At 75.3% G+C, this 54,527-nt stretch carries 51 protein-coding genes and 1 pseudogene; 15 read left to right on the top strand and 37 right to left on the bottom strand.

Going from position 1 to position 54,527, the window contains the following annotated elements:
- Positions 1–110 precede the first annotated feature (110 nt).
- On the bottom strand, positions 111–353 hold the full coding sequence (locus ACYVGT_RS23160) for a hypothetical protein (RefSeq protein ID WP_460862199.1): 243 nt from the start codon (positions 351–353) through the stop codon (positions 111–113).
- A gap of 135 nt (positions 354–488) precedes the next feature.
- On the opposite strand from ACYVGT_RS23160, the gene ACYVGT_RS23155 reads away from it, so the two are divergent.
- Entirely contained in the window at positions 489–2,285 is a 1,797-nt protein-coding gene (locus ACYVGT_RS23155; RefSeq protein WP_460862197.1) for a hypothetical protein, read from the top strand.
- A gap of 39 nt (positions 2,286–2,324) precedes the next feature.
- On the opposite strand, the gene ACYVGT_RS23150 is transcribed toward ACYVGT_RS23155, so the two are convergent.
- Both ACYVGT_RS23150 and ACYVGT_RS23145 read right to left on the bottom strand, forming a co-directional pair.
- The gene (locus ACYVGT_RS23150) at positions 2,325–2,981 is read right to left on the bottom strand and encodes an alpha-ketoglutarate-dependent dioxygenase AlkB family protein (protein ID WP_460862194.1); all 657 of its coding nucleotides are present in this window, start codon (positions 2,979–2,981) and stop codon (positions 2,325–2,327) included.
- A 319-nt stretch (positions 2,982–3,300) separates the two neighbouring features.
- Positions 3,301–3,444: a GPGG-motif small membrane protein gene (locus tag ACYVGT_RS23145; RefSeq protein ID WP_460862192.1), complete on the bottom strand. Its 144-nt coding sequence runs from the start codon at positions 3,442–3,444 to the stop codon at positions 3,301–3,303.
- 313 nt (positions 3,445–3,757) lie between these two features.
- On the opposite strand from ACYVGT_RS23145, the gene ACYVGT_RS23140 reads away from it, so the two are divergent.
- From ACYVGT_RS23140 to ACYVGT_RS23130, 3 genes are all read left to right on the top strand, one after another.
- On the top strand, positions 3,758–4,765 hold the full coding sequence (locus ACYVGT_RS23140; protein ID WP_460862190.1) for a methyltransferase: 1,008 nt from the start codon (positions 3,758–3,760) through the stop codon (positions 4,763–4,765).
- A gap of 224 nt (positions 4,766–4,989) precedes the next feature.
- Positions 4,990–5,361, top strand: a complete 372-nt coding sequence (locus ACYVGT_RS23135) for an STAS domain-containing protein (protein ID WP_460862187.1) — start codon at positions 4,990–4,992, stop codon at positions 5,359–5,361.
- A gap of 315 nt (positions 5,362–5,676) precedes the next feature.
- Complete coding sequence (locus ACYVGT_RS23130) at positions 5,677–6,516, top strand: peptidoglycan recognition protein family protein (RefSeq protein WP_460862184.1); 840 nt, start codon at positions 5,677–5,679, stop codon at positions 6,514–6,516.
- Between the two features lie 97 nt (positions 6,517–6,613).
- Here ACYVGT_RS23130 and ACYVGT_RS23125 read toward each other — a convergent pair whose 3' ends face one another.
- Both ACYVGT_RS23125 and ACYVGT_RS23120 read right to left on the bottom strand, forming a co-directional pair.
- Positions 6,614–7,201, bottom strand: coding sequence for a hypothetical protein (locus tag ACYVGT_RS23125; RefSeq protein ID WP_460862181.1), 588 nt, complete (start codon positions 7,199–7,201; stop codon positions 6,614–6,616).
- Positions 7,202–7,264: 63 nt separating this feature from the next.
- The gene (locus ACYVGT_RS23120; protein ID WP_460862178.1) at positions 7,265–7,954 is read right to left on the bottom strand and encodes a TetR/AcrR family transcriptional regulator; all 690 of its coding nucleotides are present in this window, start codon (positions 7,952–7,954) and stop codon (positions 7,265–7,267) included.
- A 154-nt stretch (positions 7,955–8,108) separates the two neighbouring features.
- Here ACYVGT_RS23120 and ACYVGT_RS23115 point away from each other — a divergent pair, with 154 nt between their 5' ends.
- Together ACYVGT_RS23115 and ACYVGT_RS23110 are read left to right on the top strand one after the other, a co-directional pair.
- Entirely contained in the window at positions 8,109–9,038 is a 930-nt protein-coding gene (locus ACYVGT_RS23115; RefSeq protein ID WP_460862176.1) for an ABC transporter permease, read from the top strand.
- On the top strand, positions 9,025–9,840 hold the full coding sequence (locus tag ACYVGT_RS23110) for an ABC transporter ATP-binding protein (RefSeq protein ID WP_460862174.1): 816 nt from the start codon (positions 9,025–9,027) through the stop codon (positions 9,838–9,840). Before ACYVGT_RS23115 ends, ACYVGT_RS23110 begins: the two co-directional genes overlap by 14 nt.
- Before the next feature lie 46 nt (positions 9,841–9,886).
- On the opposite strand, the gene ACYVGT_RS23105 is transcribed toward ACYVGT_RS23110, so the two are convergent.
- Both ACYVGT_RS23105 and ACYVGT_RS23100 read right to left on the bottom strand, forming a co-directional pair.
- Positions 9,887–11,623 (bottom strand): class I adenylate-forming enzyme family protein, encoded by a 1,737-nt coding sequence (locus tag ACYVGT_RS23105; RefSeq protein WP_460862171.1) that lies wholly within the window; start codon positions 11,621–11,623, stop codon positions 9,887–9,889.
- Positions 11,624–11,778: 155 nt separating this feature from the next.
- Positions 11,779–12,867 carry a Zn-dependent alcohol dehydrogenase gene (locus ACYVGT_RS23100; protein WP_460862170.1) on the bottom strand — a complete coding sequence of 363 codons (1,089 nt, stop codon included), beginning with the start codon at positions 12,865–12,867 and terminating at the stop codon, positions 11,779–11,781.
- Between the two features lie 213 nt (positions 12,868–13,080).
- Here ACYVGT_RS23100 and ACYVGT_RS23095 point away from each other — a divergent pair, with 213 nt between their 5' ends.
- The gene (locus ACYVGT_RS23095) at positions 13,081–13,695 is read left to right on the top strand and encodes a TetR/AcrR family transcriptional regulator (protein ID WP_460862166.1); all 615 of its coding nucleotides are present in this window, start codon (positions 13,081–13,083) and stop codon (positions 13,693–13,695) included.
- Positions 13,696–13,889: 194 nt separating this feature from the next.
- On the opposite strand, the gene rpmF is transcribed toward ACYVGT_RS23095, so the two are convergent.
- The 20 genes from rpmF to ACYVGT_RS22995 form a co-directional block, all read right to left on the bottom strand.
- The gene (rpmF, locus tag ACYVGT_RS23090; protein WP_460862162.1) at positions 13,890–14,060 is read right to left on the bottom strand and encodes a 50S ribosomal protein L32; all 171 of its coding nucleotides are present in this window, start codon (positions 14,058–14,060) and stop codon (positions 13,890–13,892) included.
- 20 nt (positions 14,061–14,080) lie between these two features.
- Positions 14,081–14,326, bottom strand: coding sequence for a type B 50S ribosomal protein L31 (locus tag ACYVGT_RS23085; protein WP_460862159.1), 246 nt, complete (start codon positions 14,324–14,326; stop codon positions 14,081–14,083).
- 44 nt (positions 14,327–14,370) lie between these two features.
- Positions 14,371–14,535, bottom strand: coding sequence for a 50S ribosomal protein L33 (gene rpmG, locus ACYVGT_RS23080; protein WP_460862155.1), 165 nt, complete (start codon positions 14,533–14,535; stop codon positions 14,371–14,373).
- 67 nt (positions 14,536–14,602) lie between these two features.
- A complete protein-coding gene (rpsN, locus tag ACYVGT_RS23075) occupies positions 14,603–14,908 on the bottom strand; it encodes a 30S ribosomal protein S14 (RefSeq protein ID WP_460862151.1) in 306 nt (101 codons plus the stop codon).
- A 9-nt stretch (positions 14,909–14,917) separates the two neighbouring features.
- Positions 14,918–15,154: a 50S ribosomal protein L28 gene (rpmB, locus tag ACYVGT_RS23070; RefSeq protein WP_460862148.1), complete on the bottom strand. Its 237-nt coding sequence runs from the start codon at positions 15,152–15,154 to the stop codon at positions 14,918–14,920.
- Positions 15,155–15,195: 41 nt separating this feature from the next.
- On the bottom strand, positions 15,196–15,432 hold the full coding sequence (gene rpsR, locus ACYVGT_RS23065; RefSeq protein ID WP_460862146.1) for a 30S ribosomal protein S18: 237 nt from the start codon (positions 15,430–15,432) through the stop codon (positions 15,196–15,198).
- A 1-nt stretch (position 15,433) separates the two neighbouring features.
- Positions 15,434–16,531 carry a GTP-binding protein gene (locus tag ACYVGT_RS23060; protein ID WP_460862142.1) on the bottom strand — a complete coding sequence of 366 codons (1,098 nt, stop codon included), beginning with the start codon at positions 16,529–16,531 and terminating at the stop codon, positions 15,434–15,436.
- A 127-nt stretch (positions 16,532–16,658) separates the two neighbouring features.
- Positions 16,659–17,087, bottom strand: coding sequence for a cation:proton antiporter (locus tag ACYVGT_RS23055; RefSeq protein ID WP_460862138.1), 429 nt, complete (start codon positions 17,085–17,087; stop codon positions 16,659–16,661).
- A complete protein-coding gene (locus ACYVGT_RS23050) occupies positions 17,087–17,344 on the bottom strand; it encodes a monovalent cation/H+ antiporter complex subunit F (RefSeq protein ID WP_460862135.1) in 258 nt (85 codons plus the stop codon). The genes ACYVGT_RS23055 and ACYVGT_RS23050 overlap by 1 nt, the downstream gene beginning before the upstream one ends.
- Complete coding sequence (locus ACYVGT_RS23045; RefSeq protein ID WP_460862132.1) at positions 17,341–17,820, bottom strand: Na+/H+ antiporter subunit E; 480 nt, start codon at positions 17,818–17,820, stop codon at positions 17,341–17,343. The genes ACYVGT_RS23050 and ACYVGT_RS23045 overlap by 4 nt, the downstream gene beginning before the upstream one ends.
- Positions 17,817–19,421 carry a monovalent cation/H+ antiporter subunit D family protein gene (locus tag ACYVGT_RS23040; protein ID WP_460862128.1) on the bottom strand — a complete coding sequence of 535 codons (1,605 nt, stop codon included), beginning with the start codon at positions 19,419–19,421 and terminating at the stop codon, positions 17,817–17,819. Before ACYVGT_RS23040 ends, ACYVGT_RS23045 begins: the two co-directional genes overlap by 4 nt.
- A complete protein-coding gene (locus ACYVGT_RS23035; protein WP_460862125.1) occupies positions 19,418–19,726 on the bottom strand; it encodes a cation:proton antiporter subunit C in 309 nt (102 codons plus the stop codon). Before ACYVGT_RS23035 ends, ACYVGT_RS23040 begins: the two co-directional genes overlap by 4 nt.
- Positions 19,723–22,635, bottom strand: coding sequence for a DUF4040 family protein (locus ACYVGT_RS23030; RefSeq protein WP_460862123.1), 2,913 nt, complete (start codon positions 22,633–22,635; stop codon positions 19,723–19,725). The genes ACYVGT_RS23035 and ACYVGT_RS23030 overlap by 4 nt, the downstream gene beginning before the upstream one ends.
- 266 nt (positions 22,636–22,901) lie before the next feature.
- A complete protein-coding gene (locus ACYVGT_RS23025) occupies positions 22,902–23,081 on the bottom strand; it encodes a hypothetical protein (protein ID WP_460862119.1) in 180 nt (59 codons plus the stop codon).
- A 346-nt stretch (positions 23,082–23,427) separates the two neighbouring features.
- Positions 23,428–24,150 carry a response regulator gene (locus ACYVGT_RS23020; protein WP_460862115.1) on the bottom strand — a complete coding sequence of 241 codons (723 nt, stop codon included), beginning with the start codon at positions 24,148–24,150 and terminating at the stop codon, positions 23,428–23,430.
- 109 nt (positions 24,151–24,259) lie between these two features.
- Positions 24,260–24,853 carry a K(+)-transporting ATPase subunit C gene (gene kdpC / locus ACYVGT_RS23015; RefSeq protein WP_460862111.1) on the bottom strand — a complete coding sequence of 198 codons (594 nt, stop codon included), beginning with the start codon at positions 24,851–24,853 and terminating at the stop codon, positions 24,260–24,262.
- Between the two features lies 1 nt (position 24,854).
- The gene (gene kdpB / locus ACYVGT_RS23010; protein ID WP_460862203.1) at positions 24,855–26,870 is read right to left on the bottom strand and encodes a potassium-transporting ATPase subunit KdpB; all 2,016 of its coding nucleotides are present in this window, start codon (positions 26,868–26,870) and stop codon (positions 24,855–24,857) included.
- 131 nt (positions 26,871–27,001) lie between these two features.
- On the bottom strand, positions 27,002–28,702 hold the full coding sequence (gene kdpA / locus ACYVGT_RS23005; protein ID WP_460862109.1) for a potassium-transporting ATPase subunit KdpA: 1,701 nt from the start codon (positions 28,700–28,702) through the stop codon (positions 27,002–27,004).
- A complete protein-coding gene (locus ACYVGT_RS23000) occupies positions 28,702–28,791 on the bottom strand; it encodes a potassium-transporting ATPase subunit F (protein WP_460862106.1) in 90 nt (29 codons plus the stop codon). Before ACYVGT_RS23000 ends, kdpA begins: the two co-directional genes overlap by 1 nt.
- Positions 28,788–29,003 (bottom strand): hypothetical protein, encoded by a 216-nt coding sequence (locus ACYVGT_RS22995; protein ID WP_460862104.1) that lies wholly within the window; start codon positions 29,001–29,003, stop codon positions 28,788–28,790. The genes ACYVGT_RS23000 and ACYVGT_RS22995 overlap by 4 nt, the downstream gene beginning before the upstream one ends.
- Positions 29,004–29,232: 229 nt before the next feature.
- Between ACYVGT_RS22995 and ACYVGT_RS22990 the strand changes: the two genes are divergently transcribed.
- Positions 29,233–31,758, top strand: a complete 2,526-nt coding sequence (locus tag ACYVGT_RS22990; protein WP_460862102.1) for a sensor histidine kinase — start codon at positions 29,233–29,235, stop codon at positions 31,756–31,758.
- 57 nt (positions 31,759–31,815) lie between these two features.
- Here ACYVGT_RS22990 and ACYVGT_RS22985 read toward each other — a convergent pair whose 3' ends face one another.
- Entirely contained in the window at positions 31,816–32,784 is a 969-nt protein-coding gene (locus ACYVGT_RS22985; protein ID WP_460862100.1) for a bile acid:sodium symporter family protein, read from the bottom strand.
- A 434-nt stretch (positions 32,785–33,218) separates the two neighbouring features.
- Here ACYVGT_RS22985 and fdhA point away from each other — a divergent pair, with 434 nt between their 5' ends.
- Complete coding sequence (gene fdhA / locus ACYVGT_RS22980) at positions 33,219–34,448, top strand: formaldehyde dehydrogenase, glutathione-independent (RefSeq protein ID WP_460862098.1); 1,230 nt, start codon at positions 33,219–33,221, stop codon at positions 34,446–34,448.
- Positions 34,449–34,611: 163 nt separating this feature from the next.
- On the top strand, positions 34,612–35,079 hold the full coding sequence (locus ACYVGT_RS22975; protein WP_460862096.1) for a PPOX class F420-dependent oxidoreductase: 468 nt from the start codon (positions 34,612–34,614) through the stop codon (positions 35,077–35,079).
- Between the two features lie 166 nt (positions 35,080–35,245).
- On the opposite strand, the gene ACYVGT_RS22970 is transcribed toward ACYVGT_RS22975, so the two are convergent.
- The 4 genes from ACYVGT_RS22970 to ACYVGT_RS22955 form a co-directional block, all read right to left on the bottom strand.
- Positions 35,246–36,352 (bottom strand): cytochrome P450 family protein, encoded by a 1,107-nt coding sequence (locus tag ACYVGT_RS22970; RefSeq protein WP_460862095.1) that lies wholly within the window; start codon positions 36,350–36,352, stop codon positions 35,246–35,248.
- A complete protein-coding gene (locus tag ACYVGT_RS22965) occupies positions 36,349–37,767 on the bottom strand; it encodes a cytochrome P450 family protein (RefSeq protein ID WP_460862092.1) in 1,419 nt (472 codons plus the stop codon). Before ACYVGT_RS22965 ends, ACYVGT_RS22970 begins: the two co-directional genes overlap by 4 nt.
- 423 nt (positions 37,768–38,190) lie before the next feature.
- Positions 38,191–40,902 carry a penicillin acylase family protein gene (locus ACYVGT_RS22960; protein WP_460862089.1) on the bottom strand — a complete coding sequence of 904 codons (2,712 nt, stop codon included), beginning with the start codon at positions 40,900–40,902 and terminating at the stop codon, positions 38,191–38,193.
- Positions 40,903–41,001: 99 nt separating this feature from the next.
- The gene (locus ACYVGT_RS22955) at positions 41,002–42,087 is read right to left on the bottom strand and encodes an FAD-dependent monooxygenase (protein WP_460862085.1); all 1,086 of its coding nucleotides are present in this window, start codon (positions 42,085–42,087) and stop codon (positions 41,002–41,004) included.
- 310 nt (positions 42,088–42,397) lie between these two features.
- On the opposite strand from ACYVGT_RS22955, the gene ACYVGT_RS22950 reads away from it, so the two are divergent.
- Both ACYVGT_RS22950 and ACYVGT_RS22945 read left to right on the top strand, forming a co-directional pair.
- The gene (locus tag ACYVGT_RS22950; RefSeq protein WP_460862082.1) at positions 42,398–43,198 is read left to right on the top strand and encodes a class II aldolase/adducin family protein; all 801 of its coding nucleotides are present in this window, start codon (positions 42,398–42,400) and stop codon (positions 43,196–43,198) included.
- Positions 43,199–43,321: 123 nt separating this feature from the next.
- Positions 43,322–44,860 (top strand): class I adenylate-forming enzyme family protein, encoded by a 1,539-nt coding sequence (locus ACYVGT_RS22945; RefSeq protein ID WP_460862079.1) that lies wholly within the window; start codon positions 43,322–43,324, stop codon positions 44,858–44,860.
- 483 nt (positions 44,861–45,343) lie between these two features.
- On the opposite strand, the gene ACYVGT_RS22940 is transcribed toward ACYVGT_RS22945, so the two are convergent.
- The 5 genes and pseudogenes from ACYVGT_RS22940 to ACYVGT_RS22920 form a co-directional block, all read right to left on the bottom strand.
- A complete protein-coding gene (locus ACYVGT_RS22940) occupies positions 45,344–45,895 on the bottom strand; it encodes a class I SAM-dependent methyltransferase (protein WP_460862201.1) in 552 nt (183 codons plus the stop codon).
- A pseudogene (locus ACYVGT_RS22935) lies at positions 45,837–46,010 on the bottom strand (methyltransferase domain-containing protein); the annotation flags it as partial. The gene ACYVGT_RS22940 and the pseudogene ACYVGT_RS22935, both read right to left, overlap by 59 nt.
- 128 nt (positions 46,011–46,138) lie before the next feature.
- Positions 46,139–47,470, bottom strand: coding sequence for an aspartate aminotransferase family protein (locus ACYVGT_RS22930; RefSeq protein WP_460862077.1), 1,332 nt, complete (start codon positions 47,468–47,470; stop codon positions 46,139–46,141).
- A gap of 48 nt (positions 47,471–47,518) precedes the next feature.
- Positions 47,519–48,685 (bottom strand): NAD(P)/FAD-dependent oxidoreductase, encoded by a 1,167-nt coding sequence (locus ACYVGT_RS22925; protein WP_460862074.1) that lies wholly within the window; start codon positions 48,683–48,685, stop codon positions 47,519–47,521.
- The gene (locus tag ACYVGT_RS22920) at positions 48,682–49,971 is read right to left on the bottom strand and encodes a threonine synthase (RefSeq protein WP_460862071.1); all 1,290 of its coding nucleotides are present in this window, start codon (positions 49,969–49,971) and stop codon (positions 48,682–48,684) included. The genes ACYVGT_RS22925 and ACYVGT_RS22920 overlap by 4 nt, the downstream gene beginning before the upstream one ends.
- Positions 49,972–50,387: 416 nt before the next feature.
- Here ACYVGT_RS22920 and ACYVGT_RS22915 point away from each other — a divergent pair, with 416 nt between their 5' ends.
- From ACYVGT_RS22915 to ACYVGT_RS22905, 3 genes are all read left to right on the top strand, one after another.
- Positions 50,388–51,704 (top strand): phenylacetate--CoA ligase family protein, encoded by a 1,317-nt coding sequence (locus ACYVGT_RS22915; protein ID WP_460862069.1) that lies wholly within the window; start codon positions 50,388–50,390, stop codon positions 51,702–51,704.
- Positions 51,705–51,903: 199 nt separating this feature from the next.
- Positions 51,904–53,475 (top strand): class I adenylate-forming enzyme family protein, encoded by a 1,572-nt coding sequence (locus ACYVGT_RS22910; RefSeq protein WP_460862067.1) that lies wholly within the window; start codon positions 51,904–51,906, stop codon positions 53,473–53,475.
- Positions 53,476–53,827: 352 nt separating this feature from the next.
- The gene (locus ACYVGT_RS22905; RefSeq protein ID WP_460862063.1) at positions 53,828–54,220 is read left to right on the top strand and encodes an STAS domain-containing protein; all 393 of its coding nucleotides are present in this window, start codon (positions 53,828–53,830) and stop codon (positions 54,218–54,220) included.
- The last annotated feature ends 307 nt before the right edge of the window (positions 54,221–54,527 follow it).

Below are 54,527 nucleotides of genomic sequence, written 5' to 3'. Positions count from 1 at the left end.
CCTAAGACCGCTTGGCCTCCGACTTCCCGGGCCGCTGGCCCGGGTGTAGCCGGCGGGACCGCGCGCAGGCGGCCGGCCGGCGCGCGCCGGTGCCTGCGGCGGGGCCGGTCTCAGGCGTCGCGCCTGCGCCCGCCGTACTTCTTGTGCACCGCCTGCTTGCTGATTCCGAGGACCATCGCGATCTCCGACCAGGTGGCGCCCTCGGCGCGGGCGCGGCGCACGTGCAGCGAGAGCAGCCGCTCCGCCTCCGCGCGCAGGGCGGCCGCCGCCATCAGGGCGTTCATCGGGGATTCGTCGTTCACGGACTCCGCCAACTGGCTGACGCGCTCGGAACCGGTGCCGTCGGTGTGCATGCCGCCAACGCTACGCGGCCCGCAGCGGCCGTGCCCGCACGGTCCGCCTGCGGCACCCGGAATCCGCGGGGGAGTCCGGCGGCTGGCGCAGCGGGATGGCGATCCGCCGAACATGCCCTAGGGTCGGACCCGATCATGAGCGAAGAATCAGACCTGGAACTCCTGCGCCGCTTCGAGCCGGTGCTCACCTACACCCGCGGCGAGCTCTTCTTCCCGACCGACGTCGGGCGCTACGTCGCCGCGTGCAGCCTCTGGATCGAGGAGGACGGCCAGGAGCGCGAGGTCGTCCCGGCCGGCCAGCTCACCCTCGACCTGCTGGCCGAGGCGGAGCAGCGCTGGCCCGGCCGCTTCCTGCACCTGCGCTTCGTGCAGGAGTCGTCGCTGCGGGCCGAGGCGCGGCGGTTCCGCCGCTCCACCCGTCCGGTGATCCCCAAACTCGGCCGGCTGGCCGCGGTCGGCGTGCTGGGCCGGCTGCTCGACGTGCTGGTCAAGTTCTCGCTGCTGATCCGCGGCGCAGTGCCCGGCGGGGTGGCCGCCGCGGCCGCCACCCGCTACCGCGACCGGCTCGACGACGGCGGAGCGACCTACTACGCCCGGGTCATCCGCGAGGGCGGCTACATCGCGCTGCAGTACTGGTTCTTCTACGCCATGAACGACTGGCGCTCCATCTACGGCGGCGTCAACGACCACGAGGCGGACTGGGAGAAGATCACCGTCTACCTCGCCGAGGACCCCGATGGCGGGGTGCGGCCGCTGTGGCTCGGCGCGTCCTCGCACGAGTACCGCGGCGACGACCTCCGCCGGTCCTGGGACGACCCCCAGCTCCACCTGCGCGGCGAGCACCCCGTCGTCTTCCCCGGCGCCGGCTCGCACTCGCACCAGATGCTGCCCGGCGACTACCTCATCCAGGTCGACCCGTCGCTGCTGCGCAAGGTGATGGAGCTGTGGCAGGGAATCGCCGCGCGCCTGCTGCCCAACTCGGCCGGCCACGGCCGGCACGGCATCGGCGTGCCCTTCGTCGACTACGCCCGCGGCGACGGCGTCAGCGTCGGCCCCGGCGGCGACCGCAGCTGGACCCCGGTGGTCATCGGCGACGCCACCCCGTGGGTCCGCGGCTTCCGCGGCCTGTGGGGCCGCGACACACGCGACTTCTTCGACGGGGAGCGCGCCCCCAGCGGCCCGCGCTACGAGCGCGACGGCACCGTCCGGCGCTCCTGGGCCGACCCGCTGGAGTGGGTCGGACTGCAGAAGGTCGCCCCGGACGACGCCGCTGCACGCGACCACCTGCGCGCCCATGCGGCGGAGCTGGAGAAGCGCATCGGCGAGGCGGGCGCCGACGTCGAGGAGCGGCGCGAGCGGCTCCGCCGGCTGGCCGCGGCCCGGGCCGTGCTCGGCCGCACGCAGCACACCCGGGACCGCGCCGCGGAGTACGCCGACCGCATCTCCGAGGGGGAGGAGGAGCTCGCCGAGGTCTACCGGCAGCGCGCCGCCGACCGCGACGAGCTGGAGGCCCACCAGGCCGCGCTCGCCTCCGGCGATCCGGTCCGGCTCGGCCCCACCGAGCACCTGCGCGCGCCGCACATGCCGTTCACCTCCGGTGCGCACCGGCACTCGCGCTTCCTGAGCGTCTGGGCCACGCTGAGCACGCCGCTGCTGATCATCGCGCTCGGTGCGGTGATCTTCCTGCAGGGCACCTACATGATCCCGGCGATGGCCGGGGTGGTCGCGCTGTTCGCGGCCGTCGACTCCGCCGCGCGCGGCAAGTTCACCTCCTATCTGACGGTGATGGCGGCCCTGCTCATCGTCATCGGGGCGGTGGTCGGCGTCATCGCCGCGTTCTCCTACAACTGGCGGATCGCGGTGCTGGTGCCGATCGGGCTGGTGGTCGTCGTCATGCTCTACGTGAACGTGCGCGACCTCGTGCGGAAGTGACGGCCCGGGCCGCTGGCCCGGGGGAGAGCGCCGCCGCGCTCACTCCAGGCCGGTGGCCCGGATGGTGATGTTGAGCCGCCCGGGGCCCATGCCCAGCCCCGCGGGCGCGGTGCCCGGCCGGGTGCGCGGCACACCGTGGTAGGCGCGCCGCGCCGGCCCGCCGAAGACGAAAAGGTCGCCGCTGCGCAGCTCCACATCGGTGTAGGGGCGGGTGCGGGTCTCGGTGTTGCCGAACCGGAACACGCACGTGTCGCCCAGGCTGAGCGAGACCACCGGCTGCTCGGCCGGCTCCTCGCGGTCCTGGTGCATCCCCATCTTCGCTTCGGCGTCGTAGAAGTTGACCAGGGCGACGTCGAACGGCGGCGCGCCGGCGGCGCGCGGTGCGCCGTAGGCGGCGGCGACCCCCTGCTCGGCCAGGTCGGCGAGCACGCCCGGGAGCGGCGGCACCGGCGTTCCGTCGGGCAGCCGGCCGCTGTAGGAGTAGGGCTTCCAGTACCGGCCGAGCGCGGTCATCCGGACGCTCATCGCGCCGCCGCGCGGCATCCGGTGGCGCACCATGCCGCCCGGGCCGCGTGCCCACTCCCGGCACTGCGCCACCAGCCGGCGCTGCGCGCCGGATCCCAGCCAGCCCGGCACGTGGACCGCGCCCGGCGCAACCTCCGCCGCCGCGGCGCCGAACAGCGCGTCGCCGCTCATCCCCGCCCCTCTCCGGTGCGGCCCCGCGCGTGCCGCCCCGGAGGCGATGACACCACAGGGTCCCGGGAGCCGGCGACGCGCCGCGGCGCGCACCCGCGCTCCGCCGGAGGCCGGCCCCGTGTGAACCGCCGGCGCGGCGTGCGCGGCGGCACGGACCGGGCGTGCCGATATCCGTTTTCCGCGCGCATTTCCGAACGCGGAAGAGAATAGCGGGCCCCCGGTGTCCCGGGGGCCCGCAGTGGACGGATTCCTGTGCCGTATATACCGTTGTGTGCGGTGCCGGTTTCGGCGCCGGGGAATCGGGGGCAAGGGGCGCGGTTCAGAGGCCGAAGATGCTGCCGCTGGGTGCGACGAGCACCCCCACCACGATGAGCACGATGCCCCACAGCATCTGCTTGCGCAGCAGTGCACCGACTCCGGCGACGAGGAGGACGATTCCGAGAATCAGCAGTAGAAGTGACATGTCGGCAGGCTGCCCGTTGATTCGGGAGATTAACACCGCGGCCGCCGGATTATTTCTTCGCGCGGTGCGGATTTGCAGGTCGCGGTTTTGTGTCCGGGGCATAATCGGTGACCGCTCGGGGCTTTTCCGGCCGCGGGAGTCGGCGGTCCCGCCGGGCGCGGGGCCGCCCCGTCGGCGGTCCCCGCTCCGCCCGCGGGCGGGGTGCGGGGAGAGCTCCGCCGAGGCCCGGATCACCCCCGGGCGTCGATTGCTTTCCGAGATGAAAAAGATACGGTGAGTGATCGTCGAACGTCCGTATCGGGAAGGGAGCGCCGTGTCCGCAGGAGACGGGGACGAGCGGGAGCTGCTGCGGCTGCTCATCGGGCCGTGGATCGCCAAAGCGGTCTCCGCCGCGGCCGAGATCGGCGTGCCCGACGGGCTGGCCGACGGCCCGCGCACCGCGTCCGAGCTCGCCGCCGAGCTCAACGTGCACCGCGGCGGCCTGCTGCGGCTGCTCCGCATGCTGGCCGCGGTCGGCCTCGTCGAGGAGGACTCCGGCCGGTTCGCGCTGACCTCCGCCGGCGCCCTGCTCACCGCCGACCATCCGGCCTCGCTGCGCGATCTCGCCCTCCTCTACGACAGCCCGCACTTCCTTGCGGCCTGGGACGGCCTGGTCGGCCAGCTGCGCACCGGGCGGCAGGCGTTCTCCGCCGCCCTCGGCGAGGACGTCTACACCTTCCTCGCCTCCCGGCCCGAGGAGGCGCGCAGCTTCTCGGCCGGCATGCGGGCCGGCGGCAACTTCGCCGCGGCTCTGGCCGAGGCCCACGACTTCTCCGGCGCCTCCCGCGTCGTCGACGTCGGCGGCGGTGACGGCGTCGTCCTCGAGGCGGTCCTCGAGCGCAACGAGCACGTCATCGGCGTCCTGCTCGACCGGCCGCAGGCGATGGAGCACGCCCGCGAGCGGCTGCTGCCCTACATCGCGGAGGGCCGCTGCACCCTGGAGGAGGGCGACTTCCTGGAGGGCGTCCCCGCCGGGGACGTGCACATCCTCAGCCGCGTCCTGCACAACTGGGAGGACGCCGAGGCCGGGCGGATCCTGGAGAACTGCAGCGCGGCCCGGCAGGGCATGCCCGGCCGGGTGCTCATCGCGGAGCGGGTCCTGCCCGACGGCCGCCACCCGTGGCTGTCGGTCGCCTACGACCTGCACATGATGGTGATGACCGGCGGGGCGGAGCGCACCACCGCCGAGTACGAGACGCTGCTCCGCACGGCGGGGCTGACCATCGCCAGCACGGCGGAACTTCCGCTCGAGGTGTCGCTCCTGGCGGCGGCGCCGCTGTGACCGGGCGCGACGCCGGCGGCCGCGCCCGCGGCCGCCGCTCCACTGGTGCGCCTGGTGCGCCAGTGCATACACAGCGGGCGACAGCGTCCACATCGGTCGATCCGCACCGAATCCCGGAGAACTCCCCCACGGGCCCCGCCGGACGATACGATTTCCGGCACGGGGGTGATCGCGGGATAACGCGCAGTTGTGGAGAGAGGCGGCAGGGCGTGCACGGAGGAGCCATGGAACGCTTCCGATGCGGCGGTCCGGCGATCGTGCAGATCGCCGGCGAGATCGACATCGCCACGGCCGACGCCATGCGCGACCGGATCCTCGCGGCGGCCCGGTTCCGCCGCGGCTGCGTCGTCGTCGACCTGTCCCGAGTGGACTTCTTCGACGCCAGCGCCGTCCGCGGCCTCCTCGCCGCCTACCGCGCCGTCACCGCCGGCGGGCGCCACCTCGTCCTCGCCGAGCCCTCCGCCGCCGCCCGCCGCACGCTGGACGCCCTGCGCATCGGGGAGTTCCTCGACATCTACCCCATCGTCGAGATGGCCCTCGCCCACACCGCCGGCGACGGGCGGGTGGCGCCCGGGGACGGCTCGGTCGACCTCTGAGCCGGCGCCGGCGGGCCGAGTCCCCGCGCGCATCCGCCGGGGGCGGTGCAGCGGGCGCCGCCCGCACCGGGTCCGTCCCGGTCCGTCCCGGGCGGCAGCGGGGGAGCGGGGGCGCACCGCGGCAGCCGCGGCAGGGGAGGAACAGGCCGCCCCGAGTGGATCCGCTGATCTGCAGTGAGGCGGGTCAAGGGCCCCTTACCGGCCGGTAGTGGCCGGGCCGCGGGGCGGGCCCGCCCCTTTCTCCGCCGATCGGGCGCGTGCTTCGATCAGTGACGTTCGCACCGGGCGGACACGGAGAGTGAGAGTGATGACCCGATGAGTCCGATCAGATCCTGGCACGCGTCCGGCGACGGTGTATCCCGCCGCGGGCTGTTCGGCGGCGGCGCGATGCTCGCCGGCGGCGCCCTGCTCGGCGGGACCGCCGCCGCGGCCGCCAGCGCCGGAACGGCCTCGGCCGATGCCGCGGCGGCCGCCCCCTCGGTGGCCACCCGCGCCGCATGGGGCGCGCGCCAGCCCACCAGCCCGGCCCAGGTGCTCGCACAGGCGCCGACCTACATCGTCGTGCACCACACGGCCACCCCCAACGGCACCGACTACTCCGAGGCGGCCGCGCACGCGCTGTCCCGGTCGATCCAGAGCTTCCACATGGACTCCAACGGATGGGCCGACACCGGGCAGCAGCTCACCATCAGCCGCGGCGGCTACGTGATGGAGGGCCGCAACTCGACCCTGCCGGCCGTCAACGCCGGCGACCACGTCGTCGGCGCGCACGTCGCCGACTACAACTCGGTCGCCGTCGGCATCGAGAACGAAGGCACCTACACGAGCGCGGAGCCCACCTCGGCGCTGTGGGACTCGCTGGTGGAGACCGTCGCGTGGCTCTGCTCGGTCTACGGCCGCCCCACGTCGGCCATTGTCGGGCACCGCGACCTCAACGCGACGGCCTGCCCCGGCGACGTGCTCTACTCGATGCTGCCGCAGCTGCGCGACTCGGTCGGTGCGGCGCTCGCCGACGCCGGGCAGCAGCGCCTGGTCGGCAAGCAGCTGCCCGCGTCCCAGCGGCCGCCGTTCCCGGACGTCCCCGCCGCCGAGCGGGAGCGCTTCGACCACGGCCCGGCGCTGGGCGGAGAGGACCCCAACGCCGACGAGGGCTGACCTGGCCGCGGAGTCCTCCCCGTTCGGACTCCGCCCCGGGCTGCTCCGGGGGCACCGCGCCCCGGGGCAGTCCGGGCCGGTGCGGGCGCCCGGGCGCTCAGAGGTCGTTGCGGCCGGCGTCGCGGTAGAGCTTGGCGACGTCGTGGAAGCGCGCGCCGTTGAGCGTGTGGTACAGGCGCAGCGAGTCGTAGACGAGGTAGGCCAGGCCGGCCTCGGGCGCCTCCCGGCCGACGTCGACCACCAGGTAGCCGAACCGGTCGCGCCGGGTGTCGGCGCAGAGCGAGCCCTGGCGGAGGAACGCGGCGACCTCGTCGGTGTAGCCGAGCGACTCGGTGTGCCGCAGCCGCCGCTCGCCGACCGCGTTGACCAGTTCGTCGGCGAACTCCTCGGGGCTGCCGCCGCTGATGGAGAGCAGCTCCTCGGCCATCCGGGGGGTGACCGCGACCTCGTCGATGCCGTCCAGGATGTCCTCCATCCGGCCCAGCGCGCCGGTGACCTGGCGCAGTGCGGCGCCCGCCTGCTGCGGCGGCACCGAAGCGCGCTCGCCGGGGTCGGTGTCGAAGGGGTGCTGGCGCCAGGTGCCCATCACGGTCTCGCCGATGTCGAACGACTCCAGTGCGGCCGCGTAGTCGCCGGCCGCGGCCAGGATGGCCCGCCGGGCCCGCCCGCGTTCCCGCTGCAGCATCGCGCTCCGCCCTTCCGCGCCGGGTGCCGTCCGCGCCGGGGCAGGCGCCGACCGCTTGCCACCCTAGACCCGATCCGGGCCGTTCGCCGGGGATTCGCCGACTTCGGGCCCCTTGCCGGCGCCGGGTCCGGAACGTGCCTGGGCGAGGGCCGCCACCGCGCCGCGCGCGAGCAGGTCGGCGCTGGCCTCGCTGAGCTCGCCGCGGGTCACCGTCAGCCGCCAGTAGACCGGGCCGAGGATCACGTCCAGCGCCAGTTCGGGGTCGGTTCCGGCGGGCAGCTCGCCGCGGGCCGCCGCGTTGCGCAGCACCACCGCGCCGATGCCGCGCTGGGTGCCGCGCAGCGCCTCCTCCAGGGTGGCGGCGATCTCCGGGCTGCGCGCGGCCTCAGCGAGCAGGTCGGGGATGATCTGCCGGGCCAGCGGGTGGCGCAGCCCGTGCGCGGCGCCGTCGATGAGGTCGCGGACATCGCCCAGCAGCGACCCGGTGTCCGGCACCGGGGTGACGTCCCGGGCGGCCGAGGACACCACCTCGATGACCATCTCCAGCTTGGAGCGCCACCGCCGGTAGACCGCGGTCTTGCCGACCTTGGCGCGCTTGGCCACCGCCTCGATGGACAGCCGGCCGTACCCGCCGGCGGCGAGCTCGGCGAAGACGGCGCCGCGGATGGCGCGGGTGACGTCCGCCTGCAGCACGGCCGCTCCGGCGGGCGTGCGCGGAGCGCGCCGCGGGGCGGAGTTCGCGGGTTCGGACATGAACGGAATTCTAGCGGAGTTGCGTAGCGACGAAACGGTTGCGTTCCGTCCTTTGCCGCCCTATCGTCGTCACGACGATACGCAACCGTCCCGACGTTGGTCGGCGGGCCGCCGAAGGCGCCGCGGGCGGCGCGGTGCCGGAAGGGAGCCGAGCGTGAGCACACTGCCGACCGCCACCGCAGCCGCGGGCGGGGAGGGCGCCGCGGAGGCGGAGGGCGCGGACCGGGTGCCCGGCGCGGCCGCGCTCGCCGAGCGGCACGGCCTCGTCGTCGGCGGCGCGCGGCCCGGCCTGCTCCGCTACCTCGCCGACGTGTGGCGGCACCGGTACTTCATCGACGCCTTCGCCCGCGCCCGCGCCGCCGCCAAGTACAGCCGCACCAACCTCGGCCGGCTGTGGGAGGTGGGCACGCCGCTGCTCAACGCCGCGGTCTACTACCTCATCTTCGGCCTGCTGCTGCAGACCGACCGCGGCGTCGACGACTTCATCCCCTTCCTCGTCACCGGCGTCTTCGTGTTCACCTTCACCCAGGCCACCGTGCTCGCCGGGGTCCGCGCCATGACCGGAAACACCGGACTGATCCGCGCCCTGCACTTCCCCCGTGCCGCGCTGCCCATCGCCATGGCGGTGGTGCAGATGCGGCAGATGCTCGTCACCATGTCGGTGCTCCTGGTGATCGTGGTGCTGGCCGGACAGGTGCCGCAGTGGTCCTGGCTGCTCGCGGTGCCCGCGCTGCTGCTGCAGTCGCTGTTCAACATCGGGCTGGCCCTGGTCTTCGCCCGGCTCGGCGCCAAGATCACCGACCTCGCCCAGCTCATGCCGTTCGTGCTGCGCACCTGGCTCTACGCCTCGGGCGTCATGTACAGCATCTCCGTGATGGCCGCGCACGCACCCGACGCCGTCCGGCTGGCCCTGGAGCTCCAGCCCGCGGCGGTCTACATCAACCTGGTCCGCGCGGCGCTCATCGACAGCTTCACCGACCTCCCGCCGTTCGCCTGGGGCGTCGCCGCCGGCTGGGCGCTGCTGCTGTGCGTAGGCGGATTCATCTACTTCTGGCGCGCGGAGGAGAGCTATGGCCGCGACTGACACCCCGACCACCGCCGCCGGCGCGGCCGCACCGGACCGCGCGGCGGAGCAGGACGCGCCGCCCACCGTGATCGTCGACGGGCTGCACGTCGTCTACCGGGTGCGCGGCGCCGCCGGCCGGTCCGGCGGCGGACCGGCCGCGCTGCTGCGCGCGATGGCGGGCCGCGGCGGCGGCGCGCGCGAGGTGCACGCCGTGCGCGGCGTCGGCTTCACCGCCTACCGCGGCGAGGCGATCGGCCTCATCGGCTCCAACGGCTCGGGCAAGTCGACCCTGCTGCGGGCGGTCGCCGGGCTGCTGCCGGCCGAGCGCGGCCACGTCTACACCGACGGCCGGCCCTCCCTGCTCGGCGTCAACGCGGCGCTGATGAACGACCTGTCCGGCGAGCGCAACGTCGTGCTGGGCTGCCTGGCCATGGGCATGACGCCGGCCGAGGTGCGCGAGCGCTACGACGACATCGTCGACTTCTCCGGCATCAACGACAAGGGCGACTTCATCTCGCTGCCGATGCGCACCTACTCCTCGGGTATGGCGGCGCGGCTGCGGTTCGCCATCGCGGCGGCCCGCGACCACGACGTGCTGCTCATCGACGAGGCGCTCGCCACCGGCGACCGGTCCTTCCGCAAGCGCTCCGAGCAGCGCATCCAGGAGCTGCGTGAGCGCGCGGGCACCGTCTTCCTGGTCAGCCACTCCAACAAGACGATCCGCGACACCTGCGACCGCGCCATCTGGATGGAGCGCGGCCGCGTCGTCGCCGACGGCCCCGCCGCCGAGGTCGTCGACGCCTACGAGGCCGACGACTGACCGGGCCTGCGGGCGGGCGCCCCGCCCGCAGGCCCGGCGCCGTGCCTCAGCTCCCGCTCCAGCCGTGCGCGTCCTTGACGCGCTTCTTCAGGAGCTTGCCCGCAGCGTTGCGCGGCAGGTCCTCGGCGACGATGCGGATGTGCGCGGGGATCTTGAACGCAGCCAGCACGGGCTCCAGGAACGCGCGCAGCTCGGGCTCGTCCAGCGCCGTCCCCGGGATGAGCCGGACCACGGCGCCGACCTCCTCTCCGTAGACGGTGTGCGGCACGCCGACCACCGCCACCTCGCCCACCGACGGGTGCTCGTGGATCGCTGCCTCCACCTCGGCGCAGTACACGTTCTCGCCGCCGCGGATGATCATGTCCTTGGCGCGGTCGACGATGTAGAGGAACCCCTCCCCGTCCAGCCGCCCGAGGTCGCCGGTGCGCAGCCAGCCGCCGGTGAACGCCTCCGCGGTGGCCTCCGGCTTGCCCCAGTAGCCGTGCACGATGCCCGGCCCGCGCAGGTGCACCTCGCCCACCTCGCCCGGCGGCAGCTCGGCGCCGTCCGGGCCGACCACGCGCACGTCGACCGCAGCCACCGGGAGCCCGGCGCTGTCCGGCCGCAGCAGGTAGTCCGCGCCCCCGTTGACCGTGGCGATCGCTGAGGACTCGGTCAGCCCGTAGCCCTGGCCCAGCATCAGGTCGTGCAGGCCGGCCCGGGCGCGGGCGACCAGCGCGGGCGCCGCGGGCGCGCCGCCGCTGGAGAGCACCGTCAGGCTGGTGAGGTCGTAGGAGTCGAGCTTGGGCGAGGACAGCATCTGCGAGATCATCGCCGGCACCGCCGTCACGGCGGCCACCCGCTCCCGCTCGATCAGCCGCAGCGCCTCGTCCGGGTCCCACTTGTACATCAGCACCAGCGTCCCGCCGCGCGCCATGCAGGGGTGCATGACCGACTGCGCCCCGGTCGCGTGGAACAGCGGAACTGTGCACAGGATGACCGGTGCGGACACCGCGTCCACGAACGCCTGCGCGTCCGGTGCGTCCAGGCCCATCCGCATCAGCGAGCGCATCCGGCCGAAGTCGCCGGAGATCTGGTTGGAGATGATGTTGCGGTGCGAGCCCACCGCGCCCTTGGGCCGTCCGGTGGTGCCCGAGGTGTAGAAGATGTGCGCGGGATCGTCCGGCTGCGGATCGGCGGGCGGCAGCTCCGCGCTGCCGCTCACCTCCCCGAGCACGCCGGACCAGGTGCGCGCGGTCTCCGGAAGCCCGCCTTCGGTGCGCACCGCGATGAGCCGCACCCCGGTCCGCTCCAGCGCGCCGCACTCCGCGAGCCGGTCGATCCGCTCCCGGTCGGCCACCAGCACCGTCGCCCCGCTGTCGGTCAGGCCGTACTCCAGCTCGGGCCCGGTCCACCACGCGTTGAGCGGCACCAGGACCAGCCCGACCGAGGCCGCCGCGTAGTAGGCCACCACCCATTCGGGGTAGTTGCGCAGCGCCAGGGCGACCCGGTCGCCGGCAGACAGCCCGTAGGTGTCGAGGAAGCGGTGCGCCAGCGTCGCGGCGTGGCGGTAGAGCTCGGCGTGGGTGAGCCGCTCGTCGCCGTAGACGAGGGCGGCCGTGTCGCCGTAGCGCCGCACGCCCTCCAGCGACACGCGCAGGGACCGGTCGGCGTGCTTCCAGACGCGGGTGGGCACGCCGCCGATGTCGGCGATCTCCATCTCGTAGGGGCTGCCGCTGTAGAGCAGCTGGGCGTTGACGGTGGCGATCGGGCGCACCGGGCGGTCGATGGGCGTCTCGGACATGCGCACTCCCCGGGGGGTCGGCGGTGGGGTGGGGAAGGCTGCTGGGCGCGGGCGCAGAGCGGCAGGCAGGCGGAGGGGGCGAGCGGCGGAGGGGCCGCCGCCGGGCCGCCGGGCGCCCGCGCGCCGTCCGCTCCGGCGCCCGCGCGAGGGGACTGCTAGTCGAACCGGATGAGCGAGCGGCCGCCCTTGCCCGCGCGCATCCGGTCGAATGCCTCGGGCACTCCGTCCAGGTCGATCCGGTCGGTGACCATCGCGTCCAGGTCGATCTCGCCGGCGCGCACGTGCTCGGCCAGCACGGGGATGTCGCGCAGCGGATCGGTCGAGCCGTAGACGCACCCGCGCAGCGTCTTGGCCAGGAAGAACAGCTCCAGCGGGTTGAACGCGACGCTGTCCGCCGCCGAACCGACGCCGACCACGGTGGCGGTGCCGCCGCGCCTTGCCATCGACCACGCGGTGCGGATCGTCGGACCGGAGCCGACCACCTCGAAGACGTGGTCGGCGCCGCGGCCGCCGGTGAGCGCGCGGACCCGGTCGGTCGCGCCGTCCCCGGCAGCGAAGTGCGTGGCGCCCAGGCCCAGCGCCAGCTGCTCCTTGGCGGGGGAGGCGTCGATGGCGATGAGCGGGTCGGCGCCGGCCAGCTGGGCGGCCTGCAGTACCGACAGCCCCACCCCGCCCAGGCCCAGGACGGCTGCGGACTGGCCCGGCCGGACCCCGGCCGAGTTGGTGACCGCACCCCACCCGGTCAGCACGGCGCAGCCCAGCAGCGCCGCGGCGGCCGGGTCGACGCCGTCCGGCAGCGGCACCAGCGCCTTCTCCGGCACCACGGTGGCCTCGGCGAACGCGCCGGTGCCCAGGCCCGGGAAGACCGGGGTGCCGTCCTCCAGCGTGCCGTAGGGGGTGGCCGCGCCGTCCTGGCTGTGCTCGCAGAGGTAGGGCTCCCCCTGCTCGCAGAACCAGCAGGAGCGGCACGGCGGCGCCCAGTTGAGGACCACCCGGTCGCCCGGTGCGTAGGACTGCACGCCGGAGCCGACCGCCTCGACGGTGCCGGCGCCCTCGTGGCCCAGGACCGCGGGGAAGGCGTGCGGGATCGTGCCGTTGGACAGCGACAGGTCGGAGTGGCAGACCCCGGCGGCCGCGAGGCGGACCAGGACCTGGCCCGGTCCGGGATCGGGGAGGACGACCGGTGCGACCCGCGGCGCGGCGCCGGTCTCGGAGAACAGGGCGGCCCGGACAGTAGTGGTCATCGATCACTCCAGCGCGAAGGGCGGTGGACCGTCGCGGCCGGGGGACCGCGGCCGGTCCAGGGTGTGAGGGATCTTACAAGACCAACCGGTCGGTCAACCAGGGTTCGGTGATCATCGTCCGATCCGGTCCGCCGGAACCCCGCGCACCGTGCGCCCGTACCGCGGGCCGCGGCCGGCCGCCCCCGGCGGGCGCGGGGTCGATAGGGTCGCGCCGTGAGCACGAAGCAGCGGAGACTGCCGCGCGAGGTCCGCGAGCAGCAGATGATCGACGCCGCCATCCGGGTGTTCTCCCAGCGCGGCTACCACTCTGCCAGCGTGGAGGAGATCGCCGAGGCCGCCGGGATCTCCAAGCCGATGGTCTACATCTACCTGGGCTCCAAGGAGGGCGTCTTCACCGCCTGCATCCGCCGCGAGGCCGACCGGGTGGTGGAGAGCGTGCGCGGCGCCGTCGACGCGGCCGCCGACCCGCAGCAGCGCATCTGGGCCGGACTGCAGGCGTTCTTCCAGTTCGTCGCGGACAACAGGGAGAGCTGGATCGTCCTCTACCAGCAGGCCCGAACCCAGGGCGAGCGGTTCTCCACCGAGGTCTTCCAGGCCCGCTGCCGCGTCATGGAAGAGGTCACCGCCCTCTTCGTGTCCGGCACCGCCACCCCCCGCGGCCGCCTCATCTCCGAAACCGACGCCCAGATCCTTGCCCACATCGCCGCCGGCGCCGCCGACGCCCTCACCGACTGGCTCCTCGCCCACCCCGAGGAGACCCCGGAGACCCTCACCCGCCGGGTCATCGCCCTCGCCGGCAGCGCCGCCCGCGCCAGCACCGACGGCTGACGCAGCGCCCGGCGGCGCCACCCGCGCCCCGATCCGGCCTCCGCGCCCGCCCGTCCCCTCCGCCCAGGCAGCCGGCGTTCCGCGCCGAATTGCGTTCAGGGCCGCCGTTTCTCCTGCTCCGCTCCGTCTCTCAGCGCTCTGCGGCGGAGGCCGGCCCCGGCGGATCGAGTCCGCCGGGGCCGGGGGCAGGGGGACTAGGAAGGGGGCGGGAGGAGGCCGCGTTCGTAGGCGCGGGTCAGGGCGCGGGGGACGCGGTAGGGGCGGCCGTTGAGGTGGACGGTGGTGAGGGCGGGGCGGTCGGCCTTCCACTGCGAGCGGCGGGTGCGCGTGCGCGAGCGGGATGTCCTGCGCTTGGGGACGGCCATCGGGTCTCCTTTCGGGGTTGCTAGGTGCGGCCGTAGCGGCGGCGGAAGCGCTCGACGCGGCCCTCGGTGTCGACGACGCGCGCGTTGCCGGTGAAGAACGGATGGCTCCTGTGGGAGACCTCGACGTCGACGACAGGGTAGGTCCGGCCGTCCTCCCAGGTGATGGTCTCCGCGGAGTCCAGGGTGGACCGGGTCAGGAACGCGTAGTCGGCGGCGCGGTCGCGGAAGACCACCGGCCGGTAGGCGGGGTGGATGCCCTTTCTCATGGGTGCTCTCTGCTCTCTGCTCTTTGTTCGCGGTCAGGCCCGGCTCAGCGGTCCTCGCGGAACTCGACGTGCCGTCGGATCTTCGGGTCGTATTTCCGCAGCACCAGGCGGTCGGGCGTGTTCCGGCGGTTCTTGCGGGTCACATACGTCGTCCCGGTGCCGGCCGTGGACCTCAGCTTGATGATGGGGCGGGCTTCGCTGCGCGCCATGGGCGTGCTCCTTCCTGCTCGTGTTCCTGCTGGGGCGGGCGCCGCGCTCCGGCGCTTCCGGCTGCTGCTACCAGCTGGACTTGGCGACTCCGGGCAGTTCGCCGCGGTGGGCCATCTCGCGGAAGCGGATCCGGGAGAGCCCGAACTTCCGCAGGTGGCCGCGGGGGCGCCCGTCGACGGCGTCGCGGTTGCGGATCCGGGTGCGGCTCGCGTCGCGGGGCTGGCGCTGCAGCTCCCCGACGGCTGCTGCGCGCACGGCGCCGGTGGTCTGCGGATGCGCGATGATCCGCTTCAGCTCCGCACGCCGCTCGGCGTAGCGGGCCGCGATCTGCTTCCGCCGCTCGTTGCGGGCGATCGTGCTCTTCTTGGCCATGGCTGCCTCTCAGACCTTTCCGCCGCGGGCGCGGATGTCGGCGACGGTGCGCTCGATGCCGCGGACGTCGACGGTCTTCATGCCTTTCGCGCTGATCCGGAGCCGGACGAAGCGCTGCTCGCTCGGCAGCCAGTAGCGCTTGCGCTGGATGTTGGGGGCGAACCGGCGCTTGGTGCGCCGATGGGAGTGCGAGACGGAGTTTCCGGAGGCGGGCGCCTTTCCGGTCACCTGGCAGATGCGGGACACGGGCGGTTCTCCTCGGCGTGGTCGGGTGCTGCGGTGCGGGTTCACTTCTTCACCGGCGCGGACGGGTAGGGGAGCAGGGCCATCTCGCGGGCGTTGGCGACCGCGGCCGCGATGAGCCGCTGCTGCCGTGCGGTCACGTGCGTGACGCGGCGGCTGCGGATCTTGCCCTTGTCCGAGAGGAACCTCCGCAGCAGCGCGGTGTCCTTGTAGTCGACGCGGTCGGCGTCGCCCAGCGGGTTGGCGGCGCGGGCGGCGCGGTTCGGTGCGCGGTCGCGCATGTCACCTCTCCGAGAATTCGGCGAACGGGTCGCAGCGGAAGCCGTCGGCGGACTCGGCGTCGCCGATCAGGCAGAAGTCGAGCACGCGGACCAGGCGGTCGGCGTCCAGGCCGGTGCCGGTGAAGGCCAGGTGCTGCCGGCGGTCGCCGGTGGCCGGGTCCCAGTCCTGCAGCGCCGCAGCGCGGCGGGCGGGGGCGACCAGGTCCATCGCCGCCTGCGGGAGCGACGCGAGCCAGGGGCCGCCGCTCTCCACGAAGAGCAGGTCCCGGTGCGACTCCCAGACGAGCAGGCTGTCGGGCTGGCTCGCGAGCCAGAAGCGGCCCCGGCCCCGAAGTGTCGCTCCGACGATCCCCTCCAGGGCGTCGGAGAACCGCTCCGGGTGCAGCGGCCGCGTGCGCGTCCAGACCACGGTGCTCACCCCGTGCTCCGCCGCGCGGCCGCGGTAGCGGGCCCAGGCGGGGTTGGTGCGGGCGTGCGCGGCACCGGTGTCGAACGCGCCCTGCGCGCAGGCGCCGATGCCGGGGCCGGTCGCGGCGGTGGCGGCCTCCGGATTGAGCTGGGCCAGCAGCGCCCGGGTGGGTGCGGCGGCGCTGTCCCGCAGGAAGAGCGTGCCGGCGTACTCCACCTGGCGGGTGAGGACCTCGGCCGCGGTGCGGGTGTCGTCGGCGGCGATGTCCAGGCCCCGGTCCCGCAGGTCGTCGTCGCCCCCGAGGTCCGCGGTGAGCCGGCCGGGGTCGACGGCCGCCGCCACCGCGGCGAGGTGCAGCCGGTCCTCGGCGGCGATGCTCTCCGCGACCAGCCGGGGCTCGACGCTGTCCCACGCCTCGACGACGCACAGCTCCTCGCCGCGGGCGGCCGCGCCGAGGAGGAACGGGATGAGGTCTTCGCGCAGGGTGCACGAGGCGCAGGCGTGGTCGAGCTGCACCTGCTCGCGCGAGCGGTCGCCGGTGCGGTCCCGGACGATCCTCAGTACGTTCCCGCGGCCGATGCCGGACAGGTCGTGGTGGACCGCGATCGCGCCGGGGGCCGACGCGAGGAGCGCCTCCACGGCCTCGCGCCGCGCGGCCCGGTGCAGGCCGGCGACGAGGACGATGCGCATTGCGGACTCCTCTCTGAAAATGAAAACCGTTTTCATCAGAGTAGCCCGTTCCCGGCCCCCAACGCACACCGCCCCCGCCCGGGAGGGGGCGGGGGCGGTGTGCGCAGGATCGGGCGGTGCGGCGCGGTCAGGGGCGCTCCGGGCGGGACCGGCGGGGCCGGCGGTCTCCCCCCTCTGCGCCGCCGGCCGCGGCGCGGGCGGCTATGTCGTCGAATCGGGTGGCGGCAGCAGCCGGGGCGCCGGTGAGGTAGCCGGCCCGGGCCAGGGCGTGGCCGCCGACGGCGGCGGTGGCGAGCTGGATGAGGATGGCGAGGCCGATCTTCAGGGTGTTCTCCCACGTCGGGTAGTGCAGGAGCAGGCCGAGGAGGAGCAGCGCGGTGCCCGGAGCTGCGGCGATGGTCACGGCACTGAGGCGGGCGTAGAAGTCGGGCAGGCGCAGCAGGCCGGCCGCGCCGACGGCGAACACCAGGGCGCCGGCCGCCATCAGGGCGGTCCCCAGGCCGGGCGCGGCAGCCTCCAGCGCAGCGTGCGCCGCTGCAGCGGAATGCGGTCCCATCAGCGCTTCCCTCCCGCCACCAGGCGCGCCACCGACAGAGCGGCGAGGAAGCCGACCAGGGTGGCGACCAGGACGATGTCGACGACGTGCTCGGTCTCCAGGCGCACCCCGAGCAGGGCGGCCATGCCGACGAAGCCGAAGAAGACCACGTCGGTCCCTGCGCCGCGGTCGGCGGCCGACGGCCCGCGCAGGATGCGCCAGACCGCGGCCAGCAGGGCGGCCGCCAGCACGGCCAGGGCGATGTCGACCGGGTTCACCGGTCCTCCTCTCCGGGCGCCGCGGCGGACGGCCCCTCGGCAGCCGGGGCAGCGGGCGGCCCCGCGGGCGCACCGCCGGTGCGGGTGGCACCCAGGAGCCGGTCCTCCATCGCGGACAGCTCCGCCAGGAACGCCGCGCGGTCAGTGACGTAGAGGCCGTGCACCCACAGGGTCGCGGGTGCCGACCGGGTCGCCACGGTGACCGTGCCGGGCGTGAGCGAGACCATGTTGGCGAAGGCGGTCAGCTCCAGCGGCGTCTGGCAGCGCGAGGGCACTTCGACGAACGCCGGCGCGGCGCGGCTGCCGGGCGTGCAGACGTCTGCGGCGACGGCCGCCGACGAAGCGAGCACCTGCCAGGCGTAGTAGGCCGGGAAGGCGAGGGCGCGGCCGATCCGGCGCAGCCGCCGGGCGCCCGCGGGCGCGGGCGGGGCCGCGGCGGCGTTCGCGGCCGCGTCCCGGGATATCTGGTCCGTCATCGGTTCAGCACCGCCTCGATGTAGGTGGAGGTGTCCAGCAGGCCCGCGGCCGCGGTCGTGCTCAGGCCGAGCAGCAGCTGGGCGTTGAGGCCGAGGAACAGGGTTGCGGCGGTCAGCACGAGAGAGGGCGCAAGCACCGCGAAGCGCACCCGCGGCTGCACCGGCGCAGCCGCCCCGGGGCCGGCGGCGGCCGCGGCTCCGCTGCGTGCGGGCGCCGCTGCCTCCCGGGAGGCAGCCGGCGGAGCGGGGGAGCCCGCGCCCGGCACCGCCGGTTCGGGTGCACGACCGGCCTCCGGCTCCGGCGCCGGACCCCAGAACGGCCCGCCCCAGATCTTCAGCATCGACATGAGGGTGAGCAGGCTGACCGCTACGGCCACGGCCGCGGCCGCCCACTGTCCGGCGTCGAACGCTCCGGCGACCAGGGCCAGCTTGGCGGTGAAACCGGAGAACGGCGGCAGCCCGGCCAGCGACAGCGCGGCACCGAAGAAGGCCGCGGCCACCAGCGGCTCGCGCCGGGCCAGGCCGCCGAGCCGGTCCAGCCGGCCGGTGCCGTAGGTGTGCTCGATCGCGCCGGTCGACAGGAACAGCGACGCCTTCACGATCATGTGGTGGACCAGGTAGAAGATCCCGGCCGCCAGGCCCAGCCCGGTGAACAGGGCGACGCCGAGCAGGATGTAGCCGATCTGGCTCACCATGTGGAACACCAGGATCGACCGCGTGGTGTCCGCTCCGACCGCACCGAGCACGCCGACCAGCATGGTCAGCGTGAACACGGCGGCGCCGATCCACAGGTAGTCCGCGGCACCGTCGAAGACCAGCGCGTAGAGCCGGTAGATCGCGTAGATCGCCACCTTGGTGTGCAGCCCGGAGAAGAGCGCGGTGACGGCCGGCGACGCGGTCGGATAGGTACGGGCGAGCCAGCCGTGCACCGGGACGACCGCGGCCTTGATGCACAGCGCCAGCAGCACCACCCCCGCCGCGGCGGCGACCGCCGGCGAGCGGGCTGCGGTACCGGCCAGCTCACCGAGGTGCACGGTGCCGGTGGTCCCGTACACCAGCGCCACCCCGGCCAGGAAGACCGTCGAGGTCAGCAGGTTGACCGCGACGTAGATCCGGCCGCCCTGCCCGCGGCGGCGGAGCAGGCCGCCCACCGCCAGCAGCCCGTAGGAGGGCAGCAGCATCACTTCGATGAACACGAACAGGTTGAACAGGTCGCCGGTGAGCAGCGCACCGTAGACCCCGGCGGACAGCACCAGCACCAGCGTGCCGAAGTAGCGGCCGCGGTCCTCGCCGGTGGCCACCGCGTAGGCGGAGCACACCAGGGTGAGCAGTGCCGTCGTGGTCACCATCAGCGCGCTCAGGGTGTCCGCGGCGAACGGGATGGAGATCCCGTCGGGCCACCGGCCGATGTTGTGGGCGTAGACGGTGCCGTCGCGGGTGGCCCAGGTGAGCGCGGCGCCGCCGAGCAGCGCCGCGGCACTCGGCGCCAGCAGGAGGGCGCGCCGCAGCGGCTGCGCCCGCACCGGGATGAGGGCCGCGGCGGCGATCAGCGGAACCGCCGCGAACAGGGGCAGCAGGGCAGCGGTGGCGTCGGCGGTCATGAGGCGTCCTCGGTGTCGTCGTCGGCGCCGGTGGCGGAGAGGGTGAGCATGTAGACGGTGATCGAGAAGGCGATGACGATCGCGGTGAGCACGAACGCCTGCGGCAGCGGATCGGCCGCGGGGCCGGCGCCGGTCAGCGGCAGCAGCGGCTGGTTGCGCCGATCGGCCCCGCCGGCAGCGAGCAGCAGCAGGTTGGCGGCGTGGCTGAGCAGTACGAAGCCCAGCACGATGCGCACCATGCCGCGCTGCAGCACGAGGAAGACGGCGCCCGCGGTGAGCAGCCCGATGGTGATGGCCAGGGTCATCGCGCACCTCCGGCGGTCGCGTCGGCGGGAGCTTCTCCGGGTGCAGCCGTGCCGTCCTGCGGGGGCGGCTCCGGCAGGTCCGGCGGCGCCTCCGGCGGCAGGGCCGCCGGAGGCGGCAGCGCGGGGCCGCGCTCGGCCCGGCCGGTCCCGAGCCAGTCCAGCGCCGTCAGCACCACGCCGACCACGGCGAAGTAGACGCCGACGTCGAAGACGAGCGCGGTGGTGAAGTGGAACTCCCCGCCCGGGAGCGGGATACCGGCGTGCAGCGGGCGCAGGAACGACCCGTCGAGGTAGCCCGCCAGTCCGCACAGCGCTGCGGTCGCGATGCCGGCCGCGGTGACCGACGGGTAGGCGACGCGGATCCGCGCCGCGGCCGCGCTCGGTGCCGCGAGGTAGGCCAGCGCGAACGCCGCACCGCCGACCAGCCCGGCGATGAAGCCGCCGCCCGGCGCGCCGTGCCCGCGGGCGAGCAGGTACAGCGACCAGAGCAGCAGCAGCGGGATGAGCCACGCGGAGACCGTGCGCACGATGAGCGTGTTCTCGCGCGCGTCCCACACCGGGCTGTGCCGCGGGGCGGAGAGCCGGGCCCGGCTGCGGCCCGCGATTCCGGCCGCGTCCAGAACGGCGATGACCACCAGCCCGGCGACGCCGAGCACGGTCAGCTCGCCGAGGGTGTCCAGCGCCCGGTAGTCCACCAGGATGGTGTTGACGACGTTGGAGCCGCCGGTGTCCTCCGGCGCCCGGTCGAGGAAGTAGGCGCCCGCGGCGGACAGCTCGCGCCGCCCGGTCAGCAGATACGCGCCGAGGCCGGCCGCGGTGCCGGCCGCGGCGGCCAGAGCCGCCGCGGCTCCGGTCCGCAGGCGCCGCACCGCGTGGAAGGTCCGGGGCAGCCGCCGGAGTACGAGCACGGCGACCACCACCGTGAGGACCTCCACCAGCAGCTGGGTCAGCGCCACGTCGACGGTGCCCAGGAACAGGAACCACAGCGCGGTGCCGAAGCCCGCCACGCCGACCATCGCGAGGGCCGCGAGCCGCGACGCCGTACTGCACGCGCCGAGCACCGCTGCGCCGATCACGGCGACGAGCAGCCAGTCCAGCGGACGCGCCGCCGCGGCGTCCGCGCCGGCCGGTCCCCCCGCCGCGGCGGAGCCGAGGCCGAGTGCGGCCGCCGTCCCCGCGAACACCGCCAGCGCCGCGATCGGCACCGCGAGGTGGAATGCCGGGGCGTCGCTTCCGGTGAGGGCGCCGGTGCGCCGGCCCAGCGCGATGGTCCGGGCATGCAGCGCCTCGAACACGCCGGTGCCGCGGACCGGGAAGAGCCGGCGGCCGGCGAGGGCGTCGCCCGCAGAGGTGGCGCGGAGCAGCAGGGCCCCCAGCGCGACCGCGGCCGCCGACATGCCCAGTTCGGGGTTGAGCCCGTGCCAGAGCGCCAGGTGCGCTTCGGCTCCGGAGCCCGTCGCGTCGGCGGCAGCGCGACTGGCGAGCGGGTTGAGGACCGGAACCGCCGCGCCGAGCAGCAGGCCCGCGCCGGCCGCGAGCGCCGGCGGAGCCAGGAACGCGGCGGACGCTTCCCGCGGCGCGCGCTCGCGCACCGCAGAGCCGGGAGGGCCGAAGAAGGCGCGGTAGCCGAACCGGGCAGCGTAGGAGCAGGTCAGAGCGGCCGCGGCGACCGCAGCCGCGCCCGCCGCGGGGCCGAGCCACCCGGGCCCGGGTGCCTGCAGCAGCGCGGCGAACAGGTTCTCCTTGCTGGCGAACCCCAGCAGCGGCGGGATGCCGGCCATGGACAGCGCCGCCGCGACCGCTACGGCAGCCGTGCCGGGCATCGCGGTGCGCAGACCGCCGAGCCGGCGGATGTCGCGCGTGCCGGTCTGCCGGTCGACGATGCCGACCACCATGAACAGCGCCGACTTGAACAGGGCGTGCGCGGCGGTGTGCACCGCCGCGGCGATGAGCGCCTGCTCCGTGCCGACGCCGATGGCCGCGGTGAGGAACCCCAGCTGGCTCACCGTGGAGTAGGCGGTGAGCGTCTTCAGGTCGGTGCTCTGCAGCGCGAACACCGCGCCGATGAGCGCCGTCGTGAGGCCGGCGGCGATCAGCAGGGCGTTCCACACGGGGGTGTCGGCGAACACGGCGGTGAACCGCATCGCCACGTAGATCCCGGCCTTCACCATGGCCGCGGCGTGCAGGTAGGCGCTGACCGGAGTGCTCGCGGCCATCGCGTCGGGCAGCCAGTAGTGGAACGGGAACTGCGCCGACTTGGTGAACACCGCGACGGCCACCAGTACCGCGATGACGGCGGTGAAGCCCGGGTCCTGCTGCCACCCGGGATCGGCCAGGACCGCGCTCAGGCGGCTGGTGCCGGTGCGCACCATGAGCAGGATGACGGCGGTCAGCAGCGCCAGCCCGCCCAGTGCGGTCAGCAGGAAGGTGCGCACCGCGGGCCGCGCCCCCGCCGCACCGGAGAGTCCGATCAGCAGGAACGAGCAGACCGTGGTGAGTTCCCAGAACACGAAGAGCAGCACCGCGTCGTCGGCCAGCACCAGGCCGGCCATCGCCGCGGCGAACCCCGCCATCAGCGGGAAGAAGCCGCCGCGGCGGCCCGGCGGGAAGTAGCGCGCGGAGTAGGCCAGCACGAGCGCGCCGATGCCGAAGACGAGCATGCAGAACAGCCAGGCCAGGCCGTCCATGCGCAGCGCGATGTGCACCCCGAGGGCCGGTATCCACGGCCGGGAGTACTCCAGGGTGGCGCCCGCGCCGAGGACGGCGGGCGCCTGGGCGGCGGTGGCGGCCGCCAGCGCGGCGAGCACGGCGGCGAGCGGCCACGCGGCCGCGCGGCCGAGGAACCGGTCGAGCAGTGGCGCCGACAGAGCGGCGGCGAGGGGAACGGAGACCAGGAGGAGCAGCAGCAACCCGCGGTCCTTTCGCGGATGAGCGCACGCTCCGGAGCCCGCGGTGCAGCACGCAGCGCCGCCGCGGCGCGCAGGCGGCGCGGCAGGCGGGTGCGGGCACGCGGGTGCCGGGCAAGCGGAGACGGGGAGGACACGACCTGAAGCCGGCCGCGCCCGGGCGCAGCGCGCCAGGGGAAGTCGGCCGGTCGGTGGAAACCCGGCTGCAGCTCAGGAAAGGACGGCAGCAGCGGCCGTCAGCAGAGAAAAGGGAGAGAGTGCCGCCGGACTCAGCGGAGCCCGGGCGGGCAGGCGCTCAGCTCACCGTGCGCGCTGGTTCCCCAGCACGTGGTGTAGGCGTTGGTGCCCAGCGGGCGGCGGTTGCCCACCGGCAGCTTGTGCCGCTCGGCGAACCGGCTGCGGCCCAGTACCGGGCATACGGGGGCCCCGCGCAGCGGCGTTCCGGCCACGGTGCACCCCCTCAATCCTCGGATTACTCCGCGAAAACTACCAGATGCCGCCGTCCGCACCGCCGGCCAGGCCCGTGGCGCACGCCACAGCCGCAGCGCGGCGCCGCCGGACGCCGGGCGGAGCGGCGGTCGCGGTGCGCCGCGCCGGTGCGGGCGGCGGTGCCGGCCCGGTTTCCCTTTCCCTGCCGGAGCGGTGGGCCGGGCCGTGCGCGGGGACGGCACCCGATCGGCGCCGCGGCTCCGTTCCGTCGCTGCGCACACCGCTGCACTGCGGCGCTGCGGAGGGGTGCGGCAGCCCGCCGGCGGCCTGCGCGCGAACCGTCCCGCGACCCGGCCGGCGCGCCGATCAGCCGCCGTCGCCGGGCGCGGTGAAGCGGTAGCCCATGCCCGGCACGGTGTGGAAGTAGCGCGGGCGCGGCGGGTCGGGTTCGAGGCGCTGGCGGATCTTGGTCAGGTAGACGCGGAGGTAGTTGGTCTCCCGGCCGTAGCCGGGGCCCCAGACCTCGTGCAGCAGTTCGCGCGAGGTGACCAGGCGGCCGCGGTTGCGCACCAGGACCTCGACGATGCGCCACTGGCGGGGGGAGAGGTGCACCTCGGCTCCGCCGCGCACCACCCGGCCGCCGGCCAGGTCGACGGTGAAGTCGGCGGTGGCGACCGAGGGAGCCTCGGAGGCGGGGGAGCGGTGCCGCGACGTTGCGCGCACCCGGGCGAACAGCTCGTCCATGCCGAACGGCTTCACGACGTAGTCGTCGGCGCCGAGGTCGAGCGCCTCGACCTTCATCGCCTCGGTGTCGCGGCCGGACAGCACCACGATCGGGACCTCCGTCCAGCCGCGCAGCCCGCGGATCACGTCGAGCCCGCCCATGGCGGGCAGCCCGAGATCGAGGAGGACCGCGGCCGGGCGGTGCCGGGCGGCGAGGGCGAGGGCGTGCTCGCCGGTGTCGGCGAGCAGCGGCGTGTAGCCGCGCGCCGTGAGGTTGAGCTCCAGGGTGAGCCGGAGCCGGGGGTCGTCGTCGACAACGAGGACCGCGGGTGCGGCGGCTGCCCGGCCGCCGGTGGGTCTGTTCACGTCCCTGTCCGTCCGAGTTCCGCGGCGGGCCCGGTACCGCGGGCCGCGCTGCTTCGATGGTACGGGGCGCAGCCCGAAGCGGGCCGCGCCCCGTCCGCTGATTCCGCGGCTACCCCCGGTCGGCCTGGTCCGGAGCCGGCGCCGCCTCGTCGAGGGCGAGGTTGAGCAGGAGCACGTTCACCCCGGGCTCGCCGAGCACCCCCAGTGCGCGGCCGTCGGTGTGCGCGCTGACGAGGGCGCCGACCTCGGCGGAGCCGATCCCGCGCGACTCCGCGACCCGGGCGGTCTGCAGCCGCGCGTTGGCCGGCGAGATGTGCGGGTCGAGCCCCGAGCCGGAGGCGGTGACGGCGTCCGCGGGCACTCCGGCGCCGGGCGCCAGCCCGTTGGCCTCCCGGTAGGCGGCGGCCCGCTCCGCGACGGTGCCGGCCAGCCCCTCGTCGAGCGGACCCAGGTTGGAGCCGCCGCTGTCCCGCGCGTCGTAGCCGACCGCCGAGGGGCGCGGGTGGAAGTACTCCGCCCCGGTGAAGGACTGGGCGAGCCGGGCTGAGCCCGCGGTCTCCCCGCCGGCGGTGACGAGGCTGCCGGCGGCGGGGCCGGGGAAGAACAGCTGGGCGAAGCCGGTCACCGCGAGCGGATACACCCCGCCCAGCACCAGCGTCGCGGCGAGCAGTACACCGATCGCGGTCGCGGTCTGGCGCAGCATGTCAGAGCACCCCCAGGGCGGCGATGGCCATGTCGATGGCCTTGATGGCGATGAACGGAGTGGCGAGGCCGCCGAGCCCGTAGACGAGCAGGTTGCGGCGGAGTGCGGCCTGGGCGCTCTGCGCGCGGAACGCCACCCCGCGCAGCGACAGCGGCACCAGGGCGATGATCACGAGCGCGTTGAAGACGACGGCGGAGAGGATCGCCGAGGAGGGCGACTCCAGCCCCATGACGTTGAGCGCGTCCAGCCCGGGGATCGCGCCCGCGAACATCGCGGGGAGGACGGCGAAGTACTTCGCCGCATCGTTGGCGATGGAGAACGTCGTCAGCGCACCGCGCGTGATGAGCAGCTGCTTGCCGACCTCCACCACCTCGATCAGCTTGGTCGGGTCGGAGTCCAGGTCGACCATGTTCCCGGCCTCCCGCGCGGCCTGGGTGCCGGTGTTCATGGCGACGCCGACATCGGCCTGGGCCAGCGCGGGGGCGTCGTTGGTGCCGTCGCCGGCCATCGCCACCAGCGCGCCGGCCGCCTGCTCGCGGCGGATCAGCTCCAGCTTGCGCTCCGGGGTGGCTTCGGCGAGGTGGCCGTCCACGCCGGCCTCCGCGGCGATCACCGCAGCCGTGCGCGGGTTGTCGCCGGTCACCATGACGGTGCGGATGCCCATCGCGCGCAGCCGGTCGAACCGCTCCCGGATCCCGGGCTTCACGGTGTCCTTCAGGTGCACGACGCCGAGCGCGCGGGCCGGTGCGCCGGGTGCGGGGACCTCGGCGACCGCCAGCGGGGTGCCGCCCGCGTCGGCCACGTCGGCGGCCAGCTCCGCCAGCTGGTCCGGGACGGTGCCGCCGTGCTCCCGCACCCACGCCGCGACGGCGCCGCAGGCGCCCTTGCGGACCCGCCGTCCGCCCTCGTCGGCGCCGCTCATCCTGGTGCGCGCGGTGAACGGGACGTGCGTGCCCGCCGGCGCATCCGCCCGCTGCAGGTGCGGGTACGCCGCGGCGGCGAAGTCCGCGATGGAGCGCCCCTCCGGGGTGCTGTCGGCGAGGCTGGCCCGGTGCGCCGCCGCGGCGAGCTCGGGCTCGGCCGTGCCGGGCAGCGGCAGCAGCGCCGCCGCCTGCCGGCTGCCCACCGTGATGGTGCCGGTCTTGTCCAGCAGCAGCGTGGTGACGTCGCCGGACGCCTCGACGGCGCGGCCCGAGGAGGCGAGCACGTTGCGGCGCACGAGCCGGTCCATGCCGGCGATGCCGATCGCCGACAGCAGTGCGCCGATCGTGGTCGGGATCAGGCACACCGGCAGCGCCGTGAGCACCACGGTGTCCTGGCGCGCACCGGAGTAGACCGCGAGCGGCTGCAGTGTGGTGACGGCGATGAGGAAGATGAGCGTCAGCCCGGCCAGGAGGATGTCGAGGGCGATCTCGTTCGGGGTCTTGTGCCGCTGCGCCCCCTCCACCAGCGCGATCATCCGGTCCATGAACGTGTCGCCGGGCCGCCGGGTGATGCGCACGGTGATCGTGTCCGACAGGACCGTCGTGCCGCCGGTCACCGCGGACCGGTCGCCGCCGGACTCGCGGATCACCGGCGCCGACTCCCCGGTGATGGCCGATTCGTCGACGCTGGCGATGCCTTCGACCACCTCGCCGTCGCCCGGAACGGCCTCGCCGGCGGCCACCACGCACACGTCGCCCACTGCCAGGGCGGTGCCGGGCACCTGTTCCAGCGCCCCGCCGGGGCGCCGTACCAGTGCGGTGGCGCTGCTGCGGCTGGCGCGGAGCGCGGCGGCCTGCGCCTTGCCGCGCCCCTCGGCGAGCGCCTCCGCGAAGTTCGCGATGAACACGGTGAGCCAGAGGAACGCGGTGACCAGGCCGCCGAAGGCGGCCTCGCCGGAGTCGGCACCGGGCAGCCCGGCGGCGTAGACGGCCGTCGACAGCACGCTGCCGGCGAAGACGACGAACAGGACGGGCTTGCGCACCAGCACGCGCGGGTCGAACTTGCGCACCGCATCGGCGAGCGCCCGGCGCATGATCGGCCCGGTGGCCGGTGCGCCGCGCTGCGGCGCCCCCTGCCGGGTCGGTGCGGCGGGGGCGGCGGGGCCGCCCGGGCCGGCGCCGGTCCGGTTCCGGACCGGTGCTGCGGATCTCTGCATGGGTGGCCTCACAGGGTGGTGTACTCGGCGATCGGGCCGAGCGAGAGCGCGGGAAGGAAGGTGAGTCCGGCGACGACCACGACCACCGCGACCGTCAGGGCGGCGAACAGCGGGGTGTGGGTGGGCAGCGTCCCGGCGGTGGCCGGCGCCGCCTGCTTGCGGGCGAACGCGCCGGCGAGCGCCAGCACCGGGATGATGAGCAGGAAGCGGCCGGCCAGCATCGCCGCGCCGGTGGTGAGGGTGAACCACCATCCGGTGCCGTCGAGGCCGGCGAAGGCCGACCCGTTGTTGTTGGCGGTGGAGGCGTAGGCGTAGAGCACCTCGGAGAGGCCGTGCGGCCCGGAGCTGCCCAGCGCCGCCAGTGCGGCGCCGTTGGCCGCGGTCGCGGCGGAGAACCCGAGGAGCACCACCGGCATGGCGAGCAGATAGGCCAGGACGAGCTTGATCTCGGCCGCGGTGATCTTCTTGCCCAGGTACTCCGGCGTGCGCCCGATCATCAGGCCGGCGATGAACACCGCCAGCACCGTCATCACCAGCAGCCCGTTGAGTCCCACGCCGGCGCCGCCCGGACTCACCTCGCCCAGCATCATGTGCAGCAGCGCGCTGCCGCCGCCGAGCGGGGTGAAGCTGCCGTGCATGGCGTTCACCGAGCCGTTGGAGGTGCCGGTGGTCGCGGCCGCCCACAGTCCGGACGCGGCCGGGCCGAACCGGGCCTCCTTGCCCTCCATCGCGCCGCCGGCCTGGTCGACCCCCAGCTCCGCCAGGCGCGGGTTGCCGGCGCTCTCGGCGCCCATCGCGGCCAGCGCCATCACCGAGCAGACGGTCGCCATCACCGCCGCCACCGCGTAGCCCTGGCGCCGGTCGCCGACCATCCGGCCGAAGGTGAACGCCAGCGCGAAGGGGATCACCAGGATCGCCCAGGTCTGCACGGCGTTGCTGAGCGCCGTCGGGTTCTCGAACGGATGCGCCCCGTTGGCGTTGAAGAAGCCGCCGCCGTTGGTCCCCAGCTGCTTGATGGCGATCTGGCTGGCCGCCGGGCCGCCCGGGACCGACTGCTCCGCTCCCTCCACCGTGGTGGCGGCGGTCGGGCCGCTGAGGTTCTGCACCACCCCCTCGCCCACCAGGAAGAGCGCGAGCAGCAGCGCCAGCGGGAGCAGGATGCGGGTCACCCCGCGGACCAGGTCCACCCAGAAGTTGCCGACGGTGCGGGCGCCGCGCCGGGCCAGGCCGCGGACCAGCGCCGCCAGCACCGCCATGCCGGCGGCGGCGGAGACGAAGTTCTGCACGGTCAGCCCGACGGCCTGGGAGAAGTAGCTGAGCGCCGCCTCTCCGGAGTAGGCCTGCCAGTTGGTGTTGGTGGTGAAGCTGACCGCCGCGTTGAACGCGATCCGCGGCTCCAGTCCGGGCAGGCCGAGGGGGTTGAGCGGCAGGGCGCCCTGCAGCCGCAGCAGTGCGTACAGCAGCACGAATCCGGCCCCGCTGAAGGCCAGCAGCGCCAGCGCGAACCGCGTCCAGTGCTGCTCGCGCGACGGGTCGATGCCGCAGAGCCGGTAGAGGGCGTGCTCGGCCGGCAGGAAGAACCGGTCGCCTGGCGCGGTGCGGCCCTCGCCGTAGCCGTACACGGCGGCCATGTAGCGGCCCAGCAGCGGCGCGGTGGCCGCCAGGGCCGCGATCAGCAGGGCGAACTGCGCCCACGCGGTACCGCTCATCAGAACCTCTCCGGGAAGAGCAGGGCGGCCAGCAGGTAGGCGGCCAGCGGGACGGCGGTCGCCAGCGCGGCGGCGTCGGACCAGGTCACTGGAGCGCCTCCCGGTCCGCAGCGGCGGTTGGCGCGGCGCGCTGGGCCTCCGCGGCGGACTCCGCGCCGGAGGCGACCGGGGCCCCGGCGGGCGCCGAGGAGTCCGCGGCGTCCGGGGTGTCCGGGCCGATCAGGTGCGCGCAGAACCGCACAGCGAGGGCGCACAGGGCGATGAACCCCGCCCCCGCGCCGATGAGTAGGAGGTCGACCACGACTCGCCGTCCTTGTCCGGGAGATGACGTGCCCCCGCCGCGCCGGATCGGCGGGCGGGGCGGCGCGGCCCCGCGGCCCGCCGCAGACGACTGTGCGCCCGCCGCGCACCGCTGCGGCCTGCGGTAGCGCTTCCTTAGCGCCGGACGATCGGGATTTAGCGCGCCTTTAGCGCCCAACCGGCGCACTCCGCCCGAACGGCGGACGAGGATGGGGGCGAGGAGGGCCGACGTGACACGGGGAAGCCTGCGCGTCTACCTGGGAGCCGCTCCCGGAGTGGGCAAGACCTACCGGATGCTGGAAGAGGCGCACCGCCGCCGCGACCGCGGCACCGACGTCGCCATCGGCGTGGTCGAGTGCCACGGCCGCGCGCTGACCGAGGCGATGATCGACGACCTGGAGGCGGTGCCGCTGCGCACGGTGCACCACCGCGGCCGCGCGCTCACCGAGCTGGACACCGCCGCTGTGCTGGCCCGCGCGCCGCAGGTCGCCCTCATCGACGAGCTGGCGCACAGCAACGTGCCGGGCAGCGGCACCGCCAAGCGCTGGCAGGACATCGACACCCTGCTCGGCGCCGGCATCGACGTGCTGTCCACGCTCAACATCCAGCACCTGGAGTCGCTCAACGACGTGGTGGAGAAGGTCACCGGCGTCCGGCAGGGCGAGACGGTCCCGGACGCCTGGGTGCGCGCCGCCGGCCAGATCGAGCTCGTCGACATGACGCCCGAGGCGCTGCGCCGTCGCATCGCGCACGGCAACGTCTGCGCGCCGGACCGGATCGACTCCTCACTGGCCAACTACTTCGGCGCCGGCAATCTCTCCGCGCTGCGCGAGCTGTCGCTGCTCTGGCTCGCCGACCGGGTGGAGGCCGATCTGGAGCACTACCGCAGCGACCACGGCGTCACCGACACCTGGGAGACCCGCGAGCGCGTCGTCGTGGCGCTCACCGGCGGACCCGAGGGCGCCACCCTCATCCGCCGCGCCGCGCGGAGCGCCGAGCGCGCCCGCGGTGCCGACCTGATGGCCGTGCACGTCACCCGCAGCGACGGCCTGACCGGCGCCGACCCCGCCCACCTCGCCCGCCAGCGGGTGCTGGCCGAGCACCTCGGCGGCACCTACCACCAGGTCCTCGGCGAGGACGTCAGTGCGGCGCTGCTCGCCTTCGCGCGCGGCGCCAACGCCACCCAGCTGGTGCTCGGCGCCAGCCGCCGCGGCCGGCTGGCCCGGCTCTTCGCCCCCGGGATCGGTGCCACCACCATCGCCCGGTCCGGGCCGATCGACGTGCACCTCGTCTCGCACGAGCAGGCCGGCCTGCGCCGCCGCGAGCGCCGCCCCACCGCGCTGTCCCGGCGCCGCCGCGCGGGCGCCTGGCTGCTGGCCGCGGCGGGACTGGCGGTCACCGCCTTCGCCTTTCCAGCGGGGGAGGAGTTCCTCGGCAGCGGCATCGTGCTGGTCTTCGCCGCGGTGACCGGGGCGGCGCTGGCCGGCGGGCTGCCACCAGCGCTGTTCGCCTCCGTCGGCGGCTTCGCGGTGCTCGACCTGCTCTACACCGAGCCCTACCGGGACCCGTCCGTGGCCGCGCCCGGCAGCCTGCTCGCGCTGGCCGGCTTCAGCACCGTCGCCGTCGCGCTGAGCGCCGTCGTGGACCAGGCGGCGCGCCGGACGCGGGAGGCGGCCCAGGCCGGCGCGGAGGCGCAGCTGCTGGCCACCGTCGCGGGCAACGTGCTGCGCGGTTCGCGCCCGCTGGAGGCGCTGATGGAGCGGCTCCTGGAGACCTTCTCGGTCGGTTCGGCGGCCCTCCTGCAGCGGGTGCCCGGCAGTTCCGCCAGTCCGGACCGGCGGAGCAGCCCGCAGGAGTGGACGGTGCTCGCCGCGGCCGGCGAGGGGCCGCCCGGCGCTCCCCGGCCGGACGACACCCAGGTGCCGGTGGACGACTCGCTGGTACTGGTGCTGCGCGGCGGCCGCCCGCAGGCCGGCGACCGCCGCGTCATCGAGGCGTTCGCCGCGCACGCCGCGATCGCGCTCCGCCAGGAGCGGCTGGCGAAGGCGGCCGCGGAGGCACGGCCGATCGCGGAGGCCGACCGGCTCCGCGCCGCGCTGCTCTCGGCGGTCAGCCACGACCTGCGGGCGCCGCTGGCCGCGGCGAAGGCGTCGGTCACCAGCCTGCGCAGCAGCCAGGTCGACTTCACCCCGCAGCAGGGCGAACGCCTGCTGGCCATGGCCGACGAGGCGCTGGACCAGCTCACCCGCCTGGTCGGCGACCTACTGGACATGAGCCGGCTGCAGGCCGGCGTGCTCGGGACCGCGGTGCGTCCGCTCCGGCCCCGCGCGGTGGTGGAGGCCGCCCTCGGCCCGTTCGGCGAGGACGCCGGCGGCGTGCGGGTCGACGTGCCCGCGGACCTGCCGGAGGTGGCCGCCGACCCCGGCCTGCTCGACCGCGTCCTGGCCAACCTGCTCGCCAACGCGCTGCGGTTCAGCCCGCCGGAGTGCCCGCCCCGGATAGCGGCGCACGCCGAAGACGGGCACGTGGTGATCGCGGTCGCCGACCGCGGCCCGGGCGTCCCCGAGGAGGCCCGGGACCGGATGTTCGTCCCCTTCCAGCGCCTCGGCGACTCCGGCGCCGGTTCCGGCCTGGGGCTGGGACTCGCCCTCGCCCAGGGCTTCACCGGCGCCATGGGCGGCACCCTCACCCCCGCCACCACGCCCGGCGGCGGGCTCACCATGTCCGTCCGCCTCCCCGCCGCGCCCGCGGACTGACCGGGTGCGCCGCCGTCGCGCGCCCGCCGGCCGCGTCCGCTGGGCGCCCCGGCCGGGTCAGGACTCGGCCGGGGCCGCCGTCCCGGACTCCGCGGCGCCGGCGACCGGCCTGCGGGCCCAGAAGGTGGCGACCAGCGCGCCGGAGAGGTTGTGCCAGACCGAGAACAGCGCGGCCGGCAGGGCGGCGATGGGCGCGAAGTGCGCGGTCGCCAGAGCTGCTGCCAGGCCGGAGTTCTGCATGCCGACCTCGACCGAGATGGCGCGGCGCGCCGACTCCGGCAGCCGGACCGCCCAGGCCGCCGCGTAGCCCAGGCCCAGGCCGGCCGCGTTGTGCAGGATGACCGCGAGGGCCAGCAGCAAACCGCTGGCCAGGACCGCGTCCGCGTTCGCGCCGACGACTCCGGCCACCACCAGCACGATGCCCGTCACCGACACCAGCGGCAGCAGCGGCAGCACCGCGTCCACGGCGCGCGGCGCGACCGCGCGCACGATCAGGCCGGCCGCCACCGGGACCAGCACCACCTGCACGATGGAGATGAACAGGTCGCCCGGCGCCACCGGCAGCGTCGACCCGGCCAGGGCCAGTACCAGCAGCGGGGTGATGAACGGCGCCAGCAGGGTCGAGATCGACGTCATCGCCACCGACAGCGCCACGTCGCCGCGGGCCAGGTAGACGATGACGTTGGACGCGGTGCCGCCCGGCGCCGAGCCGACCAGGATCATGCCGATGACGAGCTGCGGCGGCAGCGACAGCGCGTGCGCGATCCCGAAGCCGAGCAGCGGCATCACGATGAACTGGGCCAGGACGCCGATCACCACGGCCACCGGGTGGCGGGCCACGATCGCGAAGTCGGCGGGGCGCATGGTCAGCCCCATGCCGAACATGATCACGCCGAGCAGCAGCGAGACCCACGGCGCGAGCAGCGCCGCCTGTGCGGGGGCGGCGATGCCCGCCACTGCGCCGACCAGGACGAGCAGGGCGAACCACCGCCCGGCGAAGCCGGCGATGCGGGTGAGGACCGACATGGCGCTCAAACCTTTCGGGGCCGCCGGGCGGGGCGCGCGGCGGGGCCGCTGCTGCGCCCGGCCGGACGGCCGGGGATACGGGGTGGGGATGGGTGCGGGGCCGCCGGCGGCGGTGCCGCGGGAGGCGCGCCGCCGGTCCGCCGCTGCGGGTGCGCCGTGGCATCCGGGTGGGATGCGCGCGCCGAGGCCCGGGGTGGGGGCGGGGGCGCGCCAGCGGTGGTGCCGGGCCGCAAGGCCGGGGCGGCGTGCGGCGGCTCCGCACACCGGCGACCTGCGCCGGGCCCCTGCGATTCTACGGCGCGGGCGGCACCGGATCCGCGGCCGGGGGATCGGTGCCGCCCGGGGGGATCGACGCGGCCGCGGGCGCCGGGGTAGTCCTGTGGCGAGGGGGCCGGCCACGGAACCGCCGCACCGCGGCGGGAAGGAGGACGAGCGTGTCGGAGAACAGGGGAGTGGTCTACCGCGGCCCCGGCCGGGTGGAGGTCGCCGACCTCGCGGCGCCGGGGTTCGAGCTGCAGGACGGGCCGGGAGTCAACCCCGCCAACGTCGGCCGGAAGGTCCCGCACGGCGCCATCCTCAAGGTGGTGGCGACCAACATCTGCGGCAGCGACCAGCACATGGTGCGCGGCCGCACCACCGCCCCCGAAGGGCTCGTGCTCGGCCACGAGATCACCGGGGAAGTCGTCGAGACCGGTCCGGACGTGGAGTTCCTGAAGGCCGGCGACCTCGTCTCGGTGCCGTTCAACATCGCCTGCGGCCGCTGCCGCAACTGCAAGGAGCGCGCCACCGGCGTGTGCCTCAACGTCAACCCCGACCGGCCCGGATCGGCCTACGGCTACGTGGACATGGGCGGCTGGGTCGGCGGCCAGGCCGAGTACGTGCTGGTGCCCTACGCCGACTTCAACGCGCTGCGCTTCCCCGACCGGGACCAGGCCCTCGCCAAGATCCTCGACCTCACCATGCTCTCCGACATCTTCCCCACCGGGTTCCACGGCTGCGTGACGGCCGGCGTCGGCGTCGGCTCCACCGTCTACGTCGCCGGCGCCGGCCCGGTGGGCCTCGCCGCGGCCGCCTCCGCGCAGCTGCTCGGCGCGGCGGTGGTCATCGTCGGCGACCTCAACCCGCAGCGGCTCGCCCAGGCCGCCGCGTTCGGCTGCGCGACCGTCGACGTCTCGGCCGGCCCGGTGCCCGACCAGGTGGCCGAGATCCTCGGCGTGCCCGAGGTGGACTGCGCGGTGGACGCGGTCGGCTTCGAGGCCCGCGGGCACGGCGCGGAATCGGCCGGCGAGGCCCCGGCGACCGTGCTCAACGCGGTGATGGAGCTGACCCGTGCCGGCGGCGCCATCGGAATCCCGGGGCTCTACGTGACCGGCGACCCCGGCGGCGTGGACGCCGCCGCGCAGGAGGGCTCGCTGTCCATCCGGATCGGCCTGGGCTGGGCCCGCTCGCACACCCTCACCACCGGCCAGTGCCCGGTCATGAAGTACCACCGGGGCCTGATGATGGCGATCCTGCACGACAAGGTGTCCATCGCCAAGGCGGTGAACGCCACGCCGCTGCCGCTGGACGAGGCCGCTCAGGGCTACCGCGACTTCGACCGGGGCGCGGCGGCCAAGTACGTCCTCGACCCGCACGGCATGGTCGCCGCCCACGCGCAGGCCTGACCGGTCGCGCCGGACCGGCGCCGGCTCCTTCCGCCGCGCCGTGCGCCGTGCCGGGTCGGCAGCACCAGCCCCCAGCCGGTACCGTTCCCCCGCCCGCCGGTTCCGGCGGGCGGGGAGACCGCTGCAGGCGGGCCGCGCTGCGGCCCTGGAGAAGGGGGAGCCGATGGCGCCGAAGACCGCGACCGAGACCCGCGTGGACCGGGAGGGGCTGCTGGAGTTCCTGCGGCCGCGCAACCGCGCCGTGCTGATCACCGAGCGCGCCGGCGGTGCACCGCAGGCGTCCCCGGTGACCTGCGGCGTCGACGGCGCGGGCCGCATCGTGGTGTCCACCTATCCGGAGCGGGCCAAGGCCCGCAACGCCGCGCAGCGCCCGCGCGCCTCAGTGATCGTGCTCTCCGAGGAGTTCGACGGCCCGTGGGTGCAGGTCGACGGAGCGGCCGAGGTCCTCGCGGGGGAGGCGGCGGTCGAGCCCCTGGTCGACTACTTCCGCGCCGTCGCCGGCGAGCACCCGGACTGGGACGAGTACCGGGAGGCGATGCGCCGCCAGGGCAAGGCGCTGCTGCGCATCACCCCGCAGTCCTGGGGTCCGGTCGCCACCGGCGGCTTCCCGCCCGGACGCGAGCCGCGCTGAGCCTCAAGAGGTACCGGCTGCGGCCGCGCCTCCGGGCCGCCGCCCCGGGAGGCACCGCCCGCCGCGCGGAGTGCGCGCGGCGGGCTCTCCTCCCCAGGAGCGGGCGCGCGGCCTGCAGCGGCGCCCCTGCCGTGCGGCCGGGCGGCGTGCTGCCCGCGCACCGCTGCTATGCGCCGGCCGGAGTGCGCGGCGTGTAGGTGACCGGCAGGGTCTCCACCGTGTTGGTCATGACGGAGGCGACCGGCTCCAGGCCGGCCGGGTCGGCGGCCAGCTGGAGGTCCGGGAAGGCGGCGAACAGCTCGCGCAGGGCCACCGTCGCCTCCATCCGGGCCAGCGGCGCGCCCATGCAGTGGTGCGGCCCCCAGCCGAACGACATGTGCTGGCGCGGCTCCCGGGTGATGTCGAAGGCTTCGGCCCGGTCGCCGTGCCAGGACGCGTCGCGGCCCGCCGAACCGTAGTACAGCAGCACCGCCTCGCCCGCCGGCAGGTGCACGCCGGCGACCTCCACGTCGCGCAGCGAATAGGAGAACGGCAGGCTGAACAGCGACGTGTCCCAGCGCAGCACCTCCTCCACCACGCGGTCCCAGCCCACCTCGCCCGACACGGCGAGCTTGAGCTGGCCGGGGTGGGTGAGCAGTGCGCGCACCGCGTTGACCAGGACGCCCTCGGTGGTCTCGAACCCTGCGGCGACGAAGAGGAACAGCATGTCGACGAGCTCTTCGGGGGAAAGCCGGTCCTCGCCGTCGCGCGCCGCGATCAGCGCGCTGGCCAGGTCGTCGGCGGGCTCGGCGCGGCGCGCCTCGATCAGGCCGCCGAACACCTCGTGGATGTCGGTGTAGAAGCGGGCGCCCTCCTCCGGCGTCATCACGCTGGAGCCGAACCCGCGGCGCACCAGCTCCACCAGGCGCGGCCGCTGCTCCTCGGTGATGCCGAACAGCTCCGAGAGCACCAGCATCGGCAGCGGGAACGCGAAGGACGCGCGCAGGTCGGCGCGGCCGCCCTCGGCGTCCAGCCCCTCCAGCAGGCCGGCGACGAGCGCGTCGATGCGCGGGCGCAGCCCCTCGATGCGGCGCGGGGTGAAGCCGCGCGACACCAGCGAGCGCATCCGCTTGTGGTCGGCCCCGTCCGCGGTGAGCATGTTCTGCAGCTGGACGTTGCCCATCATCGGCCAGTCCGCCGGCACCTCGCCGGCCTGCAGCGCCCGCCAGTTGCGCGAGGAGCGGGAGAAGTCGCGCGAGGTCAGGATCTCCTGCAGCGCCTCATGCGTGGTCACCGCCCATACATCGACCTCACCAGGGAGGCGAATCGGGACCAGAGGCCCATGCTCGCGGAGGAGGCGGGCCTGTCCTTGGATGTCGCGTGCGGCGGGGTCGATCCGGACGGGGAGTTCCATGCTTCGGCTCCTGGTTCAGGGGATTTCTCGGGTGCGGGCGCAAACACCACCGGCAGTGCGGCCGGCCCGCGGGTGTAGAGGGTGGGCAGGTGGGACAGCTCCTCCGCCGGTACGGCGAGGCGGACGTCGGGCAGCCGGGTGCGCAGCGCCTCCACGGCGGCGACCACGACGCCGGTGCCCACCGAGCGGGCCGGGCAGCCGTGCGGTCCGGCGCCGAAGGACAGGTAGGACTGGTTGCCCGACTCCAGCGCGACCGGGCCGAGCTTCGGGTCGCGGTTCGCGCCGAGGTAGCAGGGCACCAGGCCCTCCCCGGCGCGCACGGCGGTGCCGCCCAGTTCGACGTCCTCCATCGGGAAGCGGCCCGGCATGGCGGCGATCGGCGGGTCGGACCACAGCACCCGGTCCACGGCGTCGGACACCTGCACGCGCCGCCCCGCGACCTCGGCGGCGGCGGAGCGGTCGGTGAGCAGGAAGCGCAGCGTGGAGCCGATCAGGTTCTTCACCGGGTCGACCGCGGCCCCGATGAGCAGCTCCAGGTCGAAGGCGATCTCCATGTCGGAAAGGTTCTGCGGCGCCGACACCAGCGCTGCGACCAGGTCGTTGTCGGACTGGATGGTGCCGGCCTCCAGCGCGGCCCGCTTGGCCTGGGCGACGCCGGTGGCGTGCTTGACGAGGCGGTGCTGGGCGCGGGTGGAGTCCTTGCCGGCCGCCCACTGCTCGGCCATCGAGGCGACGATGGCGCCGAACTCGTCCTGCGTCATGCCGAACCAGCGGTTGAGCAGCATCACCGGCACGACCGAGGCGAACTGCTCGACGAGGTCGGCCTCGCCGTCCCGGCAGAACGCGTCGATGGCCCGGTCGGCGAGGGCGCGCGCGTCGTCGCCGGCCTGGGGGACCGACAGCGTGGACAGCGCCCACTGGATGGCGTCCCTGCGGCGGCGGTGCTTCTCCCCGTCCAGGCACAGGGCGTTGAGGCCGCCGCGGTCGCTGAACATGGGGTGGATCGCCATGCCGGGGCGGAACCGGCCCTCGACCTGCTCGGTCCAGTGCCGCGACGCGCGGGGGAAGCGCTCGGGGTCCTTCAGGACGGTGGCCAGCACCGTGTAGTCGAGCACCAGCCAGGCGGCCACCCCGTCCTCGAAGTCGATGGGCGCGAGGGGGCCGTAGGTGGCGCGGAGCCCTTCGAGGTAATCGGCGGGGTCGATGCCCTCGGTGGCGAAATCGGGCAGGGGAACGGCGTCGTCGTGCAGCGGGCAGGCGGGCGGGGGCGCCTTCGCGGAGGGATCAGGGCTCATAGGTGTCTGCGCTCTTCTGACTATCCGATTGTTCCGATGGGTCCGGCGCACGAGTGGCCGGGAGAGCGGCGGAGGGGGCGCCGCCAGGCGGCTGGGTCCCTTGCGGGACAGGCGGTCGCGTGCGGCCGGAATCGCGCCGCCATGCTAACTGTGGGGCACGTTTCGCGCGATGGCGGGGTTCTGTGGGAACGGAATCGGAATTAGTGAGAAATCTGGCGTTCGTATTCTGGTCCCCTGCGGCACGAATTCCCCAACGGCCGAAAGGGGGAAACGGTTCCGCGCCGGCGCGAAAGCGCCGCAGCGTGTCCCCCGCGCGACCGTGCGTGCGCCCGCCGGGTCGCCCTGCCGCGGAGCCAACGCGCCGCGCCCGGCTGCGGCAGCGCTGCAGCCGGGCGCGGGCAGCCCCAGGGGCCCGGGGCGGGGTCAGGGCTTCAGGACCAGCGTGTCCTCCGCGGCCTCCTCCACGGCCTCCCGGGTGAAGGGCATGGGCACGGTGCCGCCCTGGGCCCACTCCTCGGTCATGTTCTGCCGGTGCGGATGGAACACGTGCCCGGAGGGGCCGGTGAGGTCGATCCAGCGGGCCGCGTCCAGATCGGCCATGTCGATCGCCATCCGCATCGAGGGCACCGTGGTGACGGCGTAGCCCTCGGTGCGGTCCCAGCCGGTGGCGTTGACCGTGTCCTTGCCGCCGCCGGATTCTACCGGGCTGCCGTTGAACACCCACTCCAGCGGGCCGATGCCCGAGGTGCCGTAGGTGGGGTGCTCCGCGGTGAGGGTGTGCAGCTCGCCCCAGCGCCACGCGGCCGGGTCGCCGCCGAGCCGGTCGGACAGCTCATCGGCGGCGCGGTCCATGGCCTCGGTCAGCATGGCGTCGCGCCCGCTGGCGCTGGCGCCGTCCCACCAGTGCGAGCCGGGGTCCTCCAGCAGTTCGGTGACGAACAGCCACGAGCGCGCTCCGCCGTCCGGGGAGTTCTCCTCGCCGATCTCCTCGAAGAGCAGGTCGAGCAGGTGGCGGTAGGTGGCGTTGTAGAACGCCGCGCCCGCCGAGTCGGCGTCCTGGCGGTAGTCCCACTCCCGAAGGACGCCGAGCGCCTCGGCCGCGGTGCCTTCCAGTTCGCCGTCGCCGGCGCGGAGCAGGTGCGGAACCACCGCGTGCGCGCCGCCGTGGTCGCCGTCCATCTGGATCGTGTTCATGTCGCCGGTGGTCAGCCCGCCCTCCGCGATGCCGTCTTCCAGCAGCGCGCTGATCCGCGCCCCGCGGTAGCCGTAGTTCCAGTCCTCGGTGAGCAGGTGCGGGTAGTCGGCGCCCACCGCGGCCTGGTTGGCGGTCACGATCACGCCGGACTCCGGGTTGTACACGCTGGGCAGCTCTTCGAAGTCGATGCGCTCCTCTTCCCAGTCGTAGTCGGAGTCCCAGCCGGGCGCCGGCCAGCGCCCGTCGCCCTTGCCGCGGACCGGGATGGAGCCCGGCGCCTGGTAGCCGATGTTGCCCTCGGTATCGGCGTAGACGAGGTTCTGCGCCGGCACCTCGAAGTGCCGCGCGGCGTCGCGGAACGACGCGAAGTCGTCGGCGGCGGCGATCTTGAAGATCGCATCGGCGGTGTGCCCGGGCTCCAGCGCGGTCCAGCTCAGTGCCACGCCGTAGCCGTCGCCGGCCGGCTCGGCAGCCGTATCGGCGGCCGCGCCGTCCGCGTCGACCGGGGGGTTCGCGCCGATCTCGGCCAGGTCGGCTCCTGCGGCGGCGTCCGACAGCAGCGGGCCGTGCCGGGTGGAGCGGACGGTGATGTCCACCGGCTCCCCGCCGGCCACCGCGATCGTCTCCGGGCGCGTCTCCAGCTCCTCGGGCTCGCCGTCGACGATGGCCGCGCCGTCCTCGATGCGCTCCAGGTACAGGTCGGTGACGTCCGGGCCGAGGTTGGTGAAGCCCCAGGCGATGTCGGCGTTGTGGCCGATCATGATGCTGGGCACGCCGGCGAACGCGAACCCGGTGGCGTCGAACGGGCACTCCGCGCTCACCTCGGTGCAGTGCAGCCCGGTCTGGTGCCACACGCTGGGCATCTGCGCGCCCAGATGCGGGTCGTTGGCGAGCAGCGGGAGGCCGGACTCGGTGTGCTCGCCGGAGACCACCCAGGAGTTCGACCCGAGGTCGGGCGAGGCGGGGCCGAGCAGTTCCGGCAGGGCACCGAGGCCGCCGCCGACCTCGGCGAGCGCGTCCGCGGCGGCGGGGGAGGAGGTGCCGTCCGCGGGGCCCGCGGGGTCGGGCGCGGCCGCCTCCGAACCGGAGGCGGCCGCCCCCGAACCGGAATCGGATCCGGCCGGGGCGCGCGCCTCATCGGCGGCCTCCTCGGCACCATCGGCCCCGTCCGCCCCGCCCTCGGGCCCGGGGGGCTCCTCGGCGGCATCGGACGCGAAGGCGCCGTCCTCCACGTCCCCCTCGGTGATGGGTGGGTGCTCCTGCTCCGGGTAGTCCGGGTAGAGCTCCTCGACCTGCTCCCGGTCCAGTCCGCTGGCGAGCAGGCCCGCCCGGTCGATCTCGTCCTCCATGTTGCCGCGCAGGTCCCACGCCATGGCCTTGAGCCAGGCGAGGCTGTCGATCGCGGTCCACTCCTCGACGCTGTGGTCGGGTGCGAGGACGCCGAGCAGGGCGAACTCGGCGCCGAGTTCGCCGCCGTCGCGCTGGCCGAGGTAGGCGTTGACCCCCTCGGCGTAGGCGTCGAACCAGGCGCGGGTCTCCGGCTCGAGCAGCTCGTACTCCTGCTCCGCGGTGTGCCGCCAGCCCATCGTGCGGATGTAGGAGTCGGTCTCGACCTGGTCCGGCCCGAACATCTCGGCCAGGCGCCCCGCGGTGGTCATCCGGTTGACGTGCATCTGCCAGAAGCGGTCCTGGGCGTCGGTGAAGCCCTGGGCGCGGAACAGGTCCTCGGCGGAGTCGGCATAGATCTGCGGGATGCCGCTGGCGTCGCGGTGAACCGACGCCTCGCCGTCCAGCGCGGACAGTTCGAGCTCGCCGCTGGTCTGCGGAAAGGCCCGTTGGACCGTCCAGTAGCCCAGACCGGCCGCGACCAGCGCGAGCCCCAGGAGAACCGACAGGGGGATGAGGATCCACCGCCGCACGCGGTGGGTGACGTGCACCATGGGCCGGAGTTTAGACCTACCGTTCGGTAAAACCCGATGGCGGGCACCTTGGGCGGACATCGTGCCAGTTCAGCGCAGTTGTCCCGGGGGCGCCGCCGCTCAGCCGCGGCCGTCCGGCGGTCCGGAGAGCGCCCGGGTGAGCTCGGCGCTGCGCGCGGTGTTCTCCTCGGCCGCGGGCCGCCGGGCCCGCTCCACCGCGGCCAGGGCGGATGCGAGCGTGCCGGCCGGCGGTCCGGCGGTGGCGGCGGCGCTGCCCAGCGCGCCGGCCAGGGCGCAGGCGTCTTCCAGCGCCTGGGAGGCGCCCTGGCCGGTGGCGGGCGAGGCGGCGTGCGCGGCGTCGCCGAGCAGGAGGACGCGCCGGGTGTGCCAGCGCCCGCCGGGCGGCAGGTCGCGGGCGTCGGTGGCCAGGACGGGGGCGGAGGTTGCCGCCACGGTGGCCGCCGCCGGTGTCGCGTCCGGCTCCAGGAGTGCGGCCAGGCGCTCCCGCGCTCCGGGGCTTCGGCGCACCCCCGAGCCGGCCAGCGGCGGCCCGGGGACCCGCGCGAACCAGGCGCTCGACCCGTCCGGGCAGGTGGCGTGCCCGAAGGCGGCGCGGCTGCCGCGGACCATGTCGATCCGGCCGGGCGGCGGCGGGCCCGTTCCGTCCGTGCACCAGGAGGCGGCGTAGTAGATGTTCTGGCCGGCGTAGCGGGCTGCGGGGCCGCGCGGATCGATGGCGGAGCGCACCGCCGAGTGCACTCCGTCGGCGCCGATCACCAGGTCAGCGCGGTCGGCGGAGCCGTCGTCGAACTCGGCCACGGCGCCGCCGGCGTCCTCCCGGACGGCAGTGCAGGTGAGGCCCTCGTCCAGGGCTGGGCCGCGGCGCAGGGCCGCGGCGGCGAGCCCGGCCCGCAGGTCGGCCCAACGCAGGCAGCGGAACCCCGATAGCGGGCGCTCAGCGGCCACGGCGCCGCCGGCGTCGATCACCCGGAGCCGCTCCAGGCCGAAGCCGCAGTCCTCCGCGGCCGCTGCGGCTCCCAGCCGGTGGAGGGCGCGGGTGCCGTTGCCGGCGAGGGTGAGGAAGGCGCCGAGGTCGCCGCCGCCCGAGGGCCGGGCCTCGGCTACCCGCACCCGCGCGCCGCCGTCGGCCAGTGCGCACGCCGCGGCCAGCCCGCCGATTCCGCCTCCGATGACCAGCACCCGCACGGCTGCCCCCTCGGCGCCTCCCGGCGGCAGCCTCTGCTGCGGCCCGTGCGCGATTCTGCCAGGTGCCCGGGCGCCGCACGCCGGTTCGGTGGCAGCCAACCGGTTCCGGACGGGGGCACCGGGATGCCCCGGGGCCCCTCCGCGGCCTCCCGGCCTCCGTTTGCCTGCCGCCCGCGGCCGCGGGCGGCGGTGCGAGACGGGAGGGCCGGGAGGAAGGGGCGGCCCGCAGGATCGGCGGGCCCGGCCGCCATGATGGGCCGTGACCCGGGCCAGGCGCGCTGGGCCCGCCGACGCAGGAGAGGACGACGCGATGACCATCGATGCACCCGCCCCCGGCGCCACCGGTGCCGGCACTTCAGGCGGGGAGGCCCGCCTGCGGCGCGAGCTCGCCGCCGCCTACCGGCTCGCCGCGCACTTCCGCCTCACGGATCTGATCTACACCCACTTCACCGTGCGGGTCCCCGGTCCGGAGCCGCACTTCCTGATCAACCCCTACGGCCTGATGTTCGACGAGATCACCGCCTCCTCCCTGGTCAAGATCGACATGGCCGGGCAGCCGGTGGAGCCCACCCGGTACCGGGTCAACCCGGCCGGCTTCGTCATCCACAGCGCCGTGCACGCCGCGCGCTCCGACGCCCATGCGGTGCTGCACACGCACACCCGCGCGGGCTGCGCGGTGGCCGCGCAGGAGCAGGGGCTGCTGCCGGTCAACCAGATCTCCATGGAGTTCGCCGGACGGGTCGGCTACCACGACTACGAGGGGGTCGCGCTCAACCTCGACGAGCAGCGCCGCCTCGTCGCCGACCTCGGCGGCCATCCGGCGCTGATCCTGCGCAACCACGGCCTGCTGACCGTCGGCGGCACCGTGGGCGAGGCGTTCCTGCGCATGTTCTACCTGGACAAGGCGTGCGAGATCCAGCTCCAGGCGCAGTCCGGCGGCGCCGCCCTCCAGCTGCCCGCCCCCGGCGTCGTTGAGCACACCGCCCGCCAGATGAACGCCGAATCCCACCCCGGCGACGGCGACGACCTCACCGACGACGGCTTCGGCGACCTCGCCTGGGACGCCCTCCTCCGCCTCGCCGGCCGCATCGCGCCCGACTACGCCGACTGACCGGCCCGGCCGCGCCGCCGGGCGGGGATCTCCGCGCATGCGCTCCGCCGAACGCCCGGCGGCGATCGCCGTGATGCCTTAGAGTGCCTGGTTGGATACCCAGAGTGCTTGCGGGGGCGGTAGATGGACCAGATGTGCGCGATGATGGCGGCCGATCCGGACCGGACGGTGTTCCGGGACCCCCGGGACGTCTACACGGGCGGTCAGACCGCCGATGCCGTCTACCGCGTCGGGCGCGAGCTCGCCGAGCGCGGCGCCGGGCTGGGCAGCCGGGTGGCGCTGCTCGGTCCGGCCAGCGGCCGCATGTATATCGCCTCGCGGGCGGTCGAGCTCCTCGGCGCCGCCCAGCTGGAGATCCCCCTCACCGCGGCAGCGGAGGAGCAGGCGGCGCTCGCCGCGCGGTGCGGGGCGACGCACGCCGTCGTCGACCCCGGCCACACCGGCCCTGAGGCGCTGGCCGCGCTGAGCGGGATCCCCGGCTGCCGCGTCGCGGCGCTGGCGCCGTGCGCTGCGGCCGACGACCTGTTCGCGGCCGCGGACTCCCGTTCCGCGGAGCCGCTGGCGCACCGGGCCCGGGCAGGAGAACCGCACCGCATCTCCTTCACCAGCGGCAGCACCGGGCCGGCCAAAGCGGTGCTGCGCCGCTGGCGGCCCGGCCTGGGGAAAGGAGGCGCGCACTTCCTGCGGGTGTTCGGCGCAGAGCGCGGAACCGTGCGCGTCGTGGTGGCCGGCACCCTGACCTCGCTGCAGCGGACGCTGTGCGACGCCGCCATCGCCTCCGGCGGGTCCTGCATCGCGCTCGCCGACTATGCACCGGCCCCGCTGGCCGACGCGGTCGCCGCCCACCGCGCGACCCACCTGATGATCCCGACGCATGCGCTGCGCACCCTGCTCGGCGCACCCGGAGCCGCGGAGGCCGACTTCTCCTCGCTGCGCGGGATCTTCACCGGCGCCGCAATGGTGGGGCCCGCCCTGCTGCGCCGCGCAGTGGAGCGCTTCGGCCCGATCGTGCACGTCACCTACGGCCAAACGGAGGCGGGCGGCATCTGCTGGCTCTCGCCCGCCGATTACGCGGTCTCCGCGTCCGCGGGCCCGCCCCGCGTCGACCCGGTGGCCGCCGGCACCTGCGGGCAGCCCGTCCCCGGGGCCGACGTCGAGATCCGGGACACCGCCGGCCTGCCGTGCCCCCCGGGTGTACCGGGGCGGGTGTGGGTGCGGACGTCCATCCTCATGGACGGCTACCTCGACCAGCCGGAAGCGTCGGCGGCGAAGATGCGCGGCGGCAAGCTCGACACCGGCGACGTCGGCTACCTCGACGGCGACGGCCGCCTCATCCTGCTCGGGCGCGCCCGCGACGCCATGGAGGTCGGCGGTGCCGCGGTCTTCCCCGCCGAGACCGACACCGTCCTCCAAGGGCACCCGTCGGTGGCCGACGCCGCGACGTTCGACGTGCCCGGCCCCGGCGGCACCCTGCTGCACACCGCGGTCGTGCCGCGCGGCGCCCAGCCGGACCCGTCGTCCCTGCACGCCTTCGCCGAACGCCGCCTGCCCGCCGACCGGCGCCCCGCGTCCTACCTCTTCGTGTCCCACATTCCGCAGACGTTCGCCCACGAGCCGTGCCGTACCACCCTGCGCACCTGGCACCGGGCCGCAGCCGGCTGACTGCAGGTGCGGAACCGGGCGCGCCGGTGCGTCCGGCTGCGCCGGTGGCGCGGAATGTCTCAACGGACGCCGCCCCCGAGGGCGCCGCACCGTTCCCGGAGGCCGCGCGGTCGCACCGACGCGGGGCGGCAGTCCTTCGCCGGGAGCGGGCGCGGCCCGCCCGTGCCGGGCAGCCCGCCGCGGTCGGTCGAGGCCGGCGGACGCCCTGCAGGGCGGAGGCCGTGCGGGTCCTCGCCGGGAGGAGGGAGGCGTACCGGCGCAGGGGCACCCCGGAGCGGTCCCGACGTGCATGCGCAGGCGGGCGCCGCGCCTCCGGGGCGCCCGCACCGTGCAGCGGGCGCGCGCTTTCCGCGGCATACCGGACAGCGGGAGCCCTGATCAGCGAGCGGTCGGCACCGGCCCGCCCGTGCGGGCCGGCGGCGCCCGCGGGATGTGCCGCTGCGGGTGCGGAGCCCGGCAGGGCGTCCGCGCCCGCAGCGGTTTTCAGGCCGGGCGGGTGCCGATGGCGAAGACGGCGCGTGCGGTACCGGGCAGGCCGTCGGGGGTCTGCGCCGGGGTGAGGAGGGCGAGGACGGCCGTGCGGAGCTCGTCCAGCTGCGCGTCCGTCAGCCGCTCGTAGAGGGAGCGCGTGCCCACCGTCCAGGTCCAGTCCCACCAGGCCGCGGCGTCGCGGAAATACACGGTGGTCTCCTCCTCCACCGCCGTGACTCCGGTGAAGCCGGCCCGGCGCAGTAGCGCTCCCGGGTCCATCCCGAACCGCATCGCGAAACCCGGAGCGGACGGCGCCTGCCGCGCGTACTCCGCGTAGAGCCGGTGGAGGCGGCCGTCTCCCGGCGCCACCGGCGCCGCCGGCACGGACACCGCGCAGCGCCCGCCGGGGCGCAGTACCCGGTGGAAGCCGGCCGCCGCCGCGTCCGGGTCGGCCATCACGAACAGGGCGGACCCGCACAGCACCGCGTCGTAGCAGCGCGAGCTCGCAGGCGTCCATGCGGGCCACCCGGACCTGCTCCAGCCCGCGCGCTGCGGCGTCGGCAGCCAGGTGCGCGACCATCGCCTCGGACAGGTCGACGCCGTCGGCGGCGCCGGCTGGGCCGACGGCCTCGGCTGCCGGGAGCAGGCAGGCGCCGCGCCCCGCGGCGGCATCGAGCACCCGCTCGCCCGGACGCAGAGCGGCCCGCTCCACCAGGCGCCGGCCGAACACGGTGAAGTGGTCGGAGCCGGCGCTGTAGCGCGAAGCGCACCGCCCGTAGGTCTCGGCGATGCCTCCGGCTCGCCCGCTCACGCCGGGGCCGCCGCGCTGTCCTCCGCAGCGGTCGCCACCAGGCCGCCGTGCAGCACGTCGGCAATGGTGTCGATGTCGGCGTCGGTGTGTGCGGTGCTCAGGAACCACGGCTCCTCGGGGACCGGGTGGAAGTAGACGCCGTTGCGCTGGCAGTGCATCTGCAGCCGCCGGTGCCGGGCGTGGTCGACGCCGCCGTCCGGCCGCACCGACATCACCGACATGGCCGAACCGACCCGTTCGACCAGCAGCGGCTGCCCCGCTGCGGCGGCCGCCGCGCGGACCCGCTCCTCGGTGCGGGCCCCCCGGTCCTCCAGCACGCCGTAGAGCCCGGGGTCGGCGGCGATCTTGCCGAGTGTGGCCGCCACCGCCTGCAGCGCCGCGTGGTTGCCGGAGTAGACGCCGGCGTGGAACGCCGCGTAGGTCGCCAGCGGCTCCATGGCAGCGGCGGACCCGCCGAACGCGGCGACGGGGAAGCCGCCGCCCATCGCCTTGGAGAGCACGGTCAGGTCCGGCACCACCCCGTAGCGCTCCTGCGCGCCGCCGGCGGCCACCCGGAACCCGGTGATCACCTCGTCGAACATGAGCAGCGCACCGCTGGCGCGGGTGCGGGCGCGCAGCTGCTCCAGGAAGCCCGGCGCGGGCGGCACGATGCCGTCGTTGCCCAGCACCGGCTCGCACAGCACCGCCGCCAGTTCGGGGCCGTGCTCGGCGAACACCCGGTCGAGGGCCGCAGTGTCGTTCCACGGCACCTGGAGCGTGTGCGCGGCCGCTTCCGGGATCATCCCGGCCGCCCCCGGCGACGGGCGGTCGCCTTCGGTCGCGGCGGTCCGCAGCAGCGTCTCGCTCCACCCGTGGTAGTGGCCGGTGAAGGTGAGCAGCAGGGTGCGGCCGGTGCTCATCCGGGCCAGCCGGACCGCCGACATCAGCGCTTCGGTGCCGGAGTTGGCGAACCGCAGCTGCTCCACTCCGGGCACCAGCTGGGTGACGAGTTCGGCGGCCTCCCGGTCCAGCCGGTGCGGCAGCCCGGTGGTGTGGCCGCGGCGGAACCGGTCGGCGATCTGCTCGGTCACGTCGGCGTCGGCGTAGCCGAACAGGTGCGGGCCGTAGCCCATGTTGGCGTCGATCAGCTCGTTGCCCTCGATGTCGCGGACGCGGCAGCCCGCGGCCGACTCCACCATGATCGGCGCAGCGATGCCCTTGGCGCGCATGTTGCTGCTCACGCCGCCGGCGACGAACCGGTGCAGGTCGGCATAGGCGGCGGCGTTGCCCGCAGGCGCTCCGGATCCGTCGGTCGGGTCGGTCCGGCCAGTGCGGGTGGTGTCGAGCATGGGTCCTCCTCGGCTGTTCGGGCGGTGTTCGGGCGGTGCATGGGTGGGTCAGTGCGGAGCCGGGGCGGCCGCGGCCCGGCCGCCTCCGGTTCCGGGGCGCGCTGCAGGCCCCTCGGGGCGGGGCCGGCCGGGGGAGAACGGCGCGAGCAGCGCGGAGCGGCGGCCGTGGATGATCTCCTCGGCGGCCAGCCGTCCCAGCAGCGGTGCCAGGCCGGCGCCGCTGTGCGTCACGGCCTCGTAATAGCCCGGTGCCGCATAGCCGACGCTGGAGACGCCGTCGGCGGGGAAGGCGCGCACACCGGCGCGGACGGCGGCGGGGCGCACGCCGGCGAGCTCCGGCAGCAGCTCCGCCGCGCGCGCCGCGAGGTCGAGGGCGAGCTCCGGCTGAGCACCGGGGGACGCATCGGGAGCGGCGCCGTCCGCAACGGCGGGGAGGCGGGCGTCGATGGCGCCGGAGCGGACTCGGACGCGGCCGGGGCCGGCGGGCCGGATGCTGACCCGCGGAGTGAGCAGCTGGGCTTGGGGCGGGTCCGGCAGCAGCAGGTCCGCGAGGAGGCCCCGCGTCGGCGCGAGCCGCAGGCGGCCGCCTGCCAGCGCTGCGACCGCGTCCGCCCCGGCGCCGGCGGCGTTGACGACGACGTCGGCCGGCGCGGTGCGGCCGTCCGCACCGACCGTGCCGTGCACCGCGCCGCCCGGCCCGGTGGCGATCCCGGTCACCTCGGCACCGGTGCGCACGGCCGCGCCGGACTCCGCTGCGCGGGCCAGCATCAGGCCGGTCAGCGCGGGCAGGTCGACCCAGCCTTCGCCGGGCAGGAGGACACCCCGGGGCGGGAGCACGGACCGGTCCGCTCCGGAGGGCACCGCCGGATGGTCCGGCGCGACCGGCTCGGCTGCGTAGCCGTGCGCGCGGGCGGCGGCGAGGTCGTCCTCGAGCGCCTCTTCGGAGCGCGGCCAGACCAGGGACGGGCAGGGGTGGAAGCCCGGCGTTCCGCTGTCCCGGAGGCGGTGGAGCTCCGCCAGCCCGGCGGCGTTGAGGTCGAAGTAGGCGCCGGGCCGCTTGCCGAACGCGGTCACCCGGCTGAACGAGGCTCCGCTGGCCCCCGGCACCGCGGAGGTGCCGCGCTCGCACACCGTGACGCGCGCGCCGGCGCGGGCCAGGTGCCAGGCCAGCGACGCTCCGACCGCGCCGGCGCCCACAACGGTCACGGCGATCACCCCGCCACCTCCGCCCCGGTGCCGGCGAAGGCGTCCTCCCACTGCACGGGGCCGTCCGGCCAGTCGGCCGCGACCTGGCGCACCCGTGTCGGGGAGGCCGCGCCGGACCGGTCGGCGCCGGTGAGGTTGACCAGCACGGACGCGTCCGCAGGCAGGGCGCCTTCGCGGCGCATGCGGACGGCCCCGGCGAGGGCCGTCGCCGCCGCACTGCAGACCGTGAGCCCTTCGGCCTCCGCGAGCAGTTCCCGCGCCGCGCGGATCTCCTCGTGGCTGACCGCGGTGATCGCGCCGCCGCTGCTGTCGCACAGCGCGCGGATGTAGGGGTAGGTCGCGCTCGGGTCGCCGCGCAGGATGGCCTCGGCGGGGCCGCGCGGGTCGGCCACCACGTGCCGCCGTGCGATCTCTGCCGCTCCCTCCCGGTAGGCGCGGGCCATCGGCGCGCACCCCTCCTGCTGGACGGCGACGAACCGCGGGACCCGCGGCAGCCGGCCGAGCCGGTGGTACTCGACCGCCCCCTTGTAGCCGCCGAGCAGTCCCATCCCGCTGCTCACCGCCTGGAAGACGTAGTCGGGGGAGGGGTCCATGGCGTCGAACGCCTCCAGGTAGGCGAGCTTCAGCCCTTCGCGCCGGGCGAGGTTGAAGAACCCGCCCTCGGCGTAGGCGCCGGTGCGCGCGGCGAACCGGCGGGCCGCCCCGCCCGCCGCGACGAAGTCGCCGTCCACCAGCAGCGTCGCGACCGAAGGGTGGTCCGGGTAGTGCAGCCGGTGGCGGAACCGGCGGCCGCAGAACAGCGCGAGCTCGATGCCCTCGACGGCCTGCACGCCGCGCGCGTAGGCCGTGGAGCTGTTGCCGGTGGAGGCCATGGCGAAGCGCTTCACGCCGAGCTCCGCCATCCGCGCCAGCCCGACCGACGCGATCCGGTCCTTCGTGCTGCGGGTCGGATTGGCACTCTCGTCCTTGACGACCAGGCCGGGCAGGCCGGTCCGCGCCCCGAGCTCCGGTGCCGGGCGGCACGGGGTGTCGCCGTCGCCGAGCAGGCACAGCCCGCCCCGGTTGCGCAGCGGAAGCAGGTCGAAGTAGCGCTGCACCGCCGCGCCGTCGCTACCGACCTCCGCGGCCCCCAGGTCGTGGACGGCGTCGACGGCTCCGCCGCACTCGGCGCACCGGCCGTCCGACTCGCGCCGCGGGGGCCGCTCGCAGAGCACGCAGGCCAGCTCAAATCCGCCGCCGGGCCGGGATCGGGCGGCCCGGTCCAGCAGGGGACCGTAGCGCAGTTCGAGGCTCACGATTTCCTTTCTCTGCGACTTTTCCGCGAGGCGTAAGAATGGTCCGATTTGCGGTTCCGGTGAATCGGTTTCCGCGGCGGTGGGAGATGTTATCAGGGGATGGAGGGACGAATGCTCTGATACGTTCACGGTCATTCGGGAGCCGTTGCCCGGCAGTGCTGATTGCGGCGCGCGATCGGTATCTCTAGCCGCGGACCAGCGGATTCAAACCCGGATCGGGAAGCTTTTCTCGGCGGAATCCGGCAGGATCGACGGTGGCGGCGGCGGTCGGAAAGGGGTGCGGATGTGCTGCCCCGGATTCGCCCCGGAGGTGCCCGGAATGGCGGAATAGTTTTTGTCCGAAGTGGTGGAATAGGTGTCGCTCTGGGTGGTGTCCAGAAGACGCTGTGCCGGCGATAAGCGTCGATAGGAGATTCATGTCGGATTTTCCGGGCGTCGGTTCCTGGGTGGATTTCGAGGGGTTGCGCGCCCTGTGGAAGGAGCGGCTTGCCGACGCCGTCGGGCGCGCCCGGCGCAGCGCCTTCTACCGGGACCGGCTCGGCGGTGCCCCGCCGGACAGTCCGGAGGCGCTCGCCGGGCTGCCGCTGACCGCGAAGGACGACCTGCGCGCCGCGCACCCCTTCGGCATGCTCGCCGTGCCGCGCCGCGACGTGGTCGCCTACCACCAGTCCAGCGGAACCTCGGCCGGCCAGGCCACCGGCTCCTTCCACACCGAGGCCGACTGGGCCGAGATGCTCGACCGCTTCGGCCGCGGACGCACCCCCCTCACCGCCGACGACACCGTGCTCGTCCGCGTCCCGTACGCGATGGTCACCATCGGCCACCAGGTGCACGCGGCGGCGCGGGCGGCCGGAGCGATGGTGGTCCCGGCTGACGCGCGCTCGACCGCGATGACCTACCCGCGGGTCCTGGGCCTGCTGCGCGACCTCGACGTGACCGTCGCTGCGGCCCTGCCCACCGAGCCGCTGCTGTGGGCTGCGAGCGCGCGCCTCCTCGGGGCCGACCCGCGTGCGACCGCACCCGCGCTGCACACGCTCATCGCGACCGGCGAGCCGCTGAGCGCCGCCCGGAAGCGGCGGATCGAGGAACTGTGGGGCTGCACCGCCGCGGTCAGCTACGGAAACTCCGAGTGCGGCTCCAACCTGGCCGGGGAGTGCCCCGAAGGCCGGCTGCACCTGTGGGCCGACCGCTACCTGCCGGAGATCCTCGACCCCGGCACCGGCCGCACCGCGCCCGAGGGCCGCGGCCGGCTCGTGCTCACCACACTGTTCCGCCAGGCGATGCCGCTGGTCAGGTACGACACCGGAGACGCCGTCGAGCTCTCCTACGGCGACTGCGCGTGCGGCTGGGCGCTGCCGGTGATCCGGGTGCTGGGCCGCTGGGACCAGGGCGCCGAGGCCGGCGGCCGCCGCGTCTTCGCGTCCGAGATCGAGGAGGCGGTGTATGCGCTGCCCGCCCGGCTGGGGGTGCTCTTCTGGCGGGCGGTGGCCGACGGCGGCGCTCTGCAGGTGCGGTTCGAGGCCGACCCGGCGCTGGCCGGCGAGGCGTCGGCCGCGCTCGACGCGGCACTCGCCGAGCGGTTCGGTCCCGCCGCCCGCGCCGCGGCGGTGGCTCCGGGCACGCTCGTCGCCACCGACGAGCTGACCCGCACCGCGCACATCGCCAAACCGCGCTACCTCTCCGCGGCCTCGGACGCCGGAGGGCTCGCGTACCCGCCGCCCTCCGGCCGCTGACCCGCCGCGCGATGCTCCGGCACCGGCCGGCGGCTGCGGATCCGCCCCGCGGGCAGGGCCGCCGGGCACCCGTTCCCCCGGCCCGGCGCGCGCCGCCCCCGCTGCGCGGCCAGCGCCGGCCGGGGCGCCATCCGCTGCCTTCCGCACTGACCTGGAGACCGCCCGCGCACCGCGCGGGCCACGAACGAGGAGGACCCCCGTGCAGACGGCCGCAGACCCGATCCTGGACGCGCTGTCCACCGACCCCGCCCGGCTCGCACTGCGCGATCCCCGGGACGCGTTCACCGCCGGCGAGGCCGCCGACGCGGTGCACCGGCTGGTCCGCGCCCTGGCCGACTGGGGCGCGGGCCCCGGTTCCGTGGTCGCCCTGGCTGGGCCGGTCAGCGCCCGCATGTACCTGCTGAGCCTGGCTGTGGGGCGGACCGGCGCTGCCCAGGTCGAGATCCCGGTCCAGATGGCGGCAGCGGACCAGGCGGCGCTCGCCGCCGAGTGCCGCGCCACGCACGCCGTGCTCGACACGGTGTCCACCGCCGAGGGCACCGCCGGCGCTCTGGCCGCCGCCGTGCCCCGGACGGCGGTGCTGGGCCCCGAGCCGGCGGAGAGCTCGCTGTTCACCGCAGCGGCGGGGTTCTCCGCCGAACCGCTCCCTTCCCGTGCGCGGCAGGGCGACCCGGACCGGATCGTGCTGACCGGCGGCACGACCGGCCGGGCCAAACCCGCACTGCGCCGGCACCGTGCCCGCCGGCCGGGCGGCGGATGGATCGGACCGCTGCTCGCCGGCGGGCCGGTCCGGCTGCTGAAGACCGACCGGTTCACCGGCCTCGGCCGCCATCTCGGCGACGCGGCCCTCCGGCACGGCGGTGCCTTCCACGCTCTTCCCGAGTTCACGCCGCAGGCGTTCGTCGACCTGGCCGGGGAGCAGCGCATCACGCACGCGGTGATCGCCCCGCACCAGCTGGCCGCCCTTCTGGACCACGGGGCGGACCGCTCCGTTGTGCCCGACCTGCGCTGCCTGCTCGTCGCCACGGCTGCCACCGGACCCGGTCTGCTCCGCCGGGCGGTCGATGCCTTCGGGCCGGTCGTGCTGCCCAGCTACGGCCAGACCGAGGCGGGGCATATCGCCGTGCTGGGGCCGGACGACTACGCCTCCGGCGGCTCCGCGGTGCTGCGGAGCTGCGGCCGGCCGGTCAGCGGCGCCGAGGTGGAGGTGCGCGATGCGGAAGGCTGCTGCGTCCCCGCGGGGGAGCGCGGCCGGATCTGGGTGCGCACGTCCATCCTGATGGACGAATACCTCGGCCGCCCCGCGGACACCGCCCGGGTGCTGCGCGGCGGATGGCTGGACACCGGCGACGTCGGAGTCCTCGACGAGCGCGGCCTGCTGACCGTGCTCGGCCGGTCCGGCGACGCGATCGCGCTCGGCGGCCGCACCGTCTACCCGGCCGAGGTCGACGCGGTGCTGCTCGACCACCCAGACGTCCGGGAGGCCGCGACGTTCGGCGCCCCGGGCCCGGCCGCACCCGGAGCGCCGCGCACCGTCCTGCACACCGCCGCCGCCCTGCACCGCGAGTCCTCGGCCACCGCCGACGGGCTGCGGGAGTTCCTCGCCGGCCGGCTGGACCCGGACCTCGTCCCCCGCAGCGTGCTCCTGCTGCCGGAGCTGCCGCTGACCTACGCCCACGAGCCGTGCCGCGCAACGCTGCGCCGGCGGGCCGGCGCCGGGCCGGGCGCCCTCCCGGCGGGGGCGCAGCCGGAGGCCGCGCCGCAGAGCTGAGCAGGCCGCCGGCCCGTCCGCGGCGGAGCCCGGGCGGCGGCACCGCCGGTGCGCCGGCCGGGCTGCGGGCGCGGTCCCGCCGGACGCCCTCGGCGGAGCGCGCGTTGCGCCAAGTTCTGGCGGGGACAAAATCTCGGCCAGGATCGCCCGGACACGGGGGCGGCACCGGGCTCCGCAAAGGCCGCGCAGTGCCCGCGAGCGGGCCGCTCAAAGTGGTCTTTGCGCAGTTCGTGGCGGACTTGCCCGGGGTTGGCGGCGCTGGGTAGAAAGGCGCATCGGCCGCCGTCCGGCGGTCACCTGCGGGCCGGTTCCGGCCCGGTTCCCGACCGTTGAGCAAGAGAGCGGGACACCCATGCGCCGTGTCGAACGCCACCCGGTCCGCCGCGAGGGCGGAGTGCCGTCGATCGCCCTGCCGAGCACGGTGGACGCGGACAGCCGCACCTCCATCCTCGAGCAGTGCCTGGGACTCCTCTGCGCGCGGCCGCGCCGGCTCGTCGTCGACATGAGCGGCACCGTCTCCTGCGACGCGGTCGGCGTCGACCTGCTGGTGCGCCTCCAGCGCCGGGCCCGGCTCCTCGGCTGCGACCTGCACGTGGTGATCGGCCACCCCCGGGTGCGCGAACTGTTCTCTGCGGCCCGCCTGCACCGCCTGGTCACCGTGCACGACCGCGCCGCCGCGCCGGCAGCGGTCCGGGTGCCCGGACAGGCCGCGGCCAGCCGTGCCGCAGTGCCGCTGCGGCCCTGACCCCCGGCGCAGCACCGCTGCGCCCGGAAACCGCGCGGGCGGTGACCCGGCCGCCCGCGGCCGCCGCCGGCAGACTGGCGGCGGCCCGACCGGCCCGGTGAGCTCCAGGGCTGCAGGAGGGCGCCATCGCCGAGAGGCCGGCGCCGCCGATGCGCCCTGCCGATGGCGGCCGTCCAGCAGCCGCAGAGCAGGGACGCGGGCCCCGCGCTCGAACGCTGGTGCGTGCGGCGGCGGTGCCCGGCCGAGGGGGCCGCGCCTGCGCCGTCCGCCGAGACGGCCGGCCGGGGCCGGGCGCGGGCGGGGCGGG

The sequence above is a fragment of the Nocardiopsis coralliicola genome, assembly GCF_054779695.1.
The sequence above is the reverse complement of the archived record's forward strand: the minus strand, read 5'-3'. Positions and strand labels throughout refer to the sequence as shown.

Bases quoted from the DNA above. Each gene is read 5' to 3' on its own strand.
- ACYVGT_RS23035 (WP_460862125.1), bottom strand. From the start codon at position 19,726: ATGACCCTGGCCATCACCATCGGGCTGCTCACCGCGGGCGCCGTCTTC.
- ACYVGT_RS22950 (WP_460862082.1), top strand. From the start codon at position 42,398: ATGACCATCGATGCACCCGCCCCCGGCGCCACCGGTGCCGGCACTTCA.
- ACYVGT_RS23135 (WP_460862187.1), top strand. From the start codon at position 4,990: ATGGAACGCTTCCGATGCGGCGGTCCGGCGATCGTGCAGATCGCCGGC.
- ACYVGT_RS23145 (WP_460862192.1), bottom strand. From the start codon at position 3,444: ATGTCACTTCTACTGCTGATTCTCGGAATCGTCCTCCTCGTCGCCGGA.
- ACYVGT_RS23100 (WP_460862170.1), bottom strand. From the start codon at position 12,867: ATGACCACTACTGTCCGGGCCGCCCTGTTCTCCGAGACCGGCGCCGCG.
- ACYVGT_RS23040 (WP_460862128.1), bottom strand. From the start codon at position 19,421: ATGACCGCCGACGCCACCGCTGCCCTGCTGCCCCTGTTCGCGGCGGTT.
- ACYVGT_RS23160 (WP_460862199.1), bottom strand. From the start codon at position 353: ATGCACACCGACGGCACCGGTTCCGAGCGCGTCAGCCAGTTGGCGGAG.
- ACYVGT_RS23060 (WP_460862142.1), bottom strand. From the start codon at position 16,531: ATGCGCATCGTCCTCGTCGCCGGCCTGCACCGGGCCGCGCGGCGCGAG.
- rpsN (WP_460862151.1), bottom strand. From the start codon at position 14,908: ATGGCCAAGAAGAGCACGATCGCCCGCAACGAGCGGCGGAAGCAGATC.
- ACYVGT_RS23055 (WP_460862138.1), bottom strand. From the start codon at position 17,087: ATGGGACCGCATTCCGCTGCAGCGGCGCACGCTGCGCTGGAGGCTGCC.
- ACYVGT_RS23110 (WP_460862174.1), top strand. From the start codon at position 9,025: ATGGCCGCGACTGACACCCCGACCACCGCCGCCGGCGCGGCCGCACCG.
- ACYVGT_RS22985 (WP_460862100.1), bottom strand. From the start codon at position 32,784: ATGTCGGTCCTCACCCGCATCGCCGGCTTCGCCGGGCGGTGGTTCGCC.
- rpmG (WP_460862155.1), bottom strand. From the start codon at position 14,535: ATGGCGCGCAGCGAAGCCCGCCCCATCATCAAGCTGAGGTCCACGGCC.
- ACYVGT_RS23045 (WP_460862132.1), bottom strand. From the start codon at position 17,820: ATGACGGACCAGATATCCCGGGACGCGGCCGCGAACGCCGCCGCGGCC.
- kdpC (WP_460862111.1), bottom strand. From the start codon at position 24,853: ATGCTGCGCCAGACCGCGACCGCGATCGGTGTACTGCTCGCCGCGACG.
- ACYVGT_RS23125 (WP_460862181.1), bottom strand. From the start codon at position 7,201: ATGCTGCAGCGGGAACGCGGGCGGGCCCGGCGGGCCATCCTGGCCGCG.
- ACYVGT_RS23150 (WP_460862194.1), bottom strand. From the start codon at position 2,981: ATGAGCGGCGACGCGCTGTTCGGCGCCGCGGCGGCGGAGGTTGCGCCG.
- ACYVGT_RS22960 (WP_460862089.1), bottom strand. From the start codon at position 40,902: ATGGTGCACGTCACCCACCGCGTGCGGCGGTGGATCCTCATCCCCCTG.
- ACYVGT_RS22975 (WP_460862096.1), top strand. From the start codon at position 34,612: ATGGCGCCGAAGACCGCGACCGAGACCCGCGTGGACCGGGAGGGGCTG.
- ACYVGT_RS23105 (WP_460862171.1), bottom strand. From the start codon at position 11,623: ATGTCCGAGACGCCCATCGACCGCCCGGTGCGCCCGATCGCCACCGTC.
- kdpA (WP_460862109.1), bottom strand. From the start codon at position 28,702: ATGAGCGGTACCGCGTGGGCGCAGTTCGCCCTGCTGATCGCGGCCCTG.
- ACYVGT_RS23120 (WP_460862178.1), bottom strand. From the start codon at position 7,954: ATGTCCGAACCCGCGAACTCCGCCCCGCGGCGCGCTCCGCGCACGCCC.
- ACYVGT_RS23130 (WP_460862184.1), top strand. From the start codon at position 5,677: ATGAGTCCGATCAGATCCTGGCACGCGTCCGGCGACGGTGTATCCCGC.
- ACYVGT_RS22930 (WP_460862077.1), bottom strand. From the start codon at position 47,470: ATGCTCGACACCACCCGCACTGGCCGGACCGACCCGACCGACGGATCC.
- ACYVGT_RS22945 (WP_460862079.1), top strand. From the start codon at position 43,322: ATGGACCAGATGTGCGCGATGATGGCGGCCGATCCGGACCGGACGGTG.
- ACYVGT_RS22965 (WP_460862092.1), bottom strand. From the start codon at position 37,767: ATGAGCCCTGATCCCTCCGCGAAGGCGCCCCCGCCCGCCTGCCCGCTG.
- ACYVGT_RS22915 (WP_460862069.1), top strand. From the start codon at position 50,388: ATGTCGGATTTTCCGGGCGTCGGTTCCTGGGTGGATTTCGAGGGGTTG.
- rpmF (WP_460862162.1), bottom strand. From the start codon at position 14,060: ATGGCCGTCCCCAAGCGCAGGACATCCCGCTCGCGCACGCGCACCCGC.
- ACYVGT_RS23085 (WP_460862159.1), bottom strand. From the start codon at position 14,326: ATGAGAAAGGGCATCCACCCCGCCTACCGGCCGGTGGTCTTCCGCGAC.
- kdpB (WP_460862203.1), bottom strand. From the start codon at position 26,870: ATGCGCCGGGCGCTCGCCGATGCGGTGCGCAAGTTCGACCCGCGCGTG.
- ACYVGT_RS22905 (WP_460862063.1), top strand. From the start codon at position 53,828: ATGCGCCGTGTCGAACGCCACCCGGTCCGCCGCGAGGGCGGAGTGCCG.
- rpsR (WP_460862146.1), bottom strand. From the start codon at position 15,432: ATGCGCGACCGCGCACCGAACCGCGCCGCCCGCGCCGCCAACCCGCTG.
- ACYVGT_RS23155 (WP_460862197.1), top strand. From the start codon at position 489: ATGAGCGAAGAATCAGACCTGGAACTCCTGCGCCGCTTCGAGCCGGTG.